The 57,409-nt window shown below is 59.8% G+C and carries 53 protein-coding genes and 1 tRNA gene (1 of these 54 cut by a window edge); 24 read left to right on the top strand and 30 right to left on the bottom strand.

Annotated elements, in window-relative coordinates; translation table 11 throughout:
- Together tsaB and CYR52_RS08675 are read right to left on the bottom strand one after the other, a co-directional pair.
- A protein-coding gene (tsaB, locus tag CYR52_RS08680; RefSeq protein ID WP_072931049.1) for a tRNA (adenosine(37)-N6)-threonylcarbamoyltransferase complex dimerization subunit type 1 TsaB crosses the window boundary here: on the bottom strand, positions 1–532 show its 5' portion. Its footprint begins 167 nt before the window's first position; only the first 532 of its 699 coding nucleotides appear in the window; it begins with the start codon at positions 530–532; its stop codon lies beyond the left edge, outside the window.
- Between the two features lie 63 nt (positions 533–595).
- The gene (locus CYR52_RS08675; protein WP_072931050.1) at positions 596–2,509 is read right to left on the bottom strand and encodes a DNA repair helicase YoaA; all 1,914 of its coding nucleotides are present in this window, start codon (positions 2,507–2,509) and stop codon (positions 596–598) included.
- 150 nt (positions 2,510–2,659) lie between these two features.
- Here CYR52_RS08675 and CYR52_RS08670 point away from each other — a divergent pair, with 150 nt between their 5' ends.
- The gene (locus CYR52_RS08670; protein WP_072931051.1) at positions 2,660–3,004 is read left to right on the top strand and encodes a RidA family protein; all 345 of its coding nucleotides are present in this window, start codon (positions 2,660–2,662) and stop codon (positions 3,002–3,004) included.
- Positions 3,005–3,072: 68 nt separating this feature from the next.
- On the opposite strand, the gene CYR52_RS08665 is transcribed toward CYR52_RS08670, so the two are convergent.
- The 3 genes from CYR52_RS08665 to zwf form a co-directional block, all read right to left on the bottom strand.
- A complete protein-coding gene (locus CYR52_RS08665) occupies positions 3,073–3,714 on the bottom strand; it encodes a bifunctional 4-hydroxy-2-oxoglutarate aldolase/2-dehydro-3-deoxy-phosphogluconate aldolase (protein ID WP_072931052.1) in 642 nt (213 codons plus the stop codon).
- A gap of 200 nt (positions 3,715–3,914) precedes the next feature.
- Positions 3,915–4,610 (bottom strand): 6-phosphogluconolactonase, encoded by a 696-nt coding sequence (gene pgl / locus CYR52_RS08660; protein ID WP_072931053.1) that lies wholly within the window; start codon positions 4,608–4,610, stop codon positions 3,915–3,917.
- Positions 4,611–4,623: 13 nt separating this feature from the next.
- The gene (gene zwf / locus CYR52_RS08655; protein ID WP_072931054.1) at positions 4,624–6,099 is read right to left on the bottom strand and encodes a glucose-6-phosphate dehydrogenase; all 1,476 of its coding nucleotides are present in this window, start codon (positions 6,097–6,099) and stop codon (positions 4,624–4,626) included.
- Between the two features lie 355 nt (positions 6,100–6,454).
- On the opposite strand from zwf, the gene CYR52_RS08650 reads away from it, so the two are divergent.
- The 6 genes from CYR52_RS08650 to CYR52_RS08625 all read left to right on the top strand — a co-directional run bounded on the left by CYR52_RS08650 (position 6,455) and on the right by CYR52_RS08625 (position 16,103).
- Positions 6,455–7,330 carry a MurR/RpiR family transcriptional regulator gene (locus tag CYR52_RS08650; protein WP_072931055.1) on the top strand — a complete coding sequence of 292 codons (876 nt, stop codon included), beginning with the start codon at positions 6,455–6,457 and terminating at the stop codon, positions 7,328–7,330.
- A gap of 158 nt (positions 7,331–7,488) precedes the next feature.
- Positions 7,489–8,931 (top strand): pyruvate kinase, encoded by a 1,443-nt coding sequence (gene pyk / locus CYR52_RS08645; protein ID WP_072931056.1) that lies wholly within the window; start codon positions 7,489–7,491, stop codon positions 8,929–8,931.
- 600 nt (positions 8,932–9,531) lie between these two features.
- Positions 9,532–11,079, top strand: coding sequence for a pyridoxal phosphate-dependent decarboxylase family protein (locus CYR52_RS08640; protein ID WP_101828430.1), 1,548 nt, complete (start codon positions 9,532–9,534; stop codon positions 11,077–11,079).
- Between the two features lie 5 nt (positions 11,080–11,084).
- Entirely contained in the window at positions 11,085–12,383 is a 1,299-nt protein-coding gene (locus tag CYR52_RS08635) for a lysine N(6)-hydroxylase/L-ornithine N(5)-oxygenase family protein (protein ID WP_101828429.1), read from the top strand.
- On the top strand, positions 12,383–14,806 hold the full coding sequence (locus CYR52_RS08630) for a GNAT family N-acetyltransferase (protein WP_101828428.1): 2,424 nt from the start codon (positions 12,383–12,385) through the stop codon (positions 14,804–14,806). Before CYR52_RS08635 ends, CYR52_RS08630 begins: the two co-directional genes overlap by 1 nt.
- Before the next feature lie 79 nt (positions 14,807–14,885).
- Entirely contained in the window at positions 14,886–16,103 is a 1,218-nt protein-coding gene (locus tag CYR52_RS08625) for an MFS transporter (protein WP_101828427.1), read from the top strand.
- A 75-nt stretch (positions 16,104–16,178) separates the two neighbouring features.
- On the opposite strand, the gene lpxM is transcribed toward CYR52_RS08625, so the two are convergent.
- From lpxM to znuA, 3 genes are all read right to left on the bottom strand, one after another.
- Positions 16,179–17,159, bottom strand: a complete 981-nt coding sequence (gene lpxM, locus CYR52_RS08620; protein WP_072931061.1) for a lauroyl-Kdo(2)-lipid IV(A) myristoyltransferase — start codon at positions 17,157–17,159, stop codon at positions 16,179–16,181.
- A 169-nt stretch (positions 17,160–17,328) separates the two neighbouring features.
- Positions 17,329–18,645, bottom strand: coding sequence for a murein DD-endopeptidase MepM (gene mepM, locus CYR52_RS08615; RefSeq protein WP_072931063.1), 1,317 nt, complete (start codon positions 18,643–18,645; stop codon positions 17,329–17,331).
- A gap of 19 nt (positions 18,646–18,664) precedes the next feature.
- The gene (gene znuA, locus CYR52_RS08610; protein ID WP_072931065.1) at positions 18,665–19,633 is read right to left on the bottom strand and encodes a zinc ABC transporter substrate-binding protein ZnuA; all 969 of its coding nucleotides are present in this window, start codon (positions 19,631–19,633) and stop codon (positions 18,665–18,667) included.
- A gap of 76 nt (positions 19,634–19,709) precedes the next feature.
- Here znuA and znuC point away from each other — a divergent pair, with 76 nt between their 5' ends.
- Both znuC and znuB read left to right on the top strand, forming a co-directional pair.
- The gene (gene znuC / locus CYR52_RS08605) at positions 19,710–20,483 is read left to right on the top strand and encodes a zinc ABC transporter ATP-binding protein ZnuC (protein ID WP_101828426.1); all 774 of its coding nucleotides are present in this window, start codon (positions 19,710–19,712) and stop codon (positions 20,481–20,483) included.
- The gene (gene znuB / locus CYR52_RS08600) at positions 20,480–21,265 is read left to right on the top strand and encodes a zinc ABC transporter permease subunit ZnuB (protein ID WP_072931069.1); all 786 of its coding nucleotides are present in this window, start codon (positions 20,480–20,482) and stop codon (positions 21,263–21,265) included. Before znuC ends, znuB begins: the two co-directional genes overlap by 4 nt.
- Positions 21,266–21,347: 82 nt before the next feature.
- On the opposite strand, the gene ruvB is transcribed toward znuB, so the two are convergent.
- The 7 genes from ruvB to CYR52_RS08565 form a co-directional block, all read right to left on the bottom strand.
- Positions 21,348–22,352 carry a Holliday junction branch migration DNA helicase RuvB gene (gene ruvB, locus CYR52_RS08595; protein ID WP_072931071.1) on the bottom strand — a complete coding sequence of 335 codons (1,005 nt, stop codon included), beginning with the start codon at positions 22,350–22,352 and terminating at the stop codon, positions 21,348–21,350.
- Between the two features lie 8 nt (positions 22,353–22,360).
- Entirely contained in the window at positions 22,361–22,975 is a 615-nt protein-coding gene (gene ruvA, locus CYR52_RS08590) for a Holliday junction branch migration protein RuvA (RefSeq protein WP_072931072.1), read from the bottom strand.
- A 122-nt stretch (positions 22,976–23,097) separates the two neighbouring features.
- On the bottom strand, positions 23,098–23,619 hold the full coding sequence (ruvC, locus tag CYR52_RS08585; RefSeq protein WP_072931073.1) for a crossover junction endodeoxyribonuclease RuvC: 522 nt from the start codon (positions 23,617–23,619) through the stop codon (positions 23,098–23,100).
- 99 nt (positions 23,620–23,718) lie between these two features.
- Positions 23,719–24,462, bottom strand: coding sequence for a YebC/PmpR family DNA-binding transcriptional regulator (locus CYR52_RS08580; RefSeq protein WP_072931204.1), 744 nt, complete (start codon positions 24,460–24,462; stop codon positions 23,719–23,721).
- A 21-nt stretch (positions 24,463–24,483) separates the two neighbouring features.
- A complete protein-coding gene (nudB, locus tag CYR52_RS08575; protein ID WP_072931074.1) occupies positions 24,484–24,927 on the bottom strand; it encodes a dihydroneopterin triphosphate diphosphatase in 444 nt (147 codons plus the stop codon).
- On the bottom strand, positions 24,927–26,711 hold the full coding sequence (aspS, locus tag CYR52_RS08570; protein WP_101828425.1) for an aspartate--tRNA ligase: 1,785 nt from the start codon (positions 26,709–26,711) through the stop codon (positions 24,927–24,929). The genes nudB and aspS overlap by 1 nt, the downstream gene beginning before the upstream one ends.
- A 74-nt stretch (positions 26,712–26,785) precedes the next feature.
- Positions 26,786–27,004 (bottom strand): FmdB family zinc ribbon protein, encoded by a 219-nt coding sequence (locus CYR52_RS08565; RefSeq protein ID WP_072931076.1) that lies wholly within the window; start codon positions 27,002–27,004, stop codon positions 26,786–26,788.
- 270 nt (positions 27,005–27,274) lie between these two features.
- Here CYR52_RS08565 and CYR52_RS08560 point away from each other — a divergent pair, with 270 nt between their 5' ends.
- The 5 genes from CYR52_RS08560 to cmoB all read left to right on the top strand — a co-directional run bounded on the left by CYR52_RS08560 (position 27,275) and on the right by cmoB (position 31,056).
- On the top strand, positions 27,275–27,847 hold the full coding sequence (locus CYR52_RS08560) for a hydrolase (RefSeq protein ID WP_072931077.1): 573 nt from the start codon (positions 27,275–27,277) through the stop codon (positions 27,845–27,847).
- 59 nt (positions 27,848–27,906) lie between these two features.
- Entirely contained in the window at positions 27,907–28,722 is an 816-nt protein-coding gene (locus tag CYR52_RS08555) for a DUF72 domain-containing protein (protein ID WP_072931078.1), read from the top strand.
- 123 nt (positions 28,723–28,845) lie between these two features.
- Positions 28,846–29,241 (top strand): MAPEG family protein, encoded by a 396-nt coding sequence (locus CYR52_RS08550; RefSeq protein WP_072931079.1) that lies wholly within the window; start codon positions 28,846–28,848, stop codon positions 29,239–29,241.
- Between the two features lie 103 nt (positions 29,242–29,344).
- Positions 29,345–30,088: a carboxy-S-adenosyl-L-methionine synthase CmoA gene (cmoA, locus tag CYR52_RS08545; RefSeq protein WP_072931080.1), complete on the top strand. Its 744-nt coding sequence runs from the start codon at positions 29,345–29,347 to the stop codon at positions 30,086–30,088.
- On the top strand, positions 30,085–31,056 hold the full coding sequence (gene cmoB / locus CYR52_RS08540) for a tRNA 5-methoxyuridine(34)/uridine 5-oxyacetic acid(34) synthase CmoB (protein WP_072931081.1): 972 nt from the start codon (positions 30,085–30,087) through the stop codon (positions 31,054–31,056). Before cmoA ends, cmoB begins: the two co-directional genes overlap by 4 nt.
- Before the next feature lie 121 nt (positions 31,057–31,177).
- On the opposite strand, the gene cutC is transcribed toward cmoB, so the two are convergent.
- Positions 31,178–31,936 carry a copper homeostasis protein CutC gene (gene cutC, locus CYR52_RS08535; RefSeq protein WP_072931082.1) on the bottom strand — a complete coding sequence of 253 codons (759 nt, stop codon included), beginning with the start codon at positions 31,934–31,936 and terminating at the stop codon, positions 31,178–31,180.
- Positions 31,937–32,086: 150 nt separating this feature from the next.
- Between cutC and CYR52_RS08530 the strand changes: the two genes are divergently transcribed.
- The gene (locus CYR52_RS08530) at positions 32,087–33,229 is read left to right on the top strand and encodes a MalY/PatB family protein (RefSeq protein WP_101828424.1); all 1,143 of its coding nucleotides are present in this window, start codon (positions 32,087–32,089) and stop codon (positions 33,227–33,229) included.
- On the opposite strand, the gene CYR52_RS08525 is transcribed toward CYR52_RS08530, so the two are convergent.
- Positions 33,226–33,795: a VOC family protein gene (locus CYR52_RS08525; RefSeq protein ID WP_072931084.1), complete on the bottom strand. Its 570-nt coding sequence runs from the start codon at positions 33,793–33,795 to the stop codon at positions 33,226–33,228. The genes CYR52_RS08530 and CYR52_RS08525 overlap by 4 nt on opposite strands.
- 754 nt (positions 33,796–34,549) lie before the next feature.
- Between CYR52_RS08525 and argS the strand changes: the two genes are divergently transcribed.
- Positions 34,550–36,283: an arginine--tRNA ligase gene (gene argS / locus CYR52_RS08520; protein ID WP_072931085.1), complete on the top strand. Its 1,734-nt coding sequence runs from the start codon at positions 34,550–34,552 to the stop codon at positions 36,281–36,283.
- Between the two features lie 64 nt (positions 36,284–36,347).
- Here argS and murJ read toward each other — a convergent pair whose 3' ends face one another.
- From murJ to rimJ, 4 genes are all read right to left on the bottom strand, one after another.
- Positions 36,348–37,883 (bottom strand): murein biosynthesis integral membrane protein MurJ, encoded by a 1,536-nt coding sequence (gene murJ / locus CYR52_RS08515; protein ID WP_101828423.1) that lies wholly within the window; start codon positions 37,881–37,883, stop codon positions 36,348–36,350.
- A gap of 132 nt (positions 37,884–38,015) precedes the next feature.
- Entirely contained in the window at positions 38,016–38,942 is a 927-nt protein-coding gene (locus tag CYR52_RS08510; protein ID WP_072931086.1) for a Gfo/Idh/MocA family protein, read from the bottom strand.
- 11 nt (positions 38,943–38,953) lie between these two features.
- On the bottom strand, positions 38,954–39,610 hold the full coding sequence (locus CYR52_RS08505) for a DUF480 domain-containing protein (RefSeq protein ID WP_072931087.1): 657 nt from the start codon (positions 39,608–39,610) through the stop codon (positions 38,954–38,956).
- Positions 39,611–39,619: 9 nt separating this feature from the next.
- Positions 39,620–40,204: a ribosomal protein S5-alanine N-acetyltransferase gene (rimJ, locus tag CYR52_RS08500; RefSeq protein WP_072931088.1), complete on the bottom strand. Its 585-nt coding sequence runs from the start codon at positions 40,202–40,204 to the stop codon at positions 39,620–39,622.
- Positions 40,205–40,511: 307 nt separating this feature from the next.
- On the opposite strand from rimJ, the gene mdtH reads away from it, so the two are divergent.
- From mdtH to CYR52_RS08485, 3 genes are all read left to right on the top strand, one after another.
- Entirely contained in the window at positions 40,512–41,717 is a 1,206-nt protein-coding gene (gene mdtH, locus CYR52_RS08495) for a multidrug efflux MFS transporter MdtH (RefSeq protein ID WP_072931089.1), read from the top strand.
- Between the two features lie 163 nt (positions 41,718–41,880).
- On the top strand, positions 41,881–42,528 hold the full coding sequence (grxB, locus tag CYR52_RS08490) for a glutaredoxin 2 (RefSeq protein ID WP_072931209.1): 648 nt from the start codon (positions 41,881–41,883) through the stop codon (positions 42,526–42,528).
- Positions 42,529–42,689: 161 nt separating this feature from the next.
- Positions 42,690–43,253: a lipoprotein gene (locus CYR52_RS08485; protein WP_072931211.1), complete on the top strand. Its 564-nt coding sequence runs from the start codon at positions 42,690–42,692 to the stop codon at positions 43,251–43,253.
- Between the two features lie 68 nt (positions 43,254–43,321).
- Here the strand turns inward: CYR52_RS08485 and CYR52_RS08480 are convergent, their stop codons facing one another.
- The 3 genes from CYR52_RS08480 to CYR52_RS08470 form a co-directional block, all read right to left on the bottom strand.
- Entirely contained in the window at positions 43,322–43,900 is a 579-nt protein-coding gene (locus CYR52_RS08480) for a TorD/DmsD family molecular chaperone (RefSeq protein ID WP_072931091.1), read from the bottom strand.
- A 113-nt stretch (positions 43,901–44,013) separates the two neighbouring features.
- A complete protein-coding gene (locus tag CYR52_RS08475) occupies positions 44,014–44,970 on the bottom strand; it encodes a 2-hydroxyacid dehydrogenase (RefSeq protein ID WP_072931093.1) in 957 nt (318 codons plus the stop codon).
- 99 nt (positions 44,971–45,069) lie between these two features.
- Positions 45,070–45,987 (bottom strand): LysR family transcriptional regulator, encoded by a 918-nt coding sequence (locus CYR52_RS08470; RefSeq protein ID WP_072931095.1) that lies wholly within the window; start codon positions 45,985–45,987, stop codon positions 45,070–45,072.
- 407 nt (positions 45,988–46,394) lie between these two features.
- Between CYR52_RS08470 and CYR52_RS08465 the strand changes: the two genes are divergently transcribed.
- From CYR52_RS08465 to CYR52_RS08450, 4 genes are read left to right on the top strand one after another with little or no spacing between them, the layout of a single operon-like run.
- Positions 46,395–47,915, top strand: coding sequence for an amino acid ABC transporter permease/ATP-binding protein (locus tag CYR52_RS08465; RefSeq protein WP_101828450.1), 1,521 nt, complete (start codon positions 46,395–46,397; stop codon positions 47,913–47,915).
- Between the two features lie 29 nt (positions 47,916–47,944).
- A complete protein-coding gene (locus CYR52_RS08460) occupies positions 47,945–48,817 on the top strand; it encodes a phytanoyl-CoA dioxygenase family protein (protein WP_072931097.1) in 873 nt (290 codons plus the stop codon).
- 24 nt (positions 48,818–48,841) lie between these two features.
- Positions 48,842–49,672 carry an ABC transporter substrate-binding protein gene (locus CYR52_RS08455; protein WP_072931099.1) on the top strand — a complete coding sequence of 277 codons (831 nt, stop codon included), beginning with the start codon at positions 48,842–48,844 and terminating at the stop codon, positions 49,670–49,672.
- Positions 49,673–49,727: 55 nt separating this feature from the next.
- Positions 49,728–50,459, top strand: coding sequence for a class II aldolase and adducin N-terminal domain-containing protein (locus tag CYR52_RS08450; protein WP_072931101.1), 732 nt, complete (start codon positions 49,728–49,730; stop codon positions 50,457–50,459).
- A 43-nt stretch (positions 50,460–50,502) separates the two neighbouring features.
- Here the strand turns inward: CYR52_RS08450 and argE are convergent, their stop codons facing one another.
- From argE to CYR52_RS08420, 6 genes are all read right to left on the bottom strand, one after another.
- Entirely contained in the window at positions 50,503–51,651 is a 1,149-nt protein-coding gene (gene argE, locus CYR52_RS08445; protein ID WP_072931103.1) for an acetylornithine deacetylase, read from the bottom strand.
- A complete protein-coding gene (locus tag CYR52_RS08440) occupies positions 51,644–52,318 on the bottom strand; it encodes a DUF1028 domain-containing protein (RefSeq protein WP_072931105.1) in 675 nt (224 codons plus the stop codon). The genes argE and CYR52_RS08440 overlap by 8 nt, the downstream gene beginning before the upstream one ends.
- Positions 52,315–52,749, bottom strand: coding sequence for a RidA family protein (locus CYR52_RS08435; RefSeq protein WP_072931107.1), 435 nt, complete (start codon positions 52,747–52,749; stop codon positions 52,315–52,317). Before CYR52_RS08435 ends, CYR52_RS08440 begins: the two co-directional genes overlap by 4 nt.
- Before the next feature lie 37 nt (positions 52,750–52,786).
- Positions 52,787–54,052, bottom strand: coding sequence for a flavin-containing monooxygenase (locus tag CYR52_RS08430; protein WP_072931110.1), 1,266 nt, complete (start codon positions 54,050–54,052; stop codon positions 52,787–52,789).
- A 298-nt stretch (positions 54,053–54,350) separates the two neighbouring features.
- A complete protein-coding gene (gene ghrA, locus CYR52_RS08425) occupies positions 54,351–55,292 on the bottom strand; it encodes a glyoxylate/hydroxypyruvate reductase GhrA (protein WP_101828422.1) in 942 nt (313 codons plus the stop codon).
- A 47-nt stretch (positions 55,293–55,339) separates the two neighbouring features.
- On the bottom strand, positions 55,340–56,809 hold the full coding sequence (locus CYR52_RS08420) for a peptide MFS transporter (protein ID WP_072931113.1): 1,470 nt from the start codon (positions 56,807–56,809) through the stop codon (positions 55,340–55,342).
- A 422-nt stretch (positions 56,810–57,231) separates the two neighbouring features.
- Between CYR52_RS08420 and CYR52_RS08415 the strand changes: the two genes are divergently transcribed.
- Positions 57,232–57,321, top strand: a tRNA-Ser gene (locus tag CYR52_RS08415).
- The last annotated feature ends 88 nt before the right edge of the window (positions 57,322–57,409 follow it).

Here is a 57,409-nt window from a genome sequence, read left to right as displayed (position 1 = left end):
CTGCCACCAGATCAGGATAGCTCGTCCAGCCGGTTCCGGCTGTGGCCCACTGCCCGGAAAGCGATGCTGCACGGGCCAGCGCCTGCGCCGGTGTGAGCACGGCCTCACTCTCTTCGCCTTGCCAGCTGCCTTGTTCAGTGCGGCAGTATTCGCCCCAGTAGACTTCGCCCATCCGCGCGTCAATGGCGGTCAGCACGCGGGTTGCGCCGGTGCGGCGGAACGCGCCCTGCGCCATGGTTTGCAGGGTGGAGACACCAATCATCGGCAGATCGGCCCCCAGTGCCAGCCCCTGCGCAATGCCGATGCCGATGCGTACGCCGGTAAAGCTGCCCGGCCCGCGGCCGAAGGCCAGGGCGTCCAGCTGGGAGAGGGTCAGCCCGGCTTCCGCCAGGATCTGCTCCACCAGCGGCAGAATACGCTGCGTGTGCTCACGCGCGCAGAGTTCGAAATGGGCGAGGGTTTCGCCGTGGTTCCAGAGCGCAACGGAACAGGCTTCCGTGGCGGTATCAATGGCTAAAATTCGCGTGGACATGCCAACCTCAGGCAGGAAAGATGGGTTTTTATTAAGGGCGCGCATGATAGCACAGGGCAGCCGCTATTGCTGCCCTGCACCCTGCCGCAGAAAGGCGGCAGCCTCGGCCAGGTCACGGGTGCGCGGCGTCGGCGGCAGGCTGTTGAGGAACACCGCGCCATAGGGGCGCATCACCAGCCGGTTATCGCAGATCACCAGCACGCCGCGGTCATCGGTGTCACGGATCAGGCGGCCGACGCCCTGCTTCAGGGTGATCACCGCCTCCGGCAACTGCACATCCGCGAACGGGTCACCGCCGCGCAGGCGGCAATCCTCAATCCGCGCTTTCAGCAGCGGGTCGTCCGGGGCGGTGAACGGCAGTTTGTCGATGATCACCAGCGACAGCGCATCACCGCGCACATCCACCCCTTCCCAGAAGCTGCTGGTCGCCACCAGCAAGGCATTACCGGCGGCGATAAACTGCGCCAGCAACTGGCCTTTGCTGGTTTCACCCTGCACCAGTACCGGCAGCGTCATGCTGGCGCGGAACTCCTCTGCCAGCTGGCGCAGCATCTGGTGGGAGGTGCAGAGGAAGAAGCAGCGCCCGCCGTTGGCCTCAATCAGCGGTTTCAGCATCCGCGCCAGCTGGCGGCCGCCGCCCGGCTGGTTCGGCTCCGGCAGGAAACGCGGCACGCAGAGCAGCGCCTGGCGGGCGTAGTCAAACGGGCTGGCCAGCAGCAGCGACTCGGCATTCTCCAGCCCCAGCCTATCGGTAAAGTGTGCCAGTTTGTCATCCACCGACAGGGTCGCGGAGGTGAAAATCCAGCTGCCCGGTTTCTCTTTCATCACTTCGGTGAATTTATCACTCACCGACAGCGGCGTCAGCGCCAGAATGAAATGGCGTGAGGTACACTCGAACCAGTAGCTGAACCCCGGCTGAGACGTCTCTTTCAGCCGCTTCAGGCGGGCGCGGTAGAGGGTGGCGCGCTCGAAGGCCGCATCCAGCAGCGCCGAGCGACCCAGTGACAGCTTCACCACGTCGTAACAGAGCTCCAGCGCGTCATCAAGCCGCACCAGCGCCCGCTGCACCTGCGTATCCTGCAACGCTTCCCGCAGGTTGCCGCGGTAGCCCGGTTCCCCCAGCGCCAGCCGGAAATCCTGCGCGCTCTGCGCCAGCCGGTCAGCGCTTTTCTGCAACTGGGCTGAGTCCCGCACTTCGGTGCGGTAAGCGATGGTGATGTCTTTCGCCAGATCGATAAGCTGGCGGCTGGAGAGTTGCTGGCCGAAATACTGGCTGGCGATATCCGGGATCTGGTGCGCTTCGTCGAAAATCATCACATCCGCCGCCGGAATAAGCTCCCCGAACCCGCCCTCTTTCACCACCATGTCCGCCATAAACAGGTGATGGTTGACCACCACCACATCGGCATCCATCGCGCGGCGGCGCGCCTTGACCACGAAGCACTCTTTATAGAGCGGGCAATCGCTGCCGAGGCAGTTGTCATTGGTGCTGGTGACCAGCGGCCAGACCATACTGTCTTCCGACACGCCGCCGCAATTGCTGATGTCGCCGTCACTGGTTTCTGATGCCCAGCGCCGCAACTGCACCAGTTCAGCCAGCGCGGAGTTCGCCAGCTCGCCCCCGGCCAGCGTCTGCTGCTCGAGCCGCTCCAGGCAGAGGTAGTTGGAGCGCCCTTTGAGCAGCGCCAGTTTGCCGGTGTAGTTGAGGGCTTTTGCCACCGTCGGCAGGTCACGGCTGTAGAGCTGGTCCTGAAGGGCTTTCGACCCGGTGGAGATAATCACTTTGCGGTCAGCGCGCAGGGCCGGGGCGAGGTAAGCGTAGGTTTTGCCGGTGCCGGTACCGGCCTCGACCACCAGCGGCTGTTTGGCCGCAATGGCACCCGCCACGGCGGCGGCCATCTGTTGCTGGGGTTCACGGGGTTTAAAACCAGGGATATGTTGCGCCAGGGCGCCATCAGGGGCGAAATCGTCGGTCACACTGCCTCTCAGCCGGAAAAAATCAGCGCTGATTATGCCAATCCTTCCCGCCGGCTACCACACCCATCTTTCCCCGGCTGTGGTACGCTTAGCCTGCCGCCGGGGAAGCCTCCCGGCATCCCCTTGAAAAAACAGCCAAAGGAGCTGCCCATGACCATTGAGCGTTATCTGCCGGAGCACCGGATGTCTGAAGCCACGATCTTCAATGACACCATCTACTACACCAGCGTGCCGGAGAACCTGGAGGCGGACGCCGAAGCGCAGACCGCCAACGCGCTGGCCACCATTGATGCCGTGCTGACGACGCTCGGCTCAGACAAGAGCCGCATTCTGGACGCCACCATTTTCCTGGTCGAAAAAAGTGATTTTGCCGCAATGAACCGCGCCTGGGATGCCTGGGTGTCACCCGGCAACGCGCCGGTGCGCTGCACGGTGCAGGCCGGGCTGATGAATCCCGGCTACAAAGTGGAGATCAAGGTGATCGCGGCCCGCTGAGCCCCGGCCCTGACAGCGCCATAAAAAAAGCCATCCCGGAGGATGGCTTTTTGACAGCAGGCTGTGGATCAGCCGCGGGCACCGGCAACAGCCTCACGGGCCAGCTCAGTGATGCGGCCGTAGTCGCGTTGCGAAAGCGCATCCGCCGGCACCAGCCAGGAACCGCCGATGCACAGCACGCTTTTCAGCGCCAGGTAGTCACGGTAGTTGTTCGGCGTGATGCCGCCGGTCGGGCAGAAACGGACCTGCGGGAACGGCCCGGCAATCGCCTGCAGCGCTTTCACGCCGCCATTGGCTTCCGCCGGGAAAAACTTGAACTCGCGCAGGCCATAATCCATGCCCAGCATCAGCTCAGAGACGGTGCTGATCCCAGGGATTAACGGGATCGGGCCGTCGGTGGCCGCTTTGAGCAGGGACGCGGTCAGGCCTGGGCTGATGGCGAACTGCGCACCGGCGCTTATCACCTCATCCAGTTGCTGCGGGTTGATCACCGTACCGGCACCGATAATGGCGTCCGGCACCTCGCGGGCAATCGCCCGGATCGCTTCCAGGGCGCATTCGGTGCGCAACGTCACCTCCAGCACCTTCACCCCCCCGGCCACCAGCGCTTTAGCCAGCGGCACCGCGTGTTCCAGCTCATTGATCACAATGACCGGGACCACCGGGCCTGAGGTGAGGATCTGTTCCGCGCTGACTTTCCAGTTTTTCATCCGTTTACTCCATCTATGCCGTACCGGCATCGGTTGATATATGGCGCGCCCCTGCCACAGGGACTTATCAGCGAACTGACAAGTGTCCGACCGCACCTTGTGCCATACTCACTTTTTGTTACCTAATACTGGCTGTTACGCAATACGGGCTGCTGCGCAAACTGGCCGGTGCCGCGGCACCGGGTGCTGCATACTGCCGGTCAGGCCGTCCAGTAGACGTCGACCGGTGTTTGTTGCTGGTGCAGGATCGCCCGCACCGGCATCTCATTCACATCCTCACCCTGCTCGGCCTGCTCATACCGCTCGCGTTTGGCCTCACCCACCAGATGCAGGTAGATGTGGCGGCTGCTGAGCAGCACCGGCAGGCTCAGGGTCAGCCGCGCCAGCGGCGCCGTCACCGGGGAGATGGCGAAACAGCGGCGGCCCGAGTCCATCGCCAGCGCGGCGGGGAGATTGGCGGCACCGGGGAACAGCGAGGCGGTGTGCCCGTCTGCGCCCATGCCCAGCACCAGCACATCCGCCGGCCACGGCACCTGGGCCAGCGCGGCCTCGGTGGCGGCCGCGCCCTCGTCCGGCGTGGCCTGGCTGTTTTTCAGGCCGACAAAGGTGGCGGCGGCCGCCGGGCCGGTCAACAGCGCGCGGCGAACCAGGCGCTCGTTGCTCAGCTCGTCGTCCGGATCAACCCAGCGCTCATCCGCCAGGGTAATCACCACGTTGCCCCAGTCCAGCGGCTGCCGGGCAAGCTGTTCAAACAGCCCCAGCGGCGTCCGCCCACCGGAGACGACCAGGGTGGCATGGCCCCTCGCTTCAATTCCCTGACGCAGGCTGTCGGCCACCTTACGTGCAAAACTCTGGTTCAGCGTCACTGCGCTGGGAAACTCGGCGAAATGTGCCATGCCCTGCCCCCTGTTATTCAAACTCGTTCCAGGAACGGCCGTCACGGGTGATCATCGCCACAGAGGCGACCGGCCCCCAGGTGCCGGACTGGTAAGGTTTCGGCGCTTCATTGTCCGCAGACCAGGCCTGCATGATGGAGTCGACCCATTTCCACGCCTCTTCCACTTCATCACGGCGCACGAACAGCGCCTGGATGCCGCGCATCGCTTCCAGCAACAGCCGCTCGTAAGCATCGGCGATATGCTGCTGGTGGAACGTCTCGGAGAAGCTCAGGTCGAGTTTGGTGGTCTGCAGGCGGTGCTTATGCTCCAGCCCCGGCACCTTGTTCAGCACCTGGATATCGATGCCCTCATCCGGTTGCAGGCGGATGGTGAGCTTGTTCTGCGGCAGTTGCTGGTAAGAATCACGGAACAGGTTGAGCGCCGGGTTCTTGAAGTAAACCACCACTTCGGAACATTTGGTCGGCAGGCGTTTGCCGGTACGCAGGTAGAACGGCACCCCGGCCCACTGCCAGTTGTCGATGTCCACGCGGATCGAGACAAAGGTCTCGGTGTTGCTGGTTTTGTTGGCACCCTCTTCTTCCAGGTAGCCCGGCACTTTTTTGCCCTGCACAAACCCGGCGGTGTACTGGCCGCGCACCGTGGTTTCACGCACGTTGCTCTGGTCAATGCGGCGCAGCGAGCGCAGCACTTTCACTTTCTCGTCACGGATGCGGTCGGTGGTCAGGTCAGCCGGCGGCGACATGGCGATCATGGTAAGGATTTGCAGCAGGTGGTTCTGGATCATATCCCGCATCTGGCCGGCTTTGTCGAAGTAACCCCAGCGGCCTTCGATGCCCACCTCTTCCGCCACGGTGATCTGCACGTGGTCGATGGTGCGGTTGTCCCAGTTGGTGGCAAACAGGGAGTTGGCGAAACGCAGCGCCAGCAGGTTCAGTACCGTCTCTTTGCCGAGATAGTGGTCGATGCGGTAAACCTGGGACTCATTGAAGAACTCCGCCACCTGATCGTTGATCACACGGGAGGATTCCAGGTCGGTGCCGAGCGGTTTTTCCATCACGACGCGTGCCGGATCTTTGTTCAGGCCCGCTTCGCCCAGGCCACGGCAGATCGCACCGAAGGTGTTCGGCGGCATGGCGAAATAGTTGATGGTGACGCGGTTTTCCTGATCGAGCATTTTGCCGAGGTTGGCAAAGTGTTCGCTGTCGTTGACATCCAGGTTACAGAAATCGAGGCGTGCACTCAGGGTTTCCCACAGCGTGTCATCCAGCTTCTCTTTCATGAACGTGGTCAGCGCTTCTTTCACCACCTTGATGTAAGCCGCTTTGTCCCAGTCTGCACGCCCGACACCGATGATTTTGGTGTCCGGGTGGATGTGGCCGGCCTTTTCGAGCTGATAGAGCGAGGGCAGCAATTTGCGGCGGGCCAAATCGCCTTTCGCGCCGAAAATAACCAGGTCACATGCCTGGGCTGTAGAGGTTACCGCCATGTTCTTCTCCTCATTGCAGGATATTTGTAATTTTCTTACATGAATAATGTACTCTGTTTAGCCGCAACCCGTAAACCCGGATCTAAGGCCTTAATAAACGTCCAGAAATTACACCCGGCAACCCTGTGGAAACAGACTGACCATATTCCACGTACCTATGATGTAATTTTCTGACGTTTTTGACACCCGTTTACCATTATGAAAGTTAGACACAGTTCAAATTCTGGTGAAAAAAGAGGAAATTATCTCTTTTGGCCGGTGCCAAGCCCTTTCGGGTCGTTGTATATTTTCATTAAACCGGTATTGATTTCTCCTTTGATTGAAATCGACAAAACCCATGAGTGACCGTTAACGAATGAACACGCTGGACATTATCCAGACGCATCTGGAGATCCTGAGCAAGTCGGAGCGCAAAGTGGCCGAAGTGATCCTGGCCTCGCCCCAGACCGCCATCCACTCCAGCATTGCCACCCTGGCCCGCCTGGCGGACGTCAGTGAACCCACCGTCAACCGCTTTTGCCGCCGGCTCAATACCAAAGGCTTCCCCGATTTCAAACTCCATCTGGCACAAAGTCTGGCTAACGGTACGCCATACGTAAACCGCAATGTGGATGAAGCGGACAGCGTCGCCGCCTATACCGATAAAATTTTTGAATCGGTAATGGCCAATCTTGACCATGTCAAAACCACGCTGGATATCGCCGCCATTAACCGCGCGGTGGATCTGCTGACCCAGGCAAAGAAAATCTCCTTCTTCGGCCTGGGCGCATCCGCCGCGGTGGCCCACGATGCGATGAATAAATTTTTTCGTTTTAACATCCCGGTGGTCTACTTCGATGACATCGTCATGCAGCGCATGAGTTGCATGAACTCCAGCGAGGGGGATGTGGTGGTGCTCATTTCGCACACCGGCCGGACCAAAAACCTGGTCGAGCTGGCGCAGATTGCGCGCGAAAACGATGCGACGGTGATCGCCCTCACCTCCCGTGACACGCCGCTGGCGCAGGAGGCGACGCTGCCGCTGCTGCTGGATGTGCCGGAAGATACCGATGTCTACATGCCGATGATCTCCCGGATTGCCCAACTGACGTTGATTGATGTGCTGGCAACCGGTTTTACCCTGCGCCGCGGCACCAAATTCCGTGATAACCTGAAGCGTGTAAAAGAGGCGTTGAAAGAGTCACGGTTCGACAAAGGAACGGCACCCCCACGAGAGCCCGGCAACAGCTGACCCGGCCTGCCGCTGACAGCGCGCAAGGCGTGTCGTGCCCGGCGGGCGTCATGTTTCACCCGGATGAAACACTTTTGTCGTAAAATTACAATTACTGCATTGTTTGGTTATCCTGCTTCAGGGAACAACCCATGCCTTACCAGTCAACGGAGTTATACATGTCCAGACGGCTCAGAAGAACCAAGATTGTAACCACGCTGGGGCCGGCTACCGACCGCGACAATAATCTGGAAAAAATTATTGCTGCGGGTGCCAACGTAGTCCGCCTGAATTTCTCCCACGGTACTGCCGAAGACCAGATGCAGCGCGCCAACAAGGTGCGTGAAATCTCAGCCCGGCTGGGCCGCCACGTTGCCATCCTCGGTGACCTGCAGGGGCCGAAAATCCGGGTATCCACCTTCCGGGAAGGCAAGGTGTTTCTCAATATCGGTGATCGTTTCCTGCTGGATGCCAACCTGGCCAAAGGCGAAGGGGACAAAGAGCGCGTCGGCATTGACTACAAAGGGCTGCCGGGCGATGTGGTGCCGGGCGACATCCTGTTGCTGGACGACGGCCGGGTACAGCTGAAAGTGCTGGAAGTCCAGGGCATGAAAGTCTTCACCGAAGTCACGGTGGGCGGCCCGCTCTCCAACAACAAAGGCATCAACAAGCTGGGCGGCGGCCTGTCGGCGGAAGCGCTGACGGAAAAAGACAAGGCAGATATTGTTACCGCGGCCAAAATCGGCGTTGATTACCTCGCCATCTCCTTCCCGCGCACCGGGGAAGACCTGCACTACGCCCGCCGCCTGGCGCGTGACGCCGGCTGCCACGCCAAAATCGTCTCCAAGGTCGAGCGGGCGGAAGCCGTCGCCAGCGACGCGGCCATGGATGACATCATCCTCGCGTCAGATGTGGTGATGGTGGCGCGCGGCGACCTGGGGGTGGAAATCGGTGACCCGGAGCTGGTCGGCATCCAGAAGAAGCTAATCCGCCGCGCCCGCACCCTCAACCGCGCGGTCATTACCGCCACGCAGATGATGGAGTCGATGATAACCAACCCGATGCCGACCCGTGCGGAAGTCATGGACGTGGCCAACGCCGTGCTGGACGGTACCGATGCGGTGATGCTGTCAGCAGAAACCGCTGCCGGCCAGTACCCGGCTGAAACCGTGGCCGCGATGGCGCGCGTCTGCCTGGGGGCAGAGAAGATCCCCAGCATCAATGTCTCCAAACACCGGCTGGATGTGCAGTTCGAGAACATTGAGGAAGCGATCGCCATGTCCTCAATGTATGCCGCCAACCACCTGAAAGGGGTGACTGCGCTGATTGCCATGACGGAATCCGGCCGCACGGCGCTGATGATGTCCCGCATCAGCTCCGGCCTGCCGATTTTTGCCATGTCCCGCCATGAGCATACGCTGAACCTGACGGCACTCTACCGCGGTGTGACGCCGGTATACTTTGACAGCAACAATGACGGCGTTGCCGCCGCGCACGATGCCGTGACCCTGCTGCGTGACAAGGGCTACCTGCTCTCCGGCGATCTGGTCATTGTGACCCAAGGGGATGTGATGAGCACCACCGGCACCACCAACACCAGCCGCGTGCTGCGTGTTGAGTAGCGTTCGCCCCTGCTGAACCGGGCCGGCCCTGTGCCGGCTTTTTTATTTCCCTTTCCGGCCACCCGTTATTTCCCCGCCCGTTTGCTTTCCCCTGATATCTCCCCACCCAGGCTACGCCCATTATTTCCTGGTAAACCGGAATACCAAGATAATAGCCTTATCGTTGTTATGACTTATCGACTTTATTTCCCTTTTAATACGCTTTATTTAAAATTTTAGGACAGGTAAATAAACAGAACTTTCTTATTTTAATTCATTTACGCGGTAATTCTCCCACATGGAAAGTGTGACACCCATCACATTTTTCACCCTGTCTCTCCTTAATTTCTGCATTTTCACAACTGATAACTTGAATGATAATGATTTGCATTTATAATGCTTCGCAACCGTTAAATGTTTGTTACCTCTCGATCTGTGAGGCTTTACCTACTGATTAACAAAGAAATATTTTTTAACACCTGCTGAGCGCCCCGCCGCCCCTGATCCCGTATCGGGAGGCCGGCACACGCCGGCACTGCATCATTACCTCCTTTTTCTCTCTTTTTTAGGGCGATTCCTGCACGCGCCGGAAATAACCTTAAAATAAAACAGGGCTCTATTATGTTTGATATTGATCATGCCATTGCCAGCTATGAAAGCCGCAAAAACAACAGAGCAGCGGCCTCGTTTATTTTTAATCAGCACAGTACGCAGGAATGGCAACAGCAAATTACTCAGGCCGCTGAATTGGTCAGTGAACATATTAACGGCGCTGAGAAACCCTTCAGCGGAATATTGCCTTCTGAACTGGTAGAGGAATTTACCCAGGTTGACCTGCACCAGCCGCTGGAAAGCACCGAAGCCGCGCTGGCCGAACTGAATACCCTCTACCTGCGTGATGCCGTTTACTTCCATCACCCGAAATACCTGGCGCACCTCAACTGCCCGCTGGTGCTGCCGGCGTTGCTGGGGGAAGCGATCCTCTCCAGCATCAACTCCTCGGTGGATACCTGGGATCAGAGCGCCGGCGGCACGCTGATTGAACAGAAAGTGATTGACTGGACGCTGGACCAGATCGGCCTCGGCCCACAGGCAGACGGCATTTTCACCAGCGGCGGCACCCAATCCAACCTGATGGCGATGCTGCTGGCGCGTGACAGCCATTGCAAACGCACTCACCCCGGCCACAGCATCAAATATCAGGGCCTGCCGCCGGATGCCGGCCGCTGGCGCATCTTCAGTTCCGGCGTCAGCCACTTCAGCATCCAGAAATCCGCCGCGTTGCTGGGGCTGGGCTACAACGCTGTGGTGCCGGTCGCCAGTGATGACCGTTTCCGCATGGACCCGCGCGCGCTGGACACCGCCATCGAACAGTGTCTGGCCGAGGGCAATATTCCGCTGGCCGTGGTCGCCACTGCCGGTACCACGGACTTCGGCAGCATCGACCCGCTGAACCCGATTGCAGAGATCTGCCGCCGCCACCAGGTCTGGATGCATGTGGATGCGGCCTACGGCTGCGGGCTGCTGGTTTCCCAGCGTTTTGCCGACCGCATTGACGGCATCTGCCATGCGGACTCCGTCACCGTGGACTACCACAAATCCTTCTTCCAGCCGGTCAGTTGCGGCGCGTTCTTTGTGCGGGACCACCAGCACCTGGAGCATGTGACCTGCCACGCCGACTACCTCAACCCGCTGAGCGCCAAACTGGAAGGCACGCCGAACCTGGTGAACAAAAGCATCCAGACCACCAAACGCTTCGACGCGCTGAAAATGTGGCTGACACTGCGCATCATGGGCGAGCAGAAGCTGGGCGAGGCGTTCGACACCCTGCTGGATCGCACCGCGGAGGCGCACCTGACGCTGGCGGCCCACCCGCACATTGATGTGCTGCACCAGCCGCAGCTCAGCACCCAGGTGTTCCGCTTCGTACCGCGCCAGTCACTGGCCCCGGAAGTGATTGATGAGATCAACGCCAATATCCGCAAGGCGATTTTCCGTTCCGGTAACGCCGTGGTGGCCGGCACCAAAGTGGACAACCGCCAGTACCTGAAATTTACCCTGCTCAACCCGGCCACCACCCTGGCTGACGTTGAAGAAGTGATCGACCTGATCGTGCATTACGGCAAGGAACTGACTGCCCAGCACCTCTCCCTGATGGCTACCGAGTAAACATTATGTCCAGCAAAATTTATGACTTTATCGCCATTGGCATCGGCCCGTTCAACCTGGGGCTGGCCTGCCTGACGGCACCGGTTGAGCAGCTCGACGGGCTGTTTGTTGACCAGAACCCCGGCTTTGACTGGCATACCGGCATGATGCTGGAGAGCGCCATGCTCCAGACGCCCTTTATGGCCGACCTGGTCACGCTGGCCGACCCGACCAGCCCTTACAGCTTCCTGAACTACCTGAAGCAGAAGGGCAAGCTCTACTCGTTCTACATCCGTGAAAACTTCTTCATGATGCGCAAGGAGTTTAACCAGTATTGCCAGTGGGCCAGCGAGCAGCTGACCAACCTGCGCTTTAACACCCGCGTGGAGCATGTCAGCCATGATGCGGCGCTCAACTGCTACCGGGTGCGCACCTGCGACACCCGCAGCGGCGAACGTACCGAGCTGCTGACCCACCGGCTGGTGCTGGGCACCGGCCCTGCCCCGTGGCTGCCGCCCTGCGCCGCCGCGCTGGGTGACAAGGTGCACCACTCCAGCGCCTACCTGCCGAACAAAGAAGCGATGCAGCAAAACCGTTCAATCACGGTGCTCGGCAGCGGCCAGAGCGCAGCGGAAATCTTCTATGACCTGCTGGGCGACATCGATAAACACAATTACCAGCTGAACTGGATCACCCGTGCGCCGCGCTTCTACCCGCTGGAGTACAGCAAGCTGACGCTGGAGATGACCTCGCCGGAATACATTGATTACTTCCACGCCCTGCCGATGGCGAAACGTGATCAGCTCAACCGCGAGCAGAAAGGGTTGTACAAAGGCATCAACAGCAGCCTGATCAACGACATTTACGATTTGATGTACACCAAACGGCTGGACGGCCCGCTGAACGTCAACCTCTATACCCACTCTGAGCTGACCGGCCTGCAGTGGCGCAGCAGCGGCGAGCTGGAGCTGGCGCTGATGCAGCAGGAGCAACAGGTGGCCTATACCCACCGCACGGATTCCCTGATCCTTGCCACCGGCTACGCCTACCGCCAGCCGGACTTTCTGGAGGGCATCAGCGACCGCATCAACCGCGATGAAAAAGGCCGCTTTGCCGTTAACCGCAACTACAGCATTGACGACCATAACGAGATCTTCGTGCAGAACGCCGAGCTGCATACCCACGGCTTTGTCACGCCTGACCTCGGCATGGCCTGCTACCGCAACAGTACGCTGATCCGCGAAATGGTCGGCCGCGAAATTTACCCGGTGGAGAAGGCCATCGCCTTCCAGACCTTCTGCACCCACAAAATCGGAGGCCAGTGATGGAGAACCACGCGCCTGATACGCTGTTTTGCGCCACACGCCCGGCCGGGGAGTTCCGCCTGCGCCCGCTGCGCCTGCCGGAAGATGCCGCGCTGCTGCACCGCTGGATGACCCAGCCCTATGCCCAGTTCTGGGGAATGCTCGACAGCACCCCGGACGAGGTGCACCGTTTTTACCATGACCTGACGCAGGACAACCCGCAGGCCGCGCTGATCGGTGAGCTGGCGGGGCAGCCGGTATTCCTGATGGAATTTTACCGCGCACAGGATGATGAGATTGGCCGCCACTACCCGGCGCAGCCGGACGACTACGGCATGCACCTGTTGCTTGCCCCGGCAGACCAGCCGCTGCCGGGCTTCAGCTGGCAGGTGTTTACCACCGTGATGGACTACATGTTCAGCCTGCCGCAGGTGGCGCGGGTGGTGGTTGAGCCGGATGTCCGCAATGAGAAAATCCACCGCTTGAACAAACGGGCCGGTTTTGCCTACCAGCACACCGTGACCCTGCCGAACAAAACCGCCTGGCTGGCTTTTTGCCGTCGCGAAGATTACCCAGGCTATGTGGCCCCCGCCTCTACTTTTCCCGTATCACAGGAGCAGACTGCCATGACTACCCCCGCCGCCGACCCGCGTGCAGCGGCCTTACAGGCCGGTAAACACCTTGAGCCTCAGCGCTGGGCGCACGCCAATGCCCTGCTGCTGCGTAAAGCGATCTCAGAGTTCGCCCATGAGCGGCTGATTACCCCGGAACTGCTGGGGTCAGATCAGAATTGGAACCATTACCGCCTGCCGGTGCCGCATTCAGAGGTGGAGTACCGCTTCAGTGCCAGCCTGTTGCCGCTCAATGACTGGCTGATTGACCTGCCCTCCCTCACCCGGCTGGAAAACCTGGCCCCGGTGCCGCTGGACGCGCTGCAATTTATCATCGAATTCAGCGAGCAGCTCGGCATCACCCAGGAACTGCTGCCGACTTACATGGAAGAGATCACCAGCACCCTGGCCGGCAGCGCCTTTAAAATGGCGCGTAACGCCCCGGATGCCGCGGCCCTGACCCAGGCGGATTTCCAGACGGTGGAAAGCACCATGAGCGAAGGCCATCCCTGCTTTATCGCCAACAATGGCCGCATCGGCTTTGATGCCGGTGACTACCTGCACTATGCGCCGGAAGCCGCCTCGCCGGTGGCGCTGATCTGGGTCGCCGTGCATGACAGCAAAGCGACGTTTGCCAGCATCAACGGCCTCTCCTATCAACAGCTGATGCGTGAGGAGCTGGGTGAGGCGCAGGTTGCGGCGTTCACGGCCCAGTTGCAGCAGCAAGGCGTTGACCCGGCGCGCTACTTCTTTATGCCGGTTCACCCCTGGCAGTGGCAGAATAAATTGCTGACGGTGTTCGCGCCGGACATCGCCGCCCAGTCGCTGATTTACCTCGGCACCGGTGAGGATCACTACCTGGCGCAGCAATCCATCCGTACGTTCTTCAATGCCAGCCAGCCGCAGAAGCGCTACGTGAAAACCGCGCTGTCTATTCTGAACATGGGCTTTATGCGCGGCCTGTCGCCCTATTACATGGCGACCACGCCCGGCATCAATGAGTGGCTGGCCGAGCTGGTGGAGAAGGATGCCTGCCTGCAATCCTGTGGTTTCGGCATCCTGCGGGAAGTGGCCTCCATCGGCTATCGCAACAGCTATTTTGAGTCGGCAATTAAAGCTGACAGCCCCTACAAGAAAATGTTTGCCGCCCTGTGGCGGGACAACCCGGTCACGCACCTGCCGGAAAACCACCGCCTGATGACGATGGCCTCCCTGCTGCATGTGGACGATGCCGGGCATGGCGTGCTGCCGGCGATGATTGCCGCATCAGGCCTCAGCGCCACGGACTGGCTGTCGCGCTACCTGCGCTGCTACCTGACGCCGCTGGTGCACTGCTTCTATACCCACGATCTGGTGTTTATGCCGCACGGTGAAAACCTGATCCTGCAATTCGAGCACAACATTCCGGTACGCGCCTGGATGAAGGACATCGCCGAGGAGATCGCGGTGATGAACCCGGATGCCGACCTGCCGGAAAAAGCGAAACGGGTGGCGGTGGCGGTGCCGGAGCCACTGAAACTGCTGTCGATCTTTACCGATGTGTTTGACTGCTTCTTCCGCTTTATGGCGCGCATCCTGCACCAGGAAGGCACCCTGCCGGAAGAGGCATTCTGGCAGACCGTGGCGCAGACCATTACGGATTACCAGCAGCAGCACCCGGAACTGGCGGCCAAATTTGCCCGTTACGATCTGTTCGCACAGGAGTTTGCCCACTCCTGCCTGAACCGCCTGCAATTGGCTAATAACAAGCAGATGATCAACCTGGCCGACCCGGCACAGAACCTGAAATTTGCCGGCACCCTGAAAAACCCGATCGCGGCGTACCGCCCCTGATCGCAGCCTTCAGTGCCCTTTTTATCCTGCGCGGCCCCGGCCGCGCTTTTTCCGTTTTTAACGTTGACTGGATGCCATCATGAGCCCCTCTTTTTCCCCGGCGGTGACCCTGACCCGCCGGCATCTGCTGTTTCCCCTTTCCCTGGTGCTGTTCGAGTTCGCCACTTATATCGCCCACGACATGATCCAGCCCGGCATGTTGCAGGTCGTCAGCGATTTCAGCGCCGACAGCAGCTGGGTTTCCACTTCGCTCACGGCTTACCTGCTGGGCGGCATGACGCTGCAATGGCTGCTCGGCCCGCTCTCTGACCGGCTGGGGCGACGCCCGGTGCTGCTGGCGGGCGTCGCGCTGTTTGTGGCCACCTGCCTGCTGACACTGTGGGTCACCAGTATTGAGCAGTTTATCCTGATGCGCTTTTTGCAGGGCATCAGCCTCTGCTTTATCGGTGCCGTGGGGTATGCGGCGATTCAGGAAGCCTTCGCCGAAACCCTGAGCATTAAAATGATGGCGCTGATGGCTAACGTGGCGCTGATTGCCCCGCTGCTGGGGCCGGTGGCGGGCGCGGCGTTTATCCATGTCGCCCCGTGGAAAGCGATGTTTGCCCTGTTTGCGCTGATTGCGGCGTTCTCACTGTGGGGGTTATGGCGCGCGATGCCGGAAACGGCCGGCAACGCCGGGGAACGCTTCTCCGTTGCCCGGCTGCTGGCGGATTACCGGCAGGTGTTCAGCAACCGCCGCCTGCTTTGCGGCGCGCTGGCGATCGGTTTTTCTGCCCTGCCGTTGCTGGCCTGGGTGGCGCAGTCACCGGTGATCCTGATACAGGATGGCGGCCTGACGCCGCTGGAATATGGGCTGGTGCAGGTGCCGATTTTTGTCTCACTGATTATCGGCAACCTGCTGCTCAGCCGCCTCAGTGGCCGGGTGACGATTGAGAAACCGCTGTGGCTGGGTGCCTGGCCGATTATGCTGGGCCTGGCGATCGCGGCTGTGGCCGCGTTGAGCGACCCGCACCAATGGGTAGTCAGCGTCATCGGCCTGAGCCTCTACGCCTTCGGCACCGGGCTGATTAATGCCGGGCTTTACCGCCTGACGCTGTTTGCCAGCCCGGTCGGCAAAGGCACGGTGGCCGCGGCGGTGGGGTTGATTACGCTGGCGCTGTACGCCGGGGGCATTGAAGTGGCGAAACAGCTCTATACCACCTGGGGCAATGGCGCGTTCTCACTGTGGAACCTGCTGGCGGGCGGCCTGTGGCTGCTGCTGTTGCGCTATTTTCTGCGGACGCGGCCTGCCGACTGATCCCAGAACCGGGGCCATAAAAAAACCGGCGCAGGGTCTGCGCCGGTTTTTTTCACTCACGCGGAACGGTGTCGCTCAGCGTTTCTTTTTCGGGTAGAGCTCATCGCGGCTGTACGGCTCTTTCTCGCCGGGGCGGCGGGTCTTCAGCAGCTTCAGGATCCAGGTATATTGCTCCGGATTCGGCCGTACCACGTTTTCCACTTCCTCATTCATCCGGCGGGCGATGTAAGGATCATCCGCGTCGGCCAGATCGTCCATCGGCGGGCGGATGTGGATGTCGAGGCGGCTTTCTGCCGCGTTATACACCGGGAACAGCGGCACAATTGACGCACGGCAGACTTTCATCAACCGCCCGACCGCCGGCAGTGTCGCTTTATAGGTGGCGAAGAAATCCACGAATTCGCTGTGCTCCGCGCCGTGATCCTGGTCCGGCAGGTAATAGCCCCAGAAGCCTTTGCGCACTGAGCTGATAAACGGCTTGATGCCGTCATTACGGGCGTGGAGTTTGCCGCCGAAACGCAGGCGCACGCTGTTCCACAAATAGTCCACCAGCGGGTTGCTCTGGTTGTGGAACATCCCGGCCACCGGTTTGCCCTCGGCTGCCAGCAACATCGCCGGGATATCAATCGCCCAGCCGTGGGGCACCAGCAGGATAATGTTTTTCCCTTCGGCGTGCAGGCTGTCCAGCACGTCACGGCCATGCCAGTGGATGCGATCCTGTACTTTTGCCGGGGTGCGGCAGGCGACTTCCGCCATCAGCACCATGGATTGCGGCGCGGTGGCAAACATCTCATCAATAATCCGTTCGCGTTCCGCTTCCGGCACCTCGGGCATGCAATAGAGCAGGTTAATCTGCGCCCGGCGGCGGGCGCTGCGGGCGTATTTACCGGCCAGTTTGCCGAGCTTGCCCAGCAACGGGTCACGGAGGCGGGGCGGCACATAGCCCAGCGCCGCCAACAGCCCGGTTCCCAGCCAGACGCCCCAGTAACGTGGATGGTAAAACGCTTTCTGGAACTGCGGAATGAACTCCGCGTTCGGTTTATTCTCTTTTTGCATGCGAAAACTCAATGTCTTTTCAATCGGCTAATGATAATTGCGGTGAGAATTTTTGCAATCTACCTTCGCTACATCAAAAAGTTTCCGCGCAGCCGACACGCCCTGTCGGCAGGCGAAATGAAATTGTGAAAGCCGCAGGTGAAATGGCCTGCGGCAAATGAAACCGGGGTTAATCCAGCTGCAACTGCGGGATAACCTCTTTCGCGGTGGCCAGATAATCGCTGCGATCCTTGCCGCTCAGCCCTTCAGAGCGCGGCAGCTTGGCGTACAGCGGGTTGACCGCCTGCTGGTTAATCCAGATTTCATAGTGCAGATGGGGGCCGGTAGAGCGGCCGGTGTTGCCGGAAAGGGCAATGCGGTCACCACGTTTCACTTTCTGCCCCGGTTTCACCAGGATTTTGCGCAGGTGCATGTAACGGGTCATGTACTGGCGGCCGTGGCGGATCGCCACATAGTTGCCTGCCCCGCCGCTGCGCTTGGCCACCACCACTTCGCCGTCACCGACAGCCAGCACCGGGGTGCCGACCGGCATCGCGAAGTCCACGCCTTTATGCGGCGCAATACGGCCGGTCACCGGGTTGGTGCGGCGCGGGTTGAAATTGGAGGAGACACGGAACTGTTTCACCGTAGGGAAACGCATGAAGCCGCGGGCCAGGCCGGAGCCCTGGCGATCGTAGAATTTGCCGTCTTCCGCGCGGATCGCGTAGTAATCTTTGCCGCCGCTGCGCATCCGCACGCCCAGCAACTGGCTCTGTTCGCTTTTGCCTTCGAACGTCTCACGGGACATCAGCACCGCGAACTCATCACCTTTACGTAACTTCTTGAAATCCAACTGCCATTGCAGGGCTTTGGTCACCGCGCTGATGTCGCTGCTGCTCAGCCCGGCGGCGCGGGCGCTGCCGACAAAGCTGCCGTCCAGCCGGCCACGGATGACGCTGTTCTGCCATTCGCCCTGCTGGGTCTGTACCGACGATTTAAAGCCGGTGGGGGTACGGTCATAGGTGCGGGTTTCGCGGCGGGACATCTCCCAGGTCAGGCGTTGCAGGTCGCCGTCATTGGTGAGGGTCCAGGAGAGTTGCTGGCCGACTTTCAGGTTACGCAGCTCGCTGTTCTGCTGCGCCAGCACCGAGATGTCAGACATTTCGATGCCGTACTGGGTAAGAATGCTGCTGAGGGTGTCGCCGGTCGAGACGACGTACTCATGTACGCCCTGCTCGCCCTCGACTTTTTCATCAATTTCATCCTGGGGGATGTCATCTTCCGGGGCCGGTTGGTCAATCGGCTCGCTGGCCTCCGGCAGCAATGACCGGAGCTGCTCGGCATCCAGCTCCACATTGCGCACAATCGGGTTCTGTTCCGGGTGGTAAACAAAAGGCCGCCAGACAGCGACGGCCAGAGTTACCACGGTAAGCGACCCCAGCATTACCCGGTGCGGTCGCGGTAAGTTGTTGTATGCCAAGGCAATAGCGCGGGCTAGTTGCTGCACGTGATGTTATCCTCTGATGTTACTTCAGGCAGCTCACGTACTGGTTGGCTATCTGTGACAGGAACGTCATGTAGCTCGTTTTCCCCAGTGGCAGCCCGGTGCCAAGCGGATCAAGGGTGCCCATCCGGACACCGGTCCCTTGCGCAACGGCCGCAATGACGGCTGGCCTGAATTGTGGTTCAGCGAAAACGCAGACCGCTTTACGCTCAACCAACTGTGTTCGAATGTGATGTAAACGCTGTGCGCCGGGCTGTATTTCCGGGTTGACCGTGAAGTGCCCCAACGGGCTCAGGCCAAACTGTTTTTCGAAGTACGTGTACGCATCATGAAAAACGAAATACCCCTTGTTTTGCGCGGGCGCAAGCATAGTAGCAATATTTTGCTGGCTTTGCGCGAGGTTAAGCTCGAAGTCGCGCAGATTCGCGTCTAGTTTGTCCTTATTTTGCGGCTTGAGTTCCAATAATTTGTCATGAATCGCAATGGCCGCCTGTTTTGCAATCGCCGGCGAGAGCCAGAGATGCATATTGTATTCACCATGATGGTGATCTTCGTCATGGTCATGCGCATGATTTTCTGCCGCTTCTCCCGCGTGATCGGCCGCTTCTTCGCCATGCTCATCATGATCATGCTCACCGCGTAATAACAGCGGCTTTACGGTGGGCAAGGCTGCCAGAGAGAGCTGCCGCTCCGCCGGTTGCTGCGCCAGGGATTTGGTCATAAACGCTTCCATCTCCGGGCCGACCCACACCACCAGATCGGCCTGCTTGATGCGCAGCACATCGGTCGGCCGCAGCGCGTAGTCGTGCTCAGACGCACCGTCCGGCAGCAGCACTTCCGTCGGCGTGACGCCGTCAGCAATGGCGGCGGCAATAAACCCAAGCGGGCGGACGGAAGTCACCACGGCGGCCTCCGCGCTGTGTACAGAAGCAGCCGCCATCAAAGACGCACCGAAAAAGGCACACGGCAACCAGCGTTTTTTTTGTATCATAATGAGTTATCTCGTCGTTTTATTTTGTGAAACGTAATATTATAACATTCGAATTTTACTGCAAGACGTAATCACTATGTCCACATTGGTCACCCTGGAGAACGTGTCGGTGAGCTTCGGCAACCGGCGGGTGCTCTCCGATATTTCACTTGCCCTGAAACCGGGGCGGATCCTGACCCTGCTCGGCCCGAACGGCGCGGGGAAATCCACGCTGGTCCGCGTGGTGCTGGGCCTGATTTCCCCTGACAGCGGTTCGCTGGTGCGGGAAGCGGGCCTGCGCATTGGTTATGTGCCGCAAAAACTGCACCTGGATGCCACGTTGCCGCTGACCGTCAGCCGCTTTATGCGCCTGAAACCGGGCGTTAAAAAAGCGGACATCTTGCCGGCGTTGCAGCGGGTCAAAGCCGCCCACCTGCAACATCAGCCGATGCAGAAACTCTCCGGCGGGGAAACCCAGCGGGTGCTGCTGGCGCGCGCACTGCTGAACCGGCCGCAACTGCTGGTGCTGGATGAACCGACCCAGGGGGTCGACGTCAACGGCCAGCTGGCGCTGTATGACCTGATTGACCAGTTGCGCAAGGAGCTGGGCTGTGCGGTGCTGATGGTCTCCCATGACCTGCACCTGGTGATGGCGAAAACCGATGATGTGCTCTGCCTGAACCAGCACATCTGCTGTTCCGGCACGCCGGAAGTGGTATCAATGCACCCGGAATTTATTGCCATGTTCGGCAGCCACGGGGCACAACAACTGGCGATCTACCGCCACCACCATAACCACCGCCATGACCTGAAAGGCCGCATTGTGCTGAAAAGCCAGGCGGCACCGCGCACAGGGGAACGTGAAGCATGATTGAACTGCTGTTACCCGGCTGGCTGGCCGGGGTGTTGCTGGCCGCCGCCGCCGGGCCGCTGGGGTCGTTTGTGGTGTGGCGCCGTATGTCCTATTTCGGTGACACGCTGGCCCACGCCTCGCTGCTCGGCGTGGCGTTTGGCCTGCTGCTGAACGTTAACCCGTTTTATGCGGTGATCGCCGTGACGCTGGTGCTGGCACTGGCACTGGTCTGGCTGGAGCGCAAACCGCACCTGGCGGTGGATACCCTGCTCGGTATCCTGGCCCACAGTGCGCTGTCGCTCGGGCTGGTGGTGGTGAGCCTGATGTCCAATGTCCGGGTTGACCTGATGGCGTACCTGTTCGGCGATCTGCTCTCGGTGACGCTGAGCGATATCTGGATGATTGGTGCCGGGGTTGTCGTGGTGCTGGTGGTGCTGTGCTGGCAGTGGCGCGCCCTGCTCTCCATGACCATCAGCCCTGAGCTGGCGCATGTGGACGGCGTTAACCTGCAACGGGTGCGCATTGTGCTGATGCTGGTCACGGCGCTGACCATTGGGCTGGCGATGAAATTTGTCGGCGCGCTGATTATTACCTCACTGCTGATTATCCCGGCGGCCACGGCCCGCCGCTTTGCCCGCACGCCGGAGCAGATGGCTGCCGTGGCGGTGGGTGTCGGGGTGGTGGCCGTGACCGGCGGCCTGACCTTCTCCGCGCTGTACGATACGCCTGCCGGGCCGTCCGTGGTGCTGTGTGCCGCCCTGCTGTTTGTGCTGAGCCTGAATAAAAAGCAGCCTGCCTGACCGGCAGCATTTCATCTGCAACTGATGTGAAAAAGGAGCCGTGAGGCTCCTTTTTCATTTTTATTATTTCACCTGCGGCAGGTCAGTCCGGCCGGTCAATGCCGAAATGACGGTAGGCATGGAGCGTGGCGATGCGGCCGCGCGGGGTACGCTGGATAAAACCCTGTTGGATCAGGAAGGGTTCCAGCACATCCTCAATGGTTTCACGCTCTTCGCCGATGGCCGCGGCCAGGTTGTCCAGCCCGACCGGGCCACCGGTGAATTTATCAATGATCGCCAGCAGCAGCTTGCGGTCCATAAAGTCAAAGCCTTCGGCATCCACATCCAGCATATCCAGCGCCTTGTTGGCGACGTTGCCGTCAATGTTGCCGTCTGAGCGCACTTCGGCAAAGTCCCGCACCCGGCGCAGCAGCCGGTTGGCGATACGCGGTGTGCCGCGGGCGCGGCGGGCAATCTGGTGCGCGCCTTCGTCTGACAGCGACAGCCCCAGGCAACCGGCGCTGCGGCTGACGATGTGTTGCAGATCCGCCACCTGATAGAACTCCAGCCGCTGCACAATGCCGAAACGGTCACGCAATGGCGACGTCAGTGACCCGGCGCGGGTGGTCGCACCGACCAGCGTAAAGGGCGGCAGATCCAGCTTGATGGAGCGCGCAGCCGGCCCCTCACCAATCATGATGTCGAGCTGGTAGTCCTCCATCGCCGGGTAGAGTACCTCTTCCACCGCTGGGGAGAGCCGGTGAATTTCATCAATAAACAGCACATCGTGCGGCTCAAGGTTGGTGAGCATCGCCGCCAGATCGCCGGCTTTTTCCAGCACCGGACCGGAGGTGGTACGCAGGTTGACGCCCATCTCGTTGGCCACAATGTTGGCCAGCGTGGTTTTGCCCAGCCCCGGCGGGCCGAAAATCAACAGGTGGTCCAGGGCGTCGCCGCGCTGGCGGGCCGCCTGGATGAAGATTTCCATCTGCTCACGCACATGCGGCTGGCCGACATATTCGTTGAGCAGTTTGGGGCGGATGGCCCGGTCAATAATCTCTTCTTCATTGATCACGGTGGAGGAGATCAGGCGATCGGCTTCAATCATGGTTTACCTCACAGCGCGGCGCGCAGGGCGTCACGGATCAATGTTTCGCAATCAGCACCCGGTTTGGCGGCTTTGCTGACCAGGCGGCTGGCTTCCTGCGGCTTGTAACCGAGTGCCACCAGCGCGGAGACCGCTTCGGATTCTGCATCGGCTTCCTGGCGCGCCTCTTCTGCCTGCGGCAGTGTGATGTCGCTGACGCTGTTGAACAGGTCGCCGTTCAGGCCCTTGAAGCGGTCTTTCATCTCCACCACCAGCCGCTCCGCCGTTTTCTTGCCGACGCCCGGCAGTTTCACCAGCGCGGTGATCTCCTCTTTTTCGACGGCCCGCACAAATTGCTGCGCCGACATGCCGGAGAGGATCGCCAGTGCCAGTTTCGGCCCGACCCCGTTGACTTTTACCAGCTCGCGGAACAGCGCGCGCTCCTGCTTGTCATTGAAACCGTACAGCAACTGGGCATCTTCGCGCACGATAAACTGGGTGAAAATGATGGCTTCCTGCCCCAGTTCCGGCAGCTCATAGAAACAGGTCATCGGCATATGCACTTCATAGCCCACGCCCTGCGTTTCCAGCAGCACCAGCGGTGGCTGCTTCTCCAGAATAATTCCCCTGAGACGACCGATCACACTCTTCCCCTTCGCAAAAAATGCCTGCCGGCCATCCCGTTTGCCGGGTATGGCAGACGGCCGGAATAACTAACTGCGCTGTTTATAACATAAAAAAGGCTGGATGAATATCCAGCCTGAAGTCAGCGCAACCTGCCGCGTGCTAACTGAAGCCTGTCGCTGCTCATCTTAAGCGCATTCTGGCTCAGATGGCAGTGGGTAATCGCGATGGCCAGCGCATCCGCCGCATCGGCCTGGGGATTGGCGGGCAGCTTGAGCAGCGAGCGCACCATATGCTGCACCTGGCTCTTTTCCGCCGCCCCGGTGCCGACCACGGTCTGTTTCACCTGACGCGCGGCATACTCGAATACCGGCAGGTCGTGGTTGACCGCCGCGACAATCGCCACGCCGCGTGCCTGGCCAAGCTTCAGCGCCGAGTCAGCATTTTTGGCCATAAATACCTGTTCAATCGCGAAAAAATCGGGCTGGAACTGGGTGATGATTTCACAGACCCCGGCGTAAATCAGTTTCAGGCGGCCGGGCAGATCGTCCACTTTGGTGCGGATACAGCCGCTGCCGAGGTAGCTGAGCTGGCGGCCCTGCTGGCGGATGACGCCGTAGCCGGTAATGCGTGAACCGGGATCGATACCCAGAATAATTGCCATAAGAGGGAAGTCGCCCTGTCGGGGTGCGGCTGCACCCGGTCTAAAAAAAGATGCCGGACAAGCGTCCGGCATCGGGTCGTGCAGCGGGCGGACGGTCGCTTAGAGCGTCGCGGCCACTTCGTCGGAAATTTCACCGTTATGGTAAACTTCCTGCACGTCATCACAATCTTCCAGCATGTCGATCAGGCGCAGCAGTTTCGGCGCGGTGTCGGCATCCATGTCCGCCTTGGTGGACGGGATCATGGAGACTTCTGCCGTCTCTGCCTTGAACCCGGCCGCTTCCAGTGCGTCGCGCACCTCGCCCAGGCTCTCCCAGGCGGTGAACACATCAATCGCGCCGTCATCGTAACCGACGATGTCTTCTGCGCCCGCTTCCAGCGCCGCTTCCATCACGGTGTCTTCATCCAGGCCCGGTGCAAAGGAGATCACGCCTTTACGGGTAAAGAGGTAAGCCACGGAGCCGTCAGTCCCAAGGTTGCCGCCGGTTTTGGTGAAGGCGTGGCGCACTTCAGACACGGTACGGTTACGGTTGTCACTCAGGCACTCAACCATCACGGCGGTGCCGCCTGGGCCGTAACCCTCATAAATGATGGTTTCCATGTTGCTGTCATCTTCGCCGCCCACGCCGCGTGCAATCGCACGGTTCAGCGTATCACGGGTCATGTTGTTGGACAGCGCCTTGTCGATGGCGGCACGCAGACGTGGGTTCGCGCCCGGGTCGCCCCCGCCCAGCTTGGCCGCTGTCACCAGCTCACGGATGATCTTGGTGAAGATTTTACCGCGTTTGGCATCCTGTGCCGCTTTGCGGTGTTTTGTGTTGGCCCATTTACTGTGACCTGCCATAAGCATCTCCAAATAGTCTGTTCAGACTGAATAATTAACAAACTCTTCTATTGCCTGCCGGTTGCTCCATGACTTGGTCAGGGCAGCCGCCTCGGGGGCGGCCAGCCACCGGTAGGCATGGTGTTCCGTGATCACCACCTCACGCTGCGTGGGCAGCGCCAGGCAGAACCAGTGCTCCTGATTACGGAACACCCCAGGGGCATAGCGGTGGCGCAGGTGCGGGAAGATCTCGAACTCAATGCAGCGCCGGCAATCCAGCAGCGGCAGGTTCTCCCCGGCAATATCAATGCCGGTCTCTTCCAGCACCTCACGCTGCGCGGTATGCAGCGGCGGTTCACCCTCTTCCAGGCTGCCGGTGACCGACTGCCAGAAATCCGGGTCATCCCGCCGCTGAAGCATCAGCACCCGGCCGGTGGACTGGGCATAGATCACCACCAGCACCGATTCGGGTCGCTTATAACCCATTACGCGTTCTCTGCGTTGTCACTGCCTTTTTTCACCACGCTGATTGCCAGCTCCTGCAGCGAAGCCGGGTTGGCGTAGCTCGGGGCTTCCGTCATCAGACAGGCGGCCGCGGTGGTTTTCGGGAAGGCAATCACGTCGCGGATGTTGTCCGTGCCGGTCAGCAGCATCACCAGGCGGTCAAGGCCGAAGGCCAGGCCGGCGTGCGGCGGCGTACCGTACTTCAGCGCATCCAGCAGGAAGCCGAACTTCTCGCGTTGTTCATGCTCATTAATGCCGAGGATGCTGAACACCGTTTGCTGCATTTCGCTGCGGTGGATACGCACGGAACCGCCGCCCACTTCATAGCCGTTCAGCACCATGTCATAGGCGTTGGCGATAGCGGAAGTCGGGTCGGCCTTCAGCGCGTCCGGGGTCATGTCACGCGGGGCGGTGAACGGGTGGTGCATTGCGGCCAGGCCGCCTTCACCATCCTCTTCGAACATCGGGAAGTCCACCACCCACAGCGGCGCCCAGGTGCCTTCGCGGGTCAGCTTCAGGTCACGGCCCAGTTTCAGGCGCAGCGCGCCCAGGGCATCGGTCACCACTTTGGCGCTGTCTGCGCCGAAGAACAGCATGTCGCCGTCGGTGGCACCGGTGCGCGCCAGCAGGGCCGCCAGCACCTCTTCACTGAGGAACTTGGCCACCGGGCTTTGCACGCCTTCCAGCCCTTTCGCCGCGTCATTGACTTTAATATACGCCAGCCCTTTCGCACCGTAGATCTCAATGAATTTGCCGTATTCGTCAATCTGTTTACGGCTCAGCTGGGCGCCGCCCGGCACACGCAGGGCCGCCACACGGCCTTTGGCATCATTGGCCGGGCCGGAGAAGACTTTGAACTCGACATCTTTCAGCAGATCCGCGACGTCCACCAGCTCCAGCGGGTTACGCAGGTCCGGCTTGTCGGAGCCGAAACGGCGCATCGCCTCGGCGAAGGTCATGATCGGGAACGCGCCCAGATCAACCCCTTTCACTTCCTGCCAGAGGTTGCGGACCATTTTCTCCATCAGCTCGCGCACCTGTTCTGCGCTCAGGAAAGAGGTTTCCACGTCGATCTGGGTGAATTCCGGCTGGCGGTCAGCGCGCAGGTCTTCGTCACGGAAGCATTTCACGATCTGGTAGTAACGGTCGAAGCCGGACATCATCAGCAGCTGCTTGAACAGCTGCGGGGATTGCGGCAGCGCGTAGAATTTACCTTTGTGCACCCGGCTCGGCACCAGGTAGTCACGGGCGCCTTCCGGCGTCGCTTTGGTCAGCATCGGGGTTTCGATGTCGAGGAAGCCGTGATCGTCCATAAAGCGGCGCACAAAGCTGGTGATTTTGGCGCGTGCTTTCAGGCGGTCGGCCATTTCCGGGCGGCGCAGGTCAAGGTAGCGGTACTTGAGGCGCTGCTCCTCGCTGTTCACCTGGTTGGAGTCCAGCGGCAGCGGCTCAGCGCGGTTGATGATGTTGAGGCTGTGGGCAAACACTTCCACCCCGCCGGTCGCCATCTCTTTGTTGACCTGGCTCTCCGGGCGCGCACGCACGGTACCGGTAATCTGGATGCAGAACTCATTACGCAGTTCTGAGGCCTGGGCGAAAGCGGCCTGGTGATCCGGGTCGAAGAACACCTGGACAATCCCTTCACGGTCGCGCATATCAATAAAGATCAAGCCACCCAAATCGCGACGGCGGTTTACCCAACCACACAAGGTCACTTCCTGGCCCACATGGGACAGGTTCAGCTGTCCACAATATTCAGTACGCATAACGATATCCTTTAACTCAGCTGGGGGAACGGCGGAACCGTGCCCCGCCGGTGCTGCTGTTTTTTAGTGTGCTGTTACTTCTCTGCGGCACCCTTGCCGGTGTTGCTGCCGCCCGGCTTGAAGTCGGTGGCGTACCAGCCGGTGCCTTTCAGCTGAAACCCGGCCGCAGAGATGAGTTTGGTCAATGTCGGTTTGCCGCAGGCCGGGCACTCGGTCAGAGGTGCCGCAGACACCTTCTGTAACTTTTCTAACCGGTGATCACAGGCCTGGCATGCATATTCGTAAATCGGCATCGCGTTATAGTGTCATAGCTGGTGAAAAAAGGCGGACATTATAAAGGAATTTCAGGCATCCGATAAGAGCGAACCCAGGGTCAGGCCGCGACAAAATTGCGCGCAGGCGGTTGTCGGCACACATCATTTAACAAATTTGTTAACCCCGCGCTTACCCATTCCTCCGGGCAGTAGCATAAACTCGTGGCGGCCGGTTGTATAGCAACCCCCGGCCCCGCGCCGGCCCTGACGCCGGACGTTTTTCCGCCCCCTTTTTCAGGAGTCCCCACGATGCTCACATTATCCCCTTCAACCACCGCGCTGGTGCTCATCGATCTGCAAAAAGGCATCCTGCCGTTCGCCGGTGGGCCGCACAGCGCCCAACAGGTGGTGGACAACGCCGCCCGGCTGGCTGCGCGCTTCCGAAAGCACGGGTCGCCGGTCATCCTGGTGCGGGTCGGCTGGTCAGCGGATTTCGCTGAGGCGCTGAAACAGCCGGTAGACCAGCCCGCCCCGGCCGGTGAATTGCCGGCAGACTGGTGGGACTTTGCGCCGGAACTCAACGTGGCAGAGCACGACATCCTGGTTATCAAGCGCCAGTGGGGGGCCTTCTACGGCACCGACCTCGACCTGCAACTGCGCCGCCGCGGCATCGACACTATTGTGCTGGCGGGCATCTCCACCAATATCGGCGTGGAGTCCACCGCCCGCAGCGCCTGGGAATATGGCTATAATCAGGTGATTGTGGAAGATGCGTGCAGCGCGCATAACGCGGCGCAGCACAACGGCAGCGTCACCGCGATCTTCCCGCGTATCGGCCGGGTGCGGTCCACGGATGAGGTGCTGGCCGCCCTGCCCGCGTAACGCCCCGCCTGACCCCAGCGCCGCCGCGGGCGGCGCTTCAGCTCAAGGACCCCGCTTGCATGTATATCGGATTGCCGCAGTGGCAGCATACCGCCTGGCACCGCATCGGCCTGCATACCCTGGCCGACTACAGCCGCTACTTCACCTGTGTGGAGGGCAATACCACGTTTTATGCCCTGCCGAACGCGGAAACCGTGTTGCGCTGGCGTGACATGACCGGCGACGGCTTCCGCTTCTGCTTTAAATTCCCGGCCACCATCAGCCATCAGGCGGCGCTGCGCGACTGTGACGCGCTGGTGAGTGAGTTTTTCCACACCCTCTCTCCCTTAGAGGCGCGCCTCGGCCAGCTCTGGCTGCAACTGCCCGCCGCTTTCGGCCCGCAGGGGCTGCCGGCGCTGTGGCGTTTTCTGGATGCGCTGCCTGCCGGGTTCAGTTATGGCGTGGAAGTGCGCCACCCGGCGTTCTTTGCCAAAGGCGCGGAGGAGCGGCTGCTGAATCAGGGGCTGGCGCAGCGCGGCATCAACCGCGTGATGCTGGACAGCCGCCCGGTGCACCATGCTGACCCGGCCAATGCGGCCGTGCGTGATGCCCAGCGTAAAAAACCGCAACTGCCGGTCCATGCGCTCTGTACCGCTGACCGGCCCATCGTGCGTTTTATCGGCGGCGACAAACTGGAGGATAACCTCACCTGGTTTACCCCCTGGTTCACTAAGCTGGCTGACTGGCAGCAGAGCCACCCGCCGTACCTGTTCATCCATACGCCGGATTGCAGCGATGCCCCGCAACAGGCGCAGAAGATCTGGCAGCGGCTGCAACCGCAGATCCAGGGCCTCGGCCCGGCACCGGACTGGCCGGAGCAGGCCGCGCTGTTCTGAGCCTGCTAAGGAAGTGTCAACCCCGGCGGACAGCCTCTCCTTTGCTTTCAGCGTTTTCCGCAAGACAGGCCCGGCGTGCGCGCGTATTATCCGTGCGCAAAACAATAAGTCGGTGGAGTGAACATGGTTAGCGCGCTGTATGTGGTGCTGGGCGCATTGTTGCTGATTAAGTTGTCCGTGGATGTGGTGAGGCTGCGGATGCAGTACCGGGTCGCCTATGGCGACGGCGGGTTTTACGAGTTACAGACCGCCATCCGGGTACACGGGAACGCGGTGGAGTACATCCCGATCGCCGCGCTGCTGCTGGTGATGATGGAGATGAACGGGGCGGATATCTGGATGGTGCACCTGTGCGGCATCATGCTGCTGTGCGGCCGGCTGTTCCATTATGTCGGCCTGAAACAGCGGGAGTTCCGCTGGCGGCGCAACGGCATGGCGGCGACCTACGCCTCGCTGCTGCTGATGGTGGCCGCCAATATCTATTACCTGCCCTGGAGCCAGATCCTGACCCTGCGCTGAGCCTGCGCAGAGGCGCAAAACGCGGTTTATGCCGCCGGCAGCATGATTTCCGGCGGTTATCTGTTAGAATACGCCCCCTCATTTTTCGATCAGACACAGCGCTATGCCAAACCGCGATACTCTTTTTTCTGCGCCGATTGCCAAGCTGGGCGACTGGACCTTCGACGAGCGCGTCGCCGAAGTGTTCCCGGACATGATCCAGCGCTCGGTACCGGGCTACTCCAACATCATCTCAATGATCGGGATGCTGGCCGGCCGTTTTGTCCGGCCGGGCAGCCAGGTGTATGACCTCGGCTGTTCGCTGGGGGCCGCCACCCTCTCCATGCGCCGCCATATTGAGGTGCCGGGCTGCCGCATTATCGCCGTGGACAACTCGCCGGCGATGGTAGAGCGCTGCCGCCGCCACATTGACGCCTTCCGCGCAGAGACGCCGGTAGAGGTGATTGAGGCCGATATCCGCGACATCCCGATTGAGAACGCCTCGCTGGTGGTGCTGAACTTCACCCTGCAATTCCTCAAGCCGGATGACCGCCAGCAACTGCTGGACACCATCTGCCGCGGGTTGCGGCCGGGCGGCGCGCTGGTGCTGTCGGAGAAGTTCAGCTTTGAGGATGGCGACATCGGTGAGCTGCTGTTCAACATGCACCACGATTTCAAGCGCGCCAACGGTTACAGCGAGCTCGAGATCAGCCAGAAACGCAGTATGCTCGAGGATGTGATGCTCACGGACTCCGTGGAGACCCACAAAGCGCGGCTGCATCAGGCCGGTTTTGCCCATGTGGAAACCTGGTTCCAGTGCTTCAACTTCGGCTCGTTACTGGCACTGAAAGCGGGGGACGCGGCATGATCGAATTCGGCGATTTCTACCGCCTGATTGCCAGCGGCCCGCTCAGCCACTGGCTCAATACCCTGCCCGCCCAGCTCACCGCCTGGCAACAGGAATCCCTGCACGGCAAGTTCCGCCAGTGGTTCAACGCGGTGGATCGCCTGCCGCTGCTGACGCCGGAACGCCTGGATCTGCTGCACAGCGTGCGCGCAGAGATGGACGCGCCGCTCGCTGACGGGCAGAAAGCCGGGATGGAAAACCTGCTGCGCAACCTGATGCCGTGGCGCAAGGGGCCGTTTTCCCTGTACGGCATCGACATCGATACCGAATGGCGTTCTGACTGGAAATGGGAACGCGTGCTGCCGCACATCTCCCCGCTGGCCGGGCGCACCATTCTGGATGTCGGCTGCGGCAGCGGCTACCACATGTGGCGGATGGTCGGGGCCGGGGCGCAGCTGGTGGTGGGGATTGACCCGATGCAGCTGTTCCTGTGCCAGTTTGAGGCAGTGCGTAAACTGCTGGGCGGCGACCAGCGCGCCCACCTACTGCCGCTCGGCATTGAGCAGTTGCCGGAGCTGGCGGCGTTCGACACCGTGTTCTCCATGGGCGTGCTCTACCACCGCCGCTCGCCGCTTGACCACCTTTACCAGCTGAAAAACCAGCTGGTGAGCGGCGGCGAACTGGTGCTGGAGACGCTGGTGATTGAGGGTGACAGCCAGCAGGTGCTGGTGCCGGGTGATCGCTACGCGCAGATGCGCAACGTCTACTTTATCCCGTCGGCCGCGGCGCTGGAGGGGTGGCTGGCGAAATGCGGCTTTGTGGACATCCGGCTGGCCGATCTCTCGGTCACCAGCCTTGATGAGCAGCGCCGCACCGGCTGGATGACCAGCGAATCGCTGGCCGACTTCCTGGACCCGGATGACCGCAGCAAAACGCTGGAAGGCTACCCGGCACCGCGCCGTGCGGTGCTGGTGGCGCGCAAACCCTGACGCCGCCCCTGACCATCAGGCGAAAAAAAGCCCCGACAAAATGGACGGGGCTTGGTACACGCGCAGTACACGCAAAAGGTCTTGCGACCCGGTAATGCTGTTGCGCTCCCGGTCCGTCGCCTCAGGCGGTACGCGACAGGGAGCCATCATTACAGAGTGCACTTTTCATGGTCGCCACCACGTCAGCATCCACGCAGTAACGGCTGAACTCATCGAATTCCAGATCGGTACACAGGGTGACACCCGCTTTGCGGTGGCGCACCGGTGACGGCACATGGCCGCCGGCGGAGCTGTGCACCTCACGGATGCCGATATCCACAAATTTATGCAGGTTGGTCAGGCGGATGCCGCCCCCGGCCATGATCTCCGGCCCCTGGGTGTGTTGCACCAGTTCGCGCAACAGGGTCAGCCCCAGTTCCGCGCTTTGTTGTTGCCCAGAGGTTAAAATGCGCGCAACGCCGAGTTGCGTCAACTGTTCTAATGCCACCATCGGGTTGAGGCACATATCAAAGGCCCGGTGGAAGGTGACGTCCATGCCGTTGCAGAGCGCCATAATCTGCCGCATCCGCGCCAGATCGATATGCCCCTCCGCATCCAGCACCCCAATCACCACGCCGGGGAACCCCATATCACGTATCGCGGCGACATCATTTTTCATCGCGCTGAAGGCATAGCTGTCGTAACAGAAATCGCCCCCGCGCGGCCGGACAATCGGATGCACCGGGATCGCCAACCCCTCGCGCGCCATCATCAGCGTGCCGTAACTCGGCGTTAACCCCCCTTCCGGCTGGCTGGCACACAGCTCGATGCGATCCGCACCCGCGCGTTCAGCCTCCAGCGCACAGGCCAGGCTATAGCAGCATACTTCCAGTTTCGTCATTACCTCTCCCCTTATTCGGACCACATGCTATAACCCCGGAAACGGGGCCGGGCGCGGAGGCGTCCGGCCGGTAACATGGCGGCTTGTTATTGATAACGCGTCTCGCGTAGGCTGAGTGACGACCTTTCAGCCACGCAGAAAGAGATAACTATGGCATTCAATTTCGATTTACGAGTCGATCGCAGTCACAGCGATAGTATGAAATGGCATAAATACCGCGATCAGGCAGTGATCCCGCTCTGGGTCGCGGACACCGATTTCCAGTCTCCCCCGGCGGTGATTGACGCGCTGGCGCAGCGGGTGGCGCACGGGGTGTTTGGTTACGGCACCCCGCCGCCGGAACTGACGGCGCTTATCGTGGAACGGATGCACACCCGTTACCAGTGGGCCATCCGCCCGGAATGGATCGTCTACCTGCCGGGACTGGTGTGCGGGCTGAACCTGGCGATGCGCAGCTATACCCGGGAAACGCAGGCTGCCATTATCCCGACGCCGCTCTACCCGCCATTTGCCGAGGCCGCCGGGTACGCCGGGCGTCACGCTTATGCCGCCCCGGTGCGGGAGCAGGCGGGCCGCTGGCAGCTGGATCTCGCGGCCATTGAGCCGGCGCTGAACGGCGATCAGGCGCTGCTGTTCCTCTGCAACCCGCACAACCCCGGCGGCACGGTTTACCGGCGTGAGGAGCTGGAGGCGCAGCACGCTTTTGCCCAGCGCCACGATCTGGTGGTCTGTTCTGATGAGATCCATTGCGACCTGATCCTGGAACCGGGGTGCCGGCATATTCCGTTTGCCTCGCTGAACCCGGACGCTGAACAGCGCACCATCACCCTGATGGCCCCGTCCAAAACCTTTAATCTGGCCGGGCTGGGCGCGTCGTTTGCGATTATTGCCAACCCGGCGCTGCGCCATGCGTTTAAGCAGCAGCGACGCGGGCTGATCCCGCATGTGGATATCCTGGCGTTTGTGGCAGCGACCGCCGCGTACCGTGACGGTGAGGACTGGCTGGCCGCGCAGCGTGACTACCTGCGCGCCAACCGCGATGAGGTGACCGCACGCATCAACGCCCTGCCCGGCCTGCGGCTGTTGCCGGTGGAGGCGACCTATCTGGCGTGGATTGATGCCTCGGCCCTGCCGGTGGAGAACCCGTGGCGCTTCTTCCTGGACGCCGGGGTGGGCCTGACGGACGGCACCGCGTTTGGTGACGCCCGTTTTGTGCGGCTGAACTTCGGCTGCCCGCGCGCCCTGCTGGATGAGGCATTGACGCGGATCGCGCGTGCGGTCGCGGCGCTTTAGGCCTGTTCGCTGGCGACAATCTCACGCAGGGTGTGCGGGTGGAATTTGAGGGTCACGGAGCCGTCACTGACAGCCAGCGTCGGGTTGGGCAGGCGCTCATTCTCGCCCTGCGGCGAGCTGTATTTCAGCTTGATGCCGGGTGCCAGCAGCGCATCATCCGAGAAATAGGTCAGCGCCCGGGCGTAGAGCGTGTCCGGGTCGCCCGGCAGCACCAGTTCCACATGCTCCCACCCTTCATGCGGGTAGCGGCGCTCGCCTGGGTAAGGCAGCTCAATCAGGTCTATCTGCCATGAACAGACCCGCAGCGGTTCGCGCAGATCAAACAAACAGATGGCGCGCCCGTTGATTTGGTTTTCTGACAACAGGCTGCCGCACTGTTCAAACCCACGCCGCCAGCGTTCCGCGGTGGCAACCTGATGGCAACGCACGGAGATGTGGTCGGCCGGGAATGCCGGCAGGTCGAGCTGGAGTTTTTGCGCAAAGGTCTCGAGCGCCAGCTCAAAACGGCTCAGGTCAGCCACCAGATCGTGTAATTCGGCGATGCCCGCCAAGGGTGAGGACGGCATAGTTTCTTCTCTCTGTTCAACATCATAAAGCCTTAATTTACATGGCGCCCCGGCGCGGTGCCAGCCGGACGCCCTCTTTTCATCAGAAACCGCTGCATCGTGACCTGCCGGCCGCGTCGGCGGGAGCGCAATGAACCAAAATTTCGCTTTACCGACCTGCTTTACTTAAGGTAAATTTCTAAAGTGAAATTTCACTTTTCTATCAAATGAAATTATGCAACCCCATGGAAACATAAAGGAAATTTATAGCGCTATCCGGGTGTTTTTCACGCACGGCGAGAGTTCACCTCCCTTTTCATTCCTGTACGATTTTATTTTTTGTTATTAAATAGGGATATAAAACACATGATGTTACTGGTCGCTTCTGTTTCGCTGGTGGTTATCGCTTTATTTGCCCTTTACCGGCACCTCCGACTGATTAAAAAATCGCAGCCCATCCCAGGCAGGAAAGCGTTAAGACATTAATGATTTACGTTATTTCTTTACCTTCCCGCCCGTCTTTATTTAATTATTATTAACATTCCCTCCTCTGTCTTCACGCGGCCCTGAATGGCTTTTGGCAGGCAAGCCGGCCGCGTCTGCCCTGCTGACTGCCCGTAAGGCATACTGACGTTCCTGTCCGGATAGGATATAATGGCCGTTTGCTTAACGCCTTGCCGGCACTGCGTTATTTCTGTGCTTTCACGGCAGGCGTCCCTTGATCTCAGGCGGGCCGCGACGACCCAGGCCCCCCACCAGCAATAAAGGTAATCCGGTGAATATACAGGCACTTCTTTCCGAAAAAATCAGCCAGGCGCTGATTGCCGCAGGCGCACCCGCAGAGAGCGAAGCGCAGGTGCGTCAGTCAGCCAAGGCCCAGTTTGGTGACTATCAGGCTAACGGCGTTATGTCGGTTGCGAAAAAGCTTGGGATGCCGCCCCGACAACTGGCGGAAAAAGTGGTGGATGCGCTGGACCTGAGCGGCATCGTCAGCAAGGTTGAGATCGCCGGCCCCGGCTTCATCAACCTGTTCCTGGAGAAAAGCTGGGTGGCAGCCCAGGTCGACCACGCCCTGAGCGCGCCGAAACTCGGCATTACCCCGGTCACCCCGCAAACCATCGTGGTGGACTACTCTGCGCCTAACGTGGCGAAAGAGATGCACGTCGGCCACCTGCGCTCCACCATTATTGGTGATGCCTCGGTACGTACCCTGGAATTCCTCGGCCATAACGTCATCCGCGCCAACCACGTCGGCGACTGGGGCACCCAGTTCGGGATGCTGATCGCCTATCTGGAGAAGATGCAGAACGAGCACGCCGCTGAGATGGAGCTGGCCGATCTGGAGCAGTTCTACCGTGAAGCCAAAAAGCATTACGACGAAGATGCTGCCTTCGCTGAACGCGCCCGCGCCTATGTGGTGAAACTGCAGGGCGGTGACGAGTACTGCCGCCGGATGTGGCGCAAGCTGGTGGATGTGACGATGGCGCAGAACCAGATCACCTACAACCGCCTGAACGTGACCCTGACCGAACGCGATGTGATGGGCGAAAGCCTCTACAATTCAATGCTGCCGGGCATTGTTGCTGACCTGAAAGACAAAGGGCTGGCCGTGGAGAGCGAAGGCGCGACCGTGGTGTTCCTGGACGAGTTCAAGAACAAAGAAGGCGAGCCGATGGGCGTCATCATCCAGAAAAAGGATGGCGGCTACCTCTACACCACCACCGATATCGCCTGCGCCAAATACCGTTACGAAACGCTGGGCGCTGACCGCGTGCTCTATTACATCGACTCCCGCCAGCACCAGCACCTGATGATGGCCTGGTCCATTGTGCGCAAAGCCGGTTACGTACCGGATTCCGTGCCGCTGGAGCACCATATGTTCGGCATGATGCTCGGCAAGGACGGCAAACCGTTCAAAACCCGCTCCGGCGGCACGGTGAAGCTCTCCGATCTGCTGGATGAGGCGATCGAGCGCGCAGGCAAACTGATCAAAGAGAAAAACCCGGACCTCAGCGAGGCGGATCTGCAACAGCTGGTGAACGCGGTAGGGATTGGCGCGGTGAAATATGCCGACCTCTCCAAGAGCCGTACCACAGACTACATCTTCGACTGGGACAACATGCTGGCCTTCGAGGGCAACACCGCCCCGTACATGCAGTATGCCTACAGCCGCGTGGCCTCTATCTTCAAGCGGGCGGCGATCGACCCGGCCAGCCTGCAGGCACAGCCGCTGGTGCTGAATGACGAGCGTGAAATCACGCTGGCGACCCGCCTGTTGCAGTTTGAAGAAGTGCTGACCACCGTGGCGCGCGAAGGTACGCCGCACGTGATGTGTTCTTACCTGTACGATCTGGCGGGCCTGTTCTCCGGCTTCTATGAGCACTGCCCGATCCTCAGCGCGGAAAGCGACGAGATCCGCAACAGCCGCCTGAAACTGGCCCTGCTGACCCAGCAGACGCTGAAAACCGGCCTCGATACCCTGGGTATTGAAACCGTCGAACGCATGTAATCACGCGGGTTGTGCAACAAAAAGGGCGACATTCACTGTCGCCCTTTTTTATGCCCCCAACCGGTCAGACGGTGCGGCGGGCAAAATCACGCAGGCGGAAGCCCAGCAGCATCAGCACGCCAAAATAGGCCACCACCCCGGCCACCACCACGGCCGCCAGCCGCAGCAGGCGCAGCGGCATGGTGCCGAGCGACCATTCAGGCATCAGCCACATCACGCCGACCAGCACCGCAGACATCACCACCACCGCGGCCAGCAGCTTCAGCAGGAACGGCATCCAGCCCGGTTGCGGCTGGAAAATCTTCTGCTTGCGCAGTTGCCAGTAGAGCAGCGCGGCGTTGAGGCAGGCGGCCAGGCCAATCGACAGCGACAGCCCGGCATGTTTCAGCGGGCCGATAAACGCCAGGTTCATCAGCTGCGTCATCACCAGGGTGATCATGGCGATTTTTACCGGCGTTTTGATGTCCTGGCGCGAATAGAAGCCCGGTGCCAGCACTTTCACCACGATAAGCCCCATCAGCCCCACAGAGTAAGCCACCAGCGCGCGCTGGGTCATGGCCGCATCAAAGGCGCTGAATTTGCCGTACTGGAACAGCGCCACCGTCAGCGGTTTCGCCAGGATCCCCAGCGCCACGGCGCTCGGCAAGGCGAGCAGGAAACAGAGGCGCAGCCCCCAGTCCATCAGGCGTGAATACTCATCATGGTTGCCGCTGGCAAAACTTTTCGCCAGTGACGGCAGCAGGATGGTGCCGAGGGCCACCCCCAGCACGCCGGACGGGAACTCCATCAGCCGGTCAGCGTAGTACATCCAGGAGACCGAGCCGGACGCCAGGAACGAGGCGAAAATGGTATTGATGATCAGGGAAATCTGGCTGACGGACACCCCCAGGATAGCCGGCCCCATCTGGCGCATCACACGCCAGACCCCGGCATCTTTCAGGTTCAGGCGCGGCAGCACCAGCATGCCGATTTTACGCAGGTGCGGCAGCTGGTAACCGAGTTGCAGCACCCCGCCCACCACCACCGCCCAGGCCAGCGCCATCACCGGCGGGTGGAAATAGGGTGCCGCAAACAGGGCAAAGCCGATCATGCTGATATTGAGGAACGTCGGCGCAAATGCCGGGATGGAGAAACGGTTCCAGGTATTGAGGATCGCGCCCACCAGCGAGGCGAGTGAAATCAGCAGGATATAGGGGAATGTCACCCGCAGCAGGGCAGACGTCAGGGCAAATTTATCCCCGGTATCGGCGAAGCCGGGCGCCGTGACGAAAATCACCCACGGGGCAGCCAGCATCCCGGCCACCGTGACCAGCGCCAGCACCAGCGTCAGCAACCCGGAGACATAGGCAATAAAGGTGCGGGTCGCCTCTTCGCCCTGCTGGCTTTTGTATTCGGCCAGAATCGGCACAAACGCCTGGGAAAACGCCCCTTCGGCAAAGATGCGGCGCAACAGGTTGGGCAGTTTAAAGGCCACGAAGAAGGCATCCGTTGCCATGCCTGCCCCGAATACCCGCGCCACGATAGCATCACGTGCAAATCCCAGCACACGTGAAAACATGGTCATCGAACTGACGGCAGCTAATGATTTAAGTAGGTTCATCTCTGTTTTTCTGTAGTGCAGCCCAAACAACAACGCCTGCAAATGCAGGCGTCGGGGGTGGGCCGCCAGGCTCATGGTGCGCTTAGTCTACGTATCCGGCGCGTAATAGCCAGAGCCAGTTGTTACTGCCGGTTACTCCGGCAGCTCGCCCTCGTACAGCAGTTGCTCAATCACCCGCTGGGCGTAAAGTGCCTGATCGCCCGAGGTTTCCGGCGCCGTCTGGTTACTGACGCACTCAATAAAGTGCCGCACCGCGCCGTCAAAGCCGCGCTGCACCAGGGTGCTCTGCCAGCCGGGCACCGGCCGCTCAGTCAGCAGGCCGCCCTGCTCCTGCGTCCAGTGGCGCATCTCATCCAGCTGGTAGACCGCGCCGTCACAGACTGCCTGCACCCGTTCGCGCTGGCTGCCGGCCCGGCGGTGCATACTGGTGGTGACGTGGATACTGCCGCAACGGAAATGGTGTTCGGCATACAGCATCTGCCCTTGCGGGTTGCGGTGGATACTGCCGCCCTCCAGCGTGGCATCCCCGTTCGTGAGCCAGAGCGCGGTGTCGATCACATGCAGGTAATCATCCAGCAGGGTAAAGCGTGCATCCTGCGGGCCGACGCTGTCACTGCGGTGTTTGTCCATGCGGATGGAGGCCGGTTGCTGCATCTCACTGCGCAACTGCCGGTAAAGCGGGGAAAAGCGCCGGTTGAAGCCGACCATCAGCGCTTTGCCGTTGTCTTTGGCGATCTCCACCAGATGCTCGGCCTGCTCCAGCGTTTCAGCCAGCGGCTTATCGACGTAAACATGCACCCCACGGTTAAGCAGATCGCTCACCACATGGAAATGGCTGGCGGTGCTGCTGTGCACGAAGACCGCGTCGCACTGCTCTGCCAGTTCATCCAGCCGGGAGAAGGCGCGCATCCGGTAAGCGCTGCACACCTGTTCTGTTTTTTGTTGGTTGGGCGAGAAGCCGCCCACCAGCGTCCATGCCCCGGCATTGGCCAGCACCGGCAGATACGCTTTCTGGGCGATGTCGCCCAGCCCCACCACACCCACACGCAACGTCGTCATGGTCTGCTCCGTTAGTTGCCCAGCCGGGCCAACAGGATTTCAAGGCGCTCATGTAATTCAGCCACCTGGGACTCCAGCCCGGCAACGCGGGCCTCCAGCGGGCTGGTCTCAGTGTTCGTGGCCGCGCCGGCGGCCGGGGCACCGGGTTCAGCAGGCGCAGTCACCGCCCCGCTGAACAGGTGCATATACCGGTGCTCGCGCTTGCCCGGTTCACGCGCCAGGCGCACCACAAACGGGCCGTCCTCACGCGTCTCCAGCCCGGTCAGGGCCTGTTCAGCCTCGCTGACATCGCTGAACTCATAAAGCCGGGCGGCACGGGTGCGCAGCTCCCCCGCCGTCTGCGGCCCGCGCAGCAGCAGCGTGGTCACCAGCGCCACTTCCGGCGCGGAAAATTTCAGGTTGCCGAATTCGGAATTACAGAACCGGTGCTCATACTTCAGCGTGCGGCTGCCGCTGACACTGCGGATCAGATGTTTTTTCACCAGCAGATCCAGCGTCTGCTGCACCTCGCTTTCACTCAGCTCCAGCACCGGGTCACGGTTGGTTTTCTGGTTACAGGCGGCAGCCAGGCTGTTCAGTGACAGCGGGTAGAGTTCCGGCGTGGTGATCTGTTTCTCCATCAGGCAGCCGATGACCCTGGCTTCTTCAACACTCAGCGGATGTTTCATCATGTTCCCTTAGCGTGGCGGCACCCAGTCATGGCAGGTCAGCGCCGTCAAAATATGGTCCTGCCATTTCCCGTTAATCAGCAGATAATCTTTGGCATAGCCTTCACGTTCAAACCCCAGCCGGGCCAGCAGATCGCCGCTGCGCTGGTTATGGGGCATATAGTTCGCCATGATGCGGTGCATCCGTTGCTGGCGCTGCATATAACGGATGGCGGATTGCAGTGCCTCATACATCAGCCCCCGGCCCTGCCACTTCTCCCCCAGCGAATAGCCGAGGAAACAGGCATGGAAAGAGCCGCGCAGCACGTTGCTGAAGTTAGCCACCCCGATAATTTCCCGCTCATCCGGGTCGAGCAGGATAAAATAGTAGGCGTTGCCCTGTTTGTGCAGGTCGGTAATCAGCCCCAGCCGCGCCTGCCAGCCGGAGGGGTGGCAATGGCTTTCGTCCCGCACCGGTTCCCAGGGTTTGAGAAATGCCCGGTTTTCGGCGTAATACTCCGCCAGGCGGTGGGCATCCCGCTCATGAACCAGCCTGACGACCAGCCGGTCGGTGATCAGGCGTACCTTTGGTGATGCCGAGCGATAGCCAAACATCCATTCCCTCCGCTCTCTGGACAGGTCGATAAATCATCTTTATGGCGGTACTGCCGGTATTGCCTGCCAGGATTGCCGGCGCTTATCACCGAGCATAGACCACCCCACGGGCCTGTGCTGACGGGCAGCACCGGGACGCGGCACCGCTCATAGAAATTTACCCGCATTCTCGCTTATCGTTAACCGCTTGACGATAAAAAAATATTATCTATCTGCCACCTGTCTTATGCCTGCGTTCAGGTTCAGAATAGAGGCTCTGCTTCCCTCTCTGACCCGCCGCCCGGTGGTCGCCTTTACAGGATGTGTCATGTCATTGGTTTCACAGGCAAGGAGCTTGGGCAAATATTTCCTGTTAATGGATAATTTGCTGGTAGTGCTGGGGTTTTTCGTGGTGTTCCCGTTAATTTCCATCCGCTTTGTCGATCAGCTCGGCTGGGCCGCGCTGATGGTCGGTATTGCGCTCGGGCTACGGCAATTTGTGCAGCAGGGGCTGGGGATTTTCGGCGGCGCGATTTCTGACCGCTTCGGTGCCAAGCCGATGATTGTCACCGGGATGCTGCTGCGGGCCGCCGGTTTTGCCGCGATGGCTGAAGCCGCTGAGCCGTGGCAGCTCTGGCTGGCCTGCGTGCTCTCCGCCCTCGGCGGCACGCTGTTTGACCCGCCGCGCACCGCACTGGTGATCAAACTGACCCGCCCGCATGAGCGCAGCCGCTTCTTCTCCCTGCTGATGATGCAGGACAGCGCCGGGGCGGTGGTGGGCGCGCTGATCGGCAGTTGGCTGTTACAGTACGATTTCCGGCTGGTCTGCTGGGCCGGGGCGGTGATTTTCATCCTGGCGGCCGCCTGGAACGCCTGGCTGCTGCCCGCCTACCGTATCTCCACCGTGCGCGCCCCGATGCGTGACGGCATGGCACGGGTGCTGCGCGACCGGCGGTTCGTGACCTATGTGCTGACGCTGACCGGCTACTATATGCTGGCGGTGCAGGTGATGCTGATGCTGCCGATCATGGTGAATGTGCTGGCCGGGTCGGCCGCGGCCGTGAAATGGATGTATGCGATTGAGGCCTGCCTGTCGCTGACGTTGCTCTACCCGGTGGCGCGCTGGAGCGAAAAGCGGTTCCGGCTGGAACAGCGGCTGATGGCCGGGCTGCTGCTGATGACGCTCAGCCTGCTGCCGGTCGGCATGGTGCACAGCCTGCATGCCCTGTTTGCGCTGATCTGTGTGTTCTACTTCGGCGCGATCATTGCCGAACCGGCGCGGGAGACGCTGGGGGCCTCCCTGGCGGACAACCGGGCGCGCGGCAGCTACATGGGCTTCAGCCGCCTTGGCCTGGCGCTGGGCGGGGCCATCGGTTACACCGGCGGCGGCTGGATGTATGACGCCGGCCAGGCATCCGGCCTGCCGGCGCTGCCCTGGCTGCTGCTGAGTGCGGTGGGGATGGTGACGTTGCTGGCGCTCTATTGGCAGTTTAACCAGCGCCGGATTGAACCGGCGATGCTCAGCGGCAACTAGCTGATTTTCCACACTCTCTTTTCTGTTCCGCTGCCCGGCCGCCGCCGGGCAGTTTGATCTCCGGCCATTCCTTACCCATACTTTCCTTTCGCACATGCGGGCATACCACCGGCCGGGTTCCGGCCGCCTGCCCGTGATGGCAAACCTGAAGGAGCATGAAAATATGAAACTCTATGTCTATGAACATTGTCCTTTTTGTGTCAAAGCGCGCATGATTTTCGGCCTGAAAAACGTGCCGGTGGAGATCAGTGTTCTGGCCAATGATGATGAGAAAACGCCTGTTTCTATGGTCGGCCAAAAAATGGTGCCGATCCTGCAGACCGAAACAGGCGGTTTCATGCCGGAGAGCATGGATATCGTGCACTACATCGATAAAAAATATGGCGCACCGCTGATCACCGGCAGCACCAACCCGGCGATTGCCGCCTGGTTGCGCCACGTCAACGAATACACCTCCCGCCTGCTGCTGCCGCGTTTTGCCCGTGCCAATTTTGAAGAGTTTGCCACCCCGGAAGCGCGCCGCTATTTCGTGAATAAAAAAGAGGCCACGCTCGGCAGCTTTGACGAACATTTGCAGCACTCCCCCGGCCTGATTAAGAAAATAGGCCAGGACCTGCACGATCTGGACAAACTGATTGTCGAGCCGAATGCCGTCAACGGGGAGCTGTCAGAAGATGATTTCAGCCTCTTCCCGCTGTTGCGCTCACTGACTATCGTCAACGGCGTCACCTTCCCGACCCGCGTGGCGGCGTACCGTGACAATATGGCGAAACAGACGCAGGTGAACCTGCTGAGCAGTATCGCCCAGTGATCCTGCCGCCGCCGGGCTGACCGGCGGCGCTTGCCCCTTGCCGATGGCCCCCGTTTTTCATTACCCTGCCCCACAGGAACTCCTGCCCCCTTTTGCCGTCAAAGAGGGCACCCGCTTGCCGGCGTGGCAAGGGAGAGATGATTTTGGCTTACGAGGAAAAAATGAGAATCCGCTTTTTAGGGGCTGCGGCCCTGCTTTTTGCCGGTCTGCTTACCGGCTGTAACCAACTTACGCAGTACACACTCAGCGAACAGGACGTTAACCAGTATCTGCAAAAACACAATAAATTTGAGAAACAGGTGGGTGTGCCGGGGCTGGTGGAAGCCCACATTGTGCTGACGGAGCTCAACAGCCAGATTGGCCGCAGCCAGCCGGATCGCGTGATGCTCAAAGGCCATGCCGCCATCAGCATTACCTCCCTGCTAGGCCCGCAGCAGGCCGAAATGGATCTGGCCATGGAGGCGCGGCCGGAGTTTGATAACGAGAAAAAAGCGATTTTCCTGAAAGATCTGCAACTCACTGACTACACCGTGCAGCCGCAAAAAATGCAGGGGGTGATGAATACCCTCAGCCCGTACCTGAACCAGTCGCTGAAAAGCTATTTTGACCAGCGCCCGGCCTATGTGCTGAATGCCGATCGCAGCAAAGGCGAAGCGCTGGCGATACGGCTGGCGAAAGGGATTGAGGTGAAACCGGGTGAGCTGGTGATCCCGTTTACCCAATAAGCCTGAAGCCACACATAAAAAACGCGCCCATCCGGCGCGTTTTTTTGTACTCAGGTGCAGTCAGGCCGCTATTCGTCTTCTGCCGCGTCGCTGTCCTGTGCCTGCGCTTCAGACAACTCATCCCACATGGCCTGAATCGCTTCCCGGCTCAATAACGCCAGCGTGCGGTAGAACGGGGTCGCGGCATGGGCCTCGACTTTCCCCAGGAAACGCCCGCACCACGGCAGCAAATAGGCATCAAACAATGCGATCTGCGCCTGCACCTCATCTTCCTGCGACTGATCTTCCAGCCATGAGGCCGCCAGCAGCAGCGCGCCGATATGGTCAGCCGGGGCGTCGCTCAGCGGCATCCCGCGCTGTTGCAGGAAAGCACGCACCTCCGCCTCCGCGATCGCTGCGTCATAGTCATGGGCATAGGCTGACACCGCCGCATCACTGCCGAACAGCGCCTGATAATCTGCCGTCACGGCGGGAAGATCTGCCGCACTTTGCTGCAACCGGGCCAGCAGCTCGTCCTGCTCCAGCGGCCAGTGCTGCGCCAGCTTGCCTTCGCGGATCAGCGTAAACAGCGGGGCGACCAGCGGGTCTTGCGGCGAGCGGTTAAACAGCGTACCCAGTACGCGGCAGACAATCGAAAACTCATTCATCGGGCTTTACCTGTAAGGCGAAAAATTGGCGAGACGATGTCACAGATCGGCCCGTTCTGCAATCACCGGGGTTGGCAGCCGCATGGCCCCGCGCAGCGCGCCCGGTGAAAAGGTCAATAGCCCAGGGTTCGATTAAACACCAGAGGTAACGCCTGCCCGGCGCGATCGGCCTGAATGATGGTGAGGGCGTGTTGCGCTTTGGACTGATGGGAAATCAGCGAAGCCACGTGGCTTGTCACAATAACGCCGGGATGGCACCAAAGAGGATCGTCCTCAGGTAACGGTTCCTGAGGGAAAACATCCAGAACAGCGCCGCTCACCCGGCCCCGGTCAAGGGCACGCAATAACGCATCATGCTGTAGCTGATGCCCGCGCCCCACGTTAATGATCCCTGCGCCGTCCGGCAATTGGGCCAGAAAGTCATCATTTATGATCCCCCGGGTTTCTGCGGTGTCCGGCAACAGATTCACCATGATCTGGCTGCGCGTCAGAAAGGGCGACAGCCCTTTTGCGCCATAAAAACCCACCACACCCGGCACAGTTTTGGCGGAACGTGACCAGCCGTTAACGGTAAACCCATTCGCCAGTAACCGCTGTGCGACGGCCGTTCCCAGGCGGCCCAGCCCCAGGATGCCGACGGCGGTTTCACTGGCCAGGCCACCCGCCAGATGGGCGGCCCAGCGTTTATGCCGTTGCGCCTGGATAATCTCAGGGAGCCGGCGCACTAACATATAGCTGGCCATCGTCACATAATCGGCCATCCTGGCCGCCGTTTCAGGGGTGACCATCCGCGTGATGGGAATATCCGGCGGCAGTGTGCTATCAGAGAGAAGGTGATCCACCCCCGCGGCTTCGCTGAGGATGACCCGCAGATGGGGAAACCGGGCTAACTGCCCCGCCTCCGGTTCCCATACCAGCACGTAACGCACACTTAAGGGGTCCACGGAAACATCATCCCAGGCAGCGAGCCGTAAATCCGGCAAGCGCGAGGAGAAATAGGTTTTCCATTCTGCCAACTCAGCGTCAGTCAAAAAATTAATCAGTAACGTCTCTTGCTCAGGTATGTTCATTTTTCACGCCGGGTTGGTGGGTGGAAACGCGTACCGGCCAGGTGTTCAGCCGGGCTCTTATCATCAAGGCAGGCAACGACCTTCGCCGGCAATCAACTCTTACCCGGCATGGGGCGGGGTTAATTCAATACTGCGGCAATATTCCATAAAAAGCCTGGCCGGCCGTGTCGGTTCATTATTTTTTAAATACGCCATGACCAGGGTTGATGCCGGCATATCATCCTCAATCTCCACCTGCGCCAGGCAGCCTCCATCATAGGTCATGATGGAATAAGGGCGGGTGACCAATACTGAAAACCCAAGACCCTGCCCCACCATACACCTGACCATTTCAATGGAGGGCGAACTGTAAGCCACATCCGGGTAATACCCTTTATCCCTGAAAATATTAATGAAATAGTTTTTACTGGGAATAGCATCCAGCAACACCATAGGCTCTCGGCTTAATTCATGCAGTGTCACACTTTTATTTTTGGCTAACGGATGGGCGGCCGGCAATAGCGCATAAGGTTTATGCGGCGCATTTAATTCCTCTTTATGGATATCATTCCCCAGCTCCAGATCATAAAGAAAAGCCACATCAAACCGGCCCCGGTGCAAACCATGCATCAGCTCATGCTGCTCGCCATCATTCAGTTGAATGCTGATATCCGGATAGATTTTTTTAAATCCGGCAATAAGTTTCGGCATATATAACGGGGCAGCCGATTCAAAGCAGCCGACGGCAATGGTGCCTGATACCACCTCGTTTTCTGCGCGGGAGTTTTGCTCAAATTCATAAGAGAGGCGTAAAAGATCTTTCGCCTTATCATAAAAGCGGCGCCCGCCCGGCGTCAGGGAAACCCCTTGCGCATGATGCCGGATAAATAATTGCTGATCAAAGGCATCCTCCAGGTTTTTAATGGCAATAGAGATAGAGGGCTGAGCAATATGCAATTGCCGGGAGGCTTCTGCAATGCTTTCCATTTCTACCACGGTCACAAAATACCTGAGCTGCTTCAGTGTAAAACGCATTATTATTCAACCTATTAAATAGTATCATCATGTAACAGACTGTCTGATGATAAGCCGTGATAGATGAAAGCAATCCCCATGCCAGCTATTTTTATTGGCCTGTAAAAGCAGAAACTGTTTTCCTGTTTCTTTCCTTGTTTGATAATGCTTTTCTTATTGCTCTTTATACCCCCGGATTACTCCCCAAAAATCCTGTTGGCCGGCCTGTTTTTTCTGCCTCATTTTAGCGCATGACCTGCCCTTAAAAAGGGCGGGCTGAGGCATAGTTTTTTTTAATCCAAAGGCCAAAAAATTACTAATTGCCTCTTTTATCCCGCTGCCGCCATAGTGTCACTGAAAAGTTAATGCGCGGTTCAAATGCGTTTGTGTCACGCGACATCATTCCTTTAAATACGGTGAGCCAATTATCCATGACGTTTAACTGGAACTATATGTTGGGTCTGCTGAGTGATGCCGATTTTTGGCTGGCGACCTGGACAGTAATAAAACTGAGCCTGTTGACGTGGGTGTTAAGTATCGTACTGGGTTTTATCCTGGCGTTGGGCAAACAGTCCACGAATCCCTTTCTGAGCCTGCCTGCACGCGGCTATATCTGGTTGTTCCGCAGCCTGCCGCTGTTGGTGTTGCTGATCTTTGTGTATAACCTGCCGCAGGCAGTACCGGCCTTCTCTGCCGTGCTGGGCGACCCCTTCTGGGCCGGGCTGCTGGCGATGGTCATCTGTGAAAGTGCCTATATCGCTGAGATCCACCGGGGTGGGCTGTTGTCTATCCCTAAAGGGCAGCGCGAAGCCGCACATGCGCTGGGGTTACGTTTCGCCGGCATACAGTGGCGTGTGGTGATCCCCCAGGCGTTGCGCGTGGCGTTGCCGGCCCTGGCCAATGAATATATCGCCATCGTCAAACTCACCTCGCTGGTGTCAGTCATCTCCCTGACAGAAATCCTGATGGTGGGGCAGCGGCTCTATTCGCAGAATTTCATGGTGATGGAAACCATGGCGGCCGTGGCCTTTTATTACGTGCTCGTGGTGACCGTGTTTGATGGGCTGCTGAAATACCTGGAGCGCGCGCTGGATGTCACGCAGCGCAAGACCACCCGCGTGCCCGGCGCTGCCATGCTGGCCCTGGCCACCCAGGAACCGGCTGCGGTGGCCCGCCCCTTCTCCGGCAGCCAGAACCCGGCGCTGCAAGCCTCAGATTTGCATAAAGCCTACAACAATGTCGAAGTCCTGGGGGCCGTCAACCTGCAGATCCAGCCGGGCGAAGTGGTGTCAGTCATTGGCCCTTCGGGGTCGGGGAAAACCACGTTAATCCGCCTGCTTAACGGCCTGGAACAGCTTGATAACGGGGAGATCAGGATCAATGGCCAGCCTTTCCTGCATCTGCAACGCCAGGGTATGCAAAAGCCACGCTTTATCGAAAATGCCGAGCATCGCCTGAATATTGGGATGGTGTTCCAGAATTTTAATCTCTTCCCGCACCTGACCGTCATGAATAACCTGCTGCTGGCACCGCGTTACCACCGCCTGGCCCCCGCAGACGAGTTAACCCAGTACGCCTGCATGCTGTTACACAAAGTGGGCATGCTTGAACACGCCTGGAAATACCCGCATCAGTTATCCGGCGGGCAGCAGCAGCGTGTGGCGATTGCCCGCGCATTGATGATGCGCCCACAAATCATGTTGTTTGACGAACCCACGTCAGCCCTCGATCCGGAAAAAATCAATGAAGTCCTGCAGGTCATTGAAACCCTGGCGCAGGAGGGGATCACCATGATGATCGTTACCCATGAAATGAATTTTGCTTTCAAAGTCTCTGACCGGGTTGTTTTTATGGAAAAAGGACGCGTGGTCTGCGATGACGCGCCGCAGGCACTGCGCAGCGGGAAACACCCTCGCGTAGACGCCTTCCTGAAGGATGTTTCACTGGCTTAACCATTCACACTTTTCTTAGGGGAAATCTCATGATCGAACAGTGGCAGGCAGAGCAGTTTCATCAACAAGGTTATCTGGTCGTGGAAGGGGTGTTATCCGCCGACGAGGTCGCCGCGTTGCAACGTGACTTTGACCAATGGGTTGAAGAGAGCCGCGCACGCAGCGATGCCTGGGGGGAGACACAGGATGGGCGGGCGCGTTTCGACCTGGAGGGCGATCACCGCCCTGATCATCCCTCGTTGCGCCGTGTCAGCTCCCCTACCGAGATCTCACCGGTGTATGAGCACGCGGCATTACAATCCCGTATGGCACAGATTGCCGGGGCATTGATTGGCGGCAGCGGTACCCGTTTTCACCACAGCAAAATCAATTCAAAACTGCCGCATACCGCCACCCAGGTGAAGTGGCATCAGGATTTCCTGTTCACGCCCCACAGCAATGATGACATCGTCACCGCCCTGTTGATGGTCAGTGAAGTGACGCCGGAAAATGGCCCCCTGAATGTGATACCCGGCAGCCATAAAGGGCCACTGTGGTCACACTGGCAGAATAACCGCTTTACCGGCGCGGTGGATGACGCCGTGGTGGATGAACATTGCCGTCAGCCCGTTGCGTGCTTTGGCCCTCCGGGGTCGGTCTGTTTCATGCACACCCGCTTGCTGCATGCTTCCAGCCCCAATGTCACTGAGTTACCCAGGACCCTCTTTATCTGTGTGTATGCCGCGGAAGATAGCCTGCCCTATGGTGAAAATCCTTTACCCAGCCAACATGCCGGCGTGATGGTGGCCGGTGAAGAGAGCGGGCTGGTACGCAGCACCGATAACCAACTGCGGCTGCCGCAAAAACCGCGCGGCGCGTCCTTTTTTGTTCAACAGGCGGGGAAAGATCCCGCGATTGCCTGACTTCTTCTTTCCTTTGGAGCTGACATGAAGCCATTACGTCCCGTTGCCCGCCCTGTAGCCCTGTGCCTGAGCGCCGCCCTCGCGCTGGCCTCCTTTAGTTCACAGGCTTTCCTGCAGCCCGGAAAAATCATCGCCGGGTCTGACATGACCTTTTTCCCCTATGAATACGTCGAGAAAAACCAGCCGGCAGGCTTTGATATTGAATTCCTTGATGGCCTGGCAAAAATGATGGGGCGCAAGGCGGAAAATATCGATACCCGCTTCCCCAACCTGATCACCGGCCTGCAAGGCGGGCGCTTCGATATTACCAATTCCTCGATGTATATCACGGCTGAGCGCCTGAAAGTCATCGATATGGTGCCTTACCTGAAAAGTGGTGAGGCTATTTTGTCGCTGAAAGGAAGCGACTATCAGCCCAAACGCCCGGAAGATTTTTGCGGCCACAAGATAGGCTCGATGGGGGCCACCTCCTGGTTGCAACAGCTGCAAAAGCTCTCCAGTGACTATTGCGTCAAGAAAGGGTTAAAGCCGATTGCGCTGAGCGAATACAGTACCGACCCGCAAACCACCCAGGCCCTGCTGTCACATGCGGTTGAGGCTCAAATCACCGATGCCGCGGTCGCAAAAGGGGTGATTGAGAAACTGGGCACTCGGATCGTCATCTCCTCCGACACCCTTATCTACCCGGTATTGAACGGGTTTGGGGTGAAAAAAGGCAATGATGAGGTGAAAAAAGCGCTGACGGATGCCCTGGAAAAATACCGCCAGACGCCGGAATACGCGGCGCTGCTGAAGAAATATAACTTCCAGTCACCCAGCGAGGAAGACATCAGCACCCTGATGCCCAAACCCTGACCCTTGATCGGCATGCCTCCCTCGCCGGGGCATGCCATGCCTGAAGAGATAACCTATGGCACTCTCCTTTGAAGAAAAAACGCGTATTGACCTGGCCGCGACGTTTCGCATTATCGCCCACCTGGGGATGCATGAAGCCGTGGCGAACCATTTCAGTGCCGCTGTTTCCCCTGACGGGAAAGACTTTTTACTCAACCCGAAGTGGAAACACTTCTCCCGTCTCCGCGCCAGCGATCTGTTACTGCTGAATGCGGACGACGCCGCCAACGCAGAGCGTGATAATGTGGATGCCACCGCCTGGGCCATTCATGGCCAGATCCACCAGCGCCTGCCGGAAGTGCGGGTGGTCCTGCATTTGCACCCCGTCTATACCACCAGCATCGCCTGCCTGGCGCACCCCCATATTCCGCCGATTGACCAGAATACAGCGCGCTACTTCAACCGTGTGGCGATCGATACGCTCTACGGCGGCATGGCTGACTCGGTGGAAGAAGGCGCCCGCCTTGCCGATCTGCTGGCAGGGAAACGCCGCCTGCTGATGGGCAACCACGGTGTCATGGTGACCGGGCAGACGATAGGTGAAACCTTTGATGATATCTGGACGCTGGAGCGGGCCTGCCAGATTCTGGTGACCGCCTGGTCCACCGGCCGGCCGCTGAAGGTGCTGTCTGATGACGTTGCCGAGAAGACCGCGCAGGATTGGGAAAAAATCAGCGACTTCTCCCGCCAACATTTTGAAGAGATGAAACACCTGATGATTGAGGCGGACCCTTCGCTGGTGGATTAACGGCCGCGGCTGCCGCCGGAGTGAAAGCGGCAGCCGCAACCCGTCAGGCCCGCATCCACCGGCAGAGGTTGTCCAGCATCTGCATACAGCGCGCAAGTTGATCAACGCTGACATACTCGTCGGGTTTATGGCCCTGTTCCATACTGCCGGGGCCGCATACCAGCGTGGCGATGCCCGCCTCATCAAATAAACCGCCCTCCGTGCCGAACGCCACGGTGCGGAAATCATCACTGCCGCTCCATTGCATCATCCACTGCGCGAAGGCCGACTGTGGGTCGGTCATTAACGCCGGGTAGTGGCTTAACGGGTCAAACTGGATGGTGCAGCGCCCGTCCACCTGTTTCATCATGGGCAGCAGCGTGTGTTGGGCATACTCCTGTAACGCGGTGGTGACCTCCGCGACGTCTGCCCCCGGCAGGCTGCGGATTTCGACATCAAACCGGCAATCTTGCGGCACGATATTCAAGGCGGTGCCGCCCTGAATGGTGCCTACCTGTAAAGTGCTGTAAGGCGGGTCAAAGCGGCTGTCGCGCTGCTCTGCCAACTGCTCCCCCAACGCCTCCAGCCGGGTGATGAGCCGGGCAGCATACTGGATGGCATTCACGCCTGAGGGCGCATACGCGGAATGGCAGGCATGCCCATGTACCCGGCACCGCATGGCCAGTTTCCCTTTATGGCCATACACCGGGCGCATCTCCGTCGGCTCCCCAATGATGCACATGGCCGGTTTTTCTGCACAGGCGTTGAGATAGGAAACCAGACTGCGTACCCCGAGGCAGCCTACCTCCTCATCGTAAGAAAAGGCCAGGTGGAGCGGCATCCTGAGCGGCTGTTGCAGGAAATTCGCCAGCGAAGCCAGCATACAGGCGAGAAAGCCTTTCATGTCGGCACTGCCGCGCCCGTAACAGCGCCCTTCCCGCTCGGTGAGGCTGAAGGGCGGCACAGTCCAGGACTGGCCGTCAACCGGCACCACGTCGGTATGGCCGGAGAGCATGACGCCGCCCCCGCCCGGCGGCCCCAGCCGGGCATAGAGGTTCGCTTTACGCCCCTCCTCATCGTAAAAGCGCTGTGAAGGAATGCCGTGCTCCGCCAGGTAGTCATGAATGAAATCAATCAGTGCCAGATTGGATTCACGGCTGGTGGTATCAAACGCGAGCAGCCTCGCCAGCAGCGCCCGCACAGATTCATTCATCACCCGGCACCCCGTAGCTGGGCGCGTCACGCGGGTCCAGCGCGCGGGTGAGATAAGCCTGCATTTGCGGCTCATAGGCCAGCCACAGCGTCTGGAGTTGCCCGACCGGGTCTTCCTCCGCCCAGTCCACGCGCAGATCGACCACCGGCCAGGTGTAATCCTCAACGACTTTTACCGCGGCAGAATGTAACGGCCCCGCCTCCCCGCCGCGTGCCAGCCCGGCCTGCAGGGCACCGATCAGGCGCCCGGTAAGCTCCCCGCGGGAGGCAGCAAAGGCGTCCACCATGGCACCCATCACGGCTTTGTCTGCCAGCATATTGCCCGCGGCGACGCAATTCTCCCCCTGTGCCGTATGCCAGATGCCCAGCGTTTTATCGCCGCTGAACACTGCCGTGGCACCGTCCGCACTGATGACCGCCACCTGACGGTACTCACTGAACCGATCTTCTGCCAGCGCACTTTTCATCGCCTGCTGCGGGCTTTCGCCCGCTTCCAGATAAGCCAGAATCTGCTGCCCCAACGCGGGCAAGGTGATATTTTGGCTGGAGACTGCGCCGACACCGGCCTGTAGCCAGGGGCAACGCGCGCCGACCGCGATGCTGGAGGAGCTGATGGCAATGCCCAATTGCCCCGACTCCGGGCACCGGGCGGTGATAGACAGGGTCATACAGGCTCCTTAGCGTTCCAGTCGTCCGGGATCACGGCAATCACATCAATCTCCATCAGCCATTGCGGTTGCGCCAGCGCAGAGACCACCAGCCCGGTTGAAATGGGAAAGACCCCTTTCAGCCATTTCCCCACTTCCAGATAGATAGGTTCGCGATAGCGTGGGTCGATGATGTAGGTGGTGGTTTTCACAATGTGTGACAGGTCACTCCCGGCCTCTTCAAGCAGCTGCTTGACGTTTTTCATCGCCTGCTCAGCCTGCGCACGGGGATCGCCCAGCCCCACCAGGTTGCCTTCAAAATCGGTGCCTACCTGACCACGGACATACACCGTGTTCCCGGCGCGCACAGCCTGGCAGAGATCGTTATCCAGGGCCTGGTTCGGATAGGTTTCTTTGGTATTGAACATACGGATGCGGGTATGTGTCGGCATCATCTGTTTCCTGTGAGTTGACGGGAATGAAGGCGCATCAACGTTCTGACGTGCTCTGGTAATGCTGGTATTGGCGCTGGATGGCAATCTGATCGGCGATGTATTTCGCATCGTGCCACACCCCCCAAATGAAGGTTGACCCCCGGCGGGAGAGCCAGGGAAGGCCAAGAAAATAGACGCCCGGTTCGCTCGACACCCCGCGATGGTGCTGCGGTTTATGCTGCTCATTAAAGGCATTCACCTCCAGCCAGCGGTAATCCGCGACATAACCGGTCGCCCAGATAATGGCGGTAATCCCTGCCCCGGCGAGATTAAGCTCCCGCGTGGGGGCGGTCATGCAGGCGGGATCAGGCAGAAAATGGCGCGCCTCAGGCTCTTCCGGCAGGTCGAGGCCGTTCTGGGCAATGTAACGATCGGCGGCGTCCAGCAGCGACAGGTAATTGGCGTCCCCGCGGTGGATATTTTCGGCCAGATCCGGGTGAAAGCTCACCACGCCCTGGTGGAACGCGCTCGTCAGCCCGACCAGGTTAATGCCCTGCGCAGCCAGTTTGCGGAAGTCGACGGTGTGGCCGCCCCGTGCGCCGCTGACGGCAATGGTGACATGCTCTTTGCCGGGCTGGCTGGCTGCCGCATCCCACAACCCCAGGACGCCCAGCCACCAGCAGAAGTCCCGGTTGCGATAACTGCGCGGCGGGCGATCGTGCGGGCCGACGGAGAGCCAGACCTTTTTCCCGGCACGCTGCAACTCATCGGCAATCTGTACACCGGATGAACCCGCCCCGACCACCAGCACGCCGCCCGCCGGCAATTGCCCGGGATGGCGGTAATCCGCAGAGTGGATTTGGAAGAGGCGGTTATCCTCAGGCGCAATGGCAGGAATAACCGGGCGCTGAAACGGGCCGGTGGCCGCGACAATACGTTGCGCTTCAATAACCCCTTCAGAGGTTTCAATGGTAAATCCCGGCCGCCCCGAATTACGGGTCGCCCTTTTTACTTCAACGCCGGTTTGGATCGGCGCATTAAATTTTTTTGCATACGCAACAAAATAGTCAGCCACATCCTCTTTTGCGACAAAACTGTCCGGCGTGTAACCCGGAAATTCCATACCGGGAAACCGGTCATGCCAGGCGGGGCCGTTAGCCACCAACGAATCCCAGCGTCCGCTGCGCCATGCCTCTGCAATGCGGCTTTTTTCCAGCACCAGATGGGGGATCCCCAGCCGGCTCAGATGCTCACTCATCGCCACACCAGCCTGACCTGCGCCGACTACCAGTGTATCGATCTCTTTTTTTTCAACCGTCATTTCAGTGTCCTTCAAATAACTTCAGGCCAGGGTGAATACCTGATAATGAATTTCCAGATTATTTGAGAAACGGGGGAACGGTAAAATATTATTAAGCTAGCGTCTGGATAGAAAATAATGAGGCAGGCATCCGGCCACAATGCGTGAGAATCTTTTTTGCTTACCGTAATGGCATAATTTTATATTTTGTTGTGAGGCATTAAATTGGGTTCAGCGTATTTTATCGTGCTTAGGGTCAATGCATTGCGGGGAGGTGCCACCGCAGCGGCGGCACCCTGATACACCGTTCAGAAGAGACTCAGTAACCGCGATCCCGGTCTACCATTCCGGCCGGGGTTTTCCCCTGTTCAATGGCGCGGATGTTGGCGGCGATCTGGTCCATCGCCTGTGCCGGCAGGGTCACGGCCGCGATGTGCGGCGTCACCGTGACGCGCGGATGTGACCAGAACGGGTGCATCCGCGCCAGCGGCTCATCGGCAAACACATCCAGCGCGGCGGCGGCCAGGTGCCCCTGATCCAGCGCGGTAAGCAAATCACCCTCTTTCAGGTGTGCGCCGCGCGCTGCGTTGATCAGATACGCCTGGGGGGCGAGCTGTTTCATCAGCGCCAGATCGAGGATGCCGGCCGTCTCCGGCGTGTTCGGCAACAGATTGATCAGCAGCCGGGTACCGTTCAGGAACGCCGGTAAATTATCGCGGCCGTGGAAACTCTCAACGCCTTCGATCTGTTTCGGGCTGCGGCTCCAGCAGCGCACGGTAAACCCGAGCGCCACCAGCACCTGAGCCACCTGCTGCCCCAGTACCCCGGCCCCCATAATGCCGATCGGGAAACTCTCCTGCCGGTAGGGTTTCAGCGGCTGCCACTGTTTCTGCTGTTGCTGGAGCTGGTACTCATCCATCCGGCGGAAAAAGCGCAGCACATAGGCCAGCACATACTCCTGCATCTGCTGCCCCATGCCGGTGTCCTCCAGCCGCAACAGCGGCACGCCCGCCGGCAGGGTGCCCGGTGCCTGCTGCTCCTGCGCCAGAATGGCATCAACGCCTGCGCCCAGGGCAAAGATGCCCTTCAGCCCGCTGCGGTCCGCCAGCATCTCACGCGGCGGCTGCCACACCAGCGCATAGTCCGCCGGGGCATGATCGCCGGGTTGCCAGACGCGCACCTGCGCCTCCGGCAGGCGTTGCGTCAGCCCGGTGACCCACGTCTGGCTGTTAAAGGTCGGATGATAAAAAAGGATGTTCATGCACTGCCCTCCTGATGTTATTCCATGTCCATCGGCGCGCGGCGGGTTCAGGCGGCCGGGCGCTGTATCAGTTTACGCAGTAACGGTATCAGCACCAGTAATACCACACCGGTGGCCACTGCCCCCCAGCCTAACGTGTTGAAGATACTGCTGTAACCGGGGTTGGTAAGCAACGGCGTGCTGCCGCTGTTTTGCGGCATCAGCCCAGAGATGTACCCGGCCAGCACCGACGCCACGCCGGTGACCATCATCCAGCAGCCCATCATGATGCCCTGATAACGGGCCGGGGCGAGTTTGCCGATCATCGCATAGCCAATCGGGGAGATCAGCAGTTCACCCAGGCTCTGCAACACGTAGCTGGCAACAATCCATTTAAACGCCACCAGCCCGTCCGCGCCCGCCAGTGAGATCCCGATTGGCAGCACCAGCATCCCCAGCCCGATGCAGAACAGCGAGGCAGAAAACTGCAACGGGATGTCGATGCGCCAGCCGCGCAGGCGCAGGCGGCTGAACAGCCAGGCCATCAGCGGCCCGCCCACCACAATCACCAGGGTATTGATGTTCTGCACCCACTGCGGGGCGACGCGCAGGCCATAGACGTTCAGGTCAATATTGTGTTCGGTAAACAGCATCAGGCCCATCGGTGCCAACTGGTAGAGCATCCAGAACACCAGCGACCCCAGCGCCAGCAACAAATAGGCCATCATGCGGCGGCGTTCATCCCGCTGCGGATGACGCAGCGTGACCACGCCCAGTGCCAGGAAGATCAGCACGCCCAGCGTCACCACGAAATAACCGCTGAAACCGGCGTGGGTCAGCAAGACCCGGATCAGCGGCACCAGCAGCAGCAGGATCACCACCCCGATCAGCATGTTCAGGCGGAAACGCCCGTGGGAAGCCTCGTTCAGCGGGGTATTGACATCCTTCAGGATGCGCCAGCGCAACAGGGTGATTACAATCGCCAGCAGGTTGCCAAAGGTGGCAAACAGGAACAGCGCGCGGTAGTTTTCACTCAGCTGGAAATAGCCGGCCACGGCAAAGCCGATAAAGAAGCCGAGGTTCATCCCGGCGTAGTTCCAGAGGAACGCCGACTCACGCCGCTCATCCTCCGGGCGGAAGCGCTGCGTCAGCATCATGTTCAGGCAGGTGACGTTCAGGCCGCTGCCGGTGAGGAACATCGCCAGCCCCCAATACAGCCCGCTGACCCCGGCCGTGGCAATCAGCCAGCAGCCGATCACCTGTAACACCATGCCCAGCACAAACAGGTTGCGGTTGCTGAGGTAACGCCCGCCGAGGTAGCCGCCGAACAGATGCAGGCCATAGTTAAAGGCGCCGAAAACGCCCATCATGGCGTTGGCGTTGCCCTCACTGAAGCCGAGTTTTTTGGTGGCATAGAGCACCAGTGTGGAGTAGAGCACGGCGAAGCCGAGCGTGGAGAAGATCTGGATGAAGAAAAGTGTCCCGGCACCGGCAGGAATGTGATGCCCGCCCTGCGGTGTGGTGGATGTGTGATGCATAAACCCTCTGTATTTCCTTAGCCTGTTTCAGTCCGGCATCTGGCGGCGCGCTGCCCTGCCCGCTGTGCGCGGTTATTTTATTCCCGGCTTGTGGCCGGGCATTTTTTCTATTTAGCGCCACGAACTGCCGGATTGCCAGCTTTATTAGCAGGCTATTGATTGTTTAGTCATTATTTACCCCATTTATTGCCTATTTATGCACATTGAAGCGGTAACCGGGTAGGCGCGCACTTAAAACGCGGGGCCGGCACGGCGAACCGGGGCGAACTGTGCAGAGTTACGTCATAAATTGTTTTTTAAAACAACAGATTGCTGAAAGTTTAACTAAACGATAAAAACCTGAAAAAAGGGGCTTGACCCATTGCGCTGACCTCCCTATAGTAGCGCCCCGTTGAGACGCGATAGCGGCGAGACGAAAATATGGTGAGGTGTCCGAGTGGCTGAAGGAGCACGCCTGGAAAGTGTGTATACGTGAAAACGTATCGAGGGTTCGAATCCCTCCCTCACCGCCATATTCAAAAGCAGAAGGCCCCGATGAAAATCGGGGCCTTCTGCTTTTGCATCCGGGGATGGGCGGCTGATGAGAACCCTGTGTTCGCC

Source organism: Chimaeribacter arupi (assembly GCF_002858805.1).
Taxonomy (GTDB): domain Bacteria; phylum Pseudomonadota; class Gammaproteobacteria; order Enterobacterales; family Enterobacteriaceae; genus Chimaeribacter; species Chimaeribacter arupi.
Note: the sequence above shows the minus strand (reverse complement) of the source record. Positions and strands in the feature narration are given on the sequence as shown.

Coding starts and splice junctions, on each gene's coding strand:
- CYR52_RS08670 (WP_072931051.1), top strand. CDS start 2,660: ATGACCATTGAGCGTTATCTGCCGGAGCACCGGATGTCTGAAGCCACG.
- CYR52_RS08665 (WP_072931052.1), bottom strand. CDS start 3,714: ATGAAAAACTGGAAAGTCAGCGCGGAACAGATCCTCACCTCAGGCCCG.
- pgl (WP_072931053.1), bottom strand. CDS start 4,610: ATGGCACATTTCGCCGAGTTTCCCAGCGCAGTGACGCTGAACCAGAGT.
- zwf (WP_072931054.1), bottom strand. CDS start 6,099: ATGGCGGTAACCTCTACAGCCCAGGCATGTGACCTGGTTATTTTCGGC.
- CYR52_RS08650 (WP_072931055.1), top strand. CDS start 6,455: ATGAACACGCTGGACATTATCCAGACGCATCTGGAGATCCTGAGCAAG.
- pyk (WP_072931056.1), top strand. CDS start 7,489: ATGTCCAGACGGCTCAGAAGAACCAAGATTGTAACCACGCTGGGGCCG.
- CYR52_RS08640 (WP_101828430.1), top strand. CDS start 9,532: ATGTTTGATATTGATCATGCCATTGCCAGCTATGAAAGCCGCAAAAAC.
- CYR52_RS08635 (WP_101828429.1), top strand. CDS start 11,085: ATGTCCAGCAAAATTTATGACTTTATCGCCATTGGCATCGGCCCGTTC.
- CYR52_RS08630 (WP_101828428.1), top strand. CDS start 12,383: ATGGAGAACCACGCGCCTGATACGCTGTTTTGCGCCACACGCCCGGCC.
- CYR52_RS08625 (WP_101828427.1), top strand. CDS start 14,886: ATGAGCCCCTCTTTTTCCCCGGCGGTGACCCTGACCCGCCGGCATCTG.
- lpxM (WP_072931061.1), bottom strand. CDS start 17,159: ATGCAAAAAGAGAATAAACCGAACGCGGAGTTCATTCCGCAGTTCCAG.
- znuA (WP_072931065.1), bottom strand. CDS start 19,633: ATGATACAAAAAAAACGCTGGTTGCCGTGTGCCTTTTTCGGTGCGTCT.
- znuC (WP_101828426.1), top strand. CDS start 19,710: ATGTCCACATTGGTCACCCTGGAGAACGTGTCGGTGAGCTTCGGCAAC.
- znuB (WP_072931069.1), top strand. CDS start 20,480: ATGATTGAACTGCTGTTACCCGGCTGGCTGGCCGGGGTGTTGCTGGCC.
- ruvB (WP_072931071.1), bottom strand. CDS start 22,352: ATGATTGAAGCCGATCGCCTGATCTCCTCCACCGTGATCAATGAAGAA.
- ruvC (WP_072931073.1), bottom strand. CDS start 23,619: ATGGCAATTATTCTGGGTATCGATCCCGGTTCACGCATTACCGGCTAC.
- CYR52_RS08580 (WP_072931204.1), bottom strand. CDS start 24,462: ATGGCAGGTCACAGTAAATGGGCCAACACAAAACACCGCAAAGCGGCA.
- nudB (WP_072931074.1), bottom strand. CDS start 24,927: ATGGGTTATAAGCGACCCGAATCGGTGCTGGTGGTGATCTATGCCCAG.
- aspS (WP_101828425.1), bottom strand. CDS start 26,711: ATGCGTACTGAATATTGTGGACAGCTGAACCTGTCCCATGTGGGCCAG.
- CYR52_RS08565 (WP_072931076.1), bottom strand. CDS start 27,004: ATGCCGATTTACGAATATGCATGCCAGGCCTGTGATCACCGGTTAGAA.
- CYR52_RS08560 (WP_072931077.1), top strand. CDS start 27,275: ATGCTCACATTATCCCCTTCAACCACCGCGCTGGTGCTCATCGATCTG.
- CYR52_RS08555 (WP_072931078.1), top strand. CDS start 27,907: ATGTATATCGGATTGCCGCAGTGGCAGCATACCGCCTGGCACCGCATC.
- CYR52_RS08550 (WP_072931079.1), top strand. CDS start 28,846: ATGGTTAGCGCGCTGTATGTGGTGCTGGGCGCATTGTTGCTGATTAAG.
- cmoA (WP_072931080.1), top strand. CDS start 29,345: ATGCCAAACCGCGATACTCTTTTTTCTGCGCCGATTGCCAAGCTGGGC.
- cmoB (WP_072931081.1), top strand. CDS start 30,085: ATGATCGAATTCGGCGATTTCTACCGCCTGATTGCCAGCGGCCCGCTC.
- cutC (WP_072931082.1), bottom strand. CDS start 31,936: ATGACGAAACTGGAAGTATGCTGCTATAGCCTGGCCTGTGCGCTGGAG.
- CYR52_RS08530 (WP_101828424.1), top strand. CDS start 32,087: ATGGCATTCAATTTCGATTTACGAGTCGATCGCAGTCACAGCGATAGT.
- CYR52_RS08525 (WP_072931084.1), bottom strand. CDS start 33,795: ATGCCGTCCTCACCCTTGGCGGGCATCGCCGAATTACACGATCTGGTG.
- murJ (WP_101828423.1), bottom strand. CDS start 37,883: ATGAACCTACTTAAATCATTAGCTGCCGTCAGTTCGATGACCATGTTT.
- CYR52_RS08510 (WP_072931086.1), bottom strand. CDS start 38,942: ATGACGACGTTGCGTGTGGGTGTGGTGGGGCTGGGCGACATCGCCCAG.
- CYR52_RS08505 (WP_072931087.1), bottom strand. CDS start 39,610: ATGAAACATCCGCTGAGTGTTGAAGAAGCCAGGGTCATCGGCTGCCTG.
- rimJ (WP_072931088.1), bottom strand. CDS start 40,204: ATGTTTGGCTATCGCTCGGCATCACCAAAGGTACGCCTGATCACCGAC.
- mdtH (WP_072931089.1), top strand. CDS start 40,512: ATGTCATTGGTTTCACAGGCAAGGAGCTTGGGCAAATATTTCCTGTTA.
- grxB (WP_072931209.1), top strand. CDS start 41,881: ATGAAACTCTATGTCTATGAACATTGTCCTTTTTGTGTCAAAGCGCGC.
- CYR52_RS08485 (WP_072931211.1), top strand. CDS start 42,690: ATGAGAATCCGCTTTTTAGGGGCTGCGGCCCTGCTTTTTGCCGGTCTG.
- CYR52_RS08480 (WP_072931091.1), bottom strand. CDS start 43,900: ATGAATGAGTTTTCGATTGTCTGCCGCGTACTGGGTACGCTGTTTAAC.
- CYR52_RS08475 (WP_072931093.1), bottom strand. CDS start 44,970: ATGAACATACCTGAGCAAGAGACGTTACTGATTAATTTTTTGACTGAC.
- CYR52_RS08465 (WP_101828450.1), top strand. CDS start 46,395: ATGACGTTTAACTGGAACTATATGTTGGGTCTGCTGAGTGATGCCGAT.
- CYR52_RS08460 (WP_072931097.1), top strand. CDS start 47,945: ATGATCGAACAGTGGCAGGCAGAGCAGTTTCATCAACAAGGTTATCTG.
- CYR52_RS08455 (WP_072931099.1), top strand. CDS start 48,842: ATGAAGCCATTACGTCCCGTTGCCCGCCCTGTAGCCCTGTGCCTGAGC.
- CYR52_RS08450 (WP_072931101.1), top strand. CDS start 49,728: ATGGCACTCTCCTTTGAAGAAAAAACGCGTATTGACCTGGCCGCGACG.
- argE (WP_072931103.1), bottom strand. CDS start 51,651: ATGAATGAATCTGTGCGGGCGCTGCTGGCGAGGCTGCTCGCGTTTGAT.
- CYR52_RS08440 (WP_072931105.1), bottom strand. CDS start 52,318: ATGACCCTGTCTATCACCGCCCGGTGCCCGGAGTCGGGGCAATTGGGC.
- CYR52_RS08435 (WP_072931107.1), bottom strand. CDS start 52,749: ATGCCGACACATACCCGCATCCGTATGTTCAATACCAAAGAAACCTAT.
- CYR52_RS08430 (WP_072931110.1), bottom strand. CDS start 54,052: ATGACGGTTGAAAAAAAAGAGATCGATACACTGGTAGTCGGCGCAGGT.
- ghrA (WP_101828422.1), bottom strand. CDS start 55,292: ATGAACATCCTTTTTTATCATCCGACCTTTAACAGCCAGACGTGGGTC.
- CYR52_RS08420 (WP_072931113.1), bottom strand. CDS start 56,809: ATGCATCACACATCCACCACACCGCAGGGCGGGCATCACATTCCTGCC.